Raw genomic sequence first — 57,671 nt, forward strand, 5'->3', positions numbered from 1 at the left:
CGACGCTGCGCTGGAATACCACCGCCTGCCATCGCGCGGAAAGATCGCCGTCACGCCCACCAAACCGCTGACCAACCAGCGCGACCTGTCGCTGGCCTATTCGCCCGGCGTGGCCTACCCCTGCCTGGCCATCGAGAAAGACCCCGGCCTGGCGTTCGACTACACCTCGCGCGGCAACCTGGTCGGTGTGATCACCAACGGCACCGCCGTGCTGGGCCTGGGCGACATCGGCCCGCTGGCCAGCAAACCCGTGATGGAAGGCAAGGGCTGCCTGTTCAAGAAGTTCGCCGGCATCGACGTGTTCGACATCGAACTGGCCGAGCGCGACCCCGACAAGCTGGTCGACATCATCGCGGCGCTGGAGCCCACCTTGGGCGGCATCAACCTCGAAGACATCAAGGCGCCCGAGTGCTTCTACATCGAGCAAAAGCTGAAGGAGCGCGTCAACATCCCCGTCTTCCACGACGACCAGCATGGCACGGCCATCATCTCCAGCGCGGCCTTGCTGAACGGGCTTGAGCTGGTCGGCAAGAAGATCGACGAGGTGAAGATCGCCGTGTCGGGCGCCGGTGCCGCGGCCATCGCCTGCCTGGACCTGATGGTGGGCCTGGGCGTGAAGCGCAGCAACGTCTACATGTGCGATTCGAAAGGCCTGATCCACACCGAGCGCCAGGACAAGCTGGACGAATCGAAGCGCCGCTACGCGCAGCCCACCAACGGCCGCACCCTGGCCGACGCGGTGAAAGATGCCGACGTGTTCCTGGGCTGCTCTGCCGCCGGCACGCTCACGGCCGACATGGTCAAGACCATGGCGCGCCAGCCCATCATCCTGGCACTGGCCAACCCAGAGCCCGAGATCCGCCCCGAGCTGGCCAAGGCCGTGCGCCCCGATTGCATCATCGCCACGGGCCGTTCGGACTACCCGAACCAGGTCAACAACGTCCTGTGCTTCCCCTACATCTTCCGGGGCGCGCTGGACTGCGGCGCCACCAAGATCACCGACGAGATGAAGCTGGCCTGCGTGCGCCAGATTGCCGACCTGGCCAAGTCCGAAACCAGCGATGAAGTGGCGGCCGCCTACCCGGGCCGCGAAATGCGCTTCGGCCCGGACTACCTGATCCCCACGCCCTTTGATTCGCGCTTGATCCTGCGCATCGCGCCCGCCGTGGCCGAGGCTGCGGCCGCCTCCGGCGTGGCCACGCGCCCCATCGCCGACATCGCGGCCTACCGCGATTCGCTGTCGCAGTTCGTCAGCAACACGGGCCTCTTCATGCGCCCCGTGTTCATGGCCGCCAAGGCCGCGCCCAAGCGGATCGCCTTCTCGGAAGGCGAGGACGAGCGCGTGCTGCGCGCCGCCCAGGTCGCCATCGACGAAGGCATCGCCCACCCCATCCTGGTCGGCCGACCCGAGGTGATCGAAGAACGCGTGCTGCGCGCGGGCCTGCGCTTGAAAGACGGCGTCAACTGCGAGGTGGTCAACCCTGGCAAGGACGACCGCTTCCGCCAGTACTACGAGGCTTACCACAAGCTGCGCGCGCGCGACGGCATCACGCCCGAATTGGCCAAGGTGGCCGTGCGCCGCTCCAACTCGCTGATCGCCACGATGATGGTCAAGCTGGGCGATGCCGACGGCATGATCTGTGGCGTCATCGGCCGCTACGACCTGCACCTGAACCACATCCAGGAAGTGATCGGCCAGAAGCCCGGCGCCCATGGCCTGGCCGCGCTGAACGCGCTGATCCTGGAGAACCACTCCCTGTTCATCGCCGACACCTTCGTCAACGAAGAGCCCACCGCCGAGCAACTGGCCGACATCGCCGTGCTGGCGGTGGAAGAAGTGCAGCGCTTTGGCCTGCCGCCACGCGTGGCCTTCCTGTCGCACTCGATGTTCGGCTCCAGCACCCGGCCCTCGGCCCGCAAGATGCGCCTGGCGCGCGACCTGTTCGTGGCCCGCATGCCGCACATCCCCGCCGATGGCGAAATGCAAGGCGATGCCGCCCTGAGCGAAAGCGTGCGCAGCAAGCTGCTGCCCGAATCCACGCTGCAAGGCGCGGCCAACGTCCTGATCCTGCCCAACCTCGATGCGGCGAACATTTTGTTCAATGTGCTGAAGATGACGGGCGGGCAAGGCGTGACGGTGGGCCCGATCCTGCTGGGCGCGGCGGCGCCGGCCCACATCCTGACGCCCTCGGCCACGGTGCGCCGCATTGTCAACATGACGGCGGTGGCGGTGGCCCACGGCAATGTGGCCAGCCTGGCCCGCTGACCACACCACCCTCATCCCGGAACCGCGCGGCGCCTGCATGGCCCGCGCGGTTTTTTCATGCATGGACACCTTGACGCTGGTTCAGCACCCGAATACATTACTTAAAAATACACAAAACGTGTTTTAAAGTAATAAATGAGCGTCACCGCCAAGAACCTCACCCTGGACCTGCTGTTGGCCGCTGGAAGCGAGCACCTGCCCGTCAGGCACCTCCTGGCCGCAGCGGCCCTGTTTGGCCTCCCGGCCAACAATGTGCGCGTGGCCCTGGCGCGGCTGTCGGCCGACGGCATGATCGAGTCGGTGGGACGCGGCATCTACCAGCTCAGCGCCAGCGCCAACGAACTCGCGGCGGATGTGGCCACGTGGCGCACTGCCAGCCAGCGGGTGCGGCCCTGGCAGGGCGGACATGTCACCGTGCATTGCGGCGCCCTGGGCCGCAGCGATCGCGTGGCCCTGCGCCACCGCGACCGCGCCCTGGGCATGCTGGGCCTGCGCGAACTCGAACGCGGCCTCTTCGTGCGCCCGGACAACCTGCAGGGCGACATTGAACAACTGCGCCGGCGCCTGTACACCCTGGGCCTGGAGCGCGAAGCCAGCGTCTTCGTCGCGGGCCAGTTCGATGCGGAACGCGAGCGCCGCATCCAGCAGCTGTGGAGCGGTGAAGCGCTCAACCAGACCTACGCACGCCTGCAGGCCCAACTTGCCGAGTGGACCGCGCGCGCTGGCGAACTGGGCATCGAAGAGGCCGCCCGCGAGTCCTACCTGCTGGGCCGCAAGGCCATCCGCCACGTGGTGTTCGATCCCCTGCTGCCCGCGCCCCTGGTGGACGTGCCTGCGCGCGACCGCTTCGTCCAGGCCGTGGTCGCCTTCGACCAACTGGGCCACGGCATCTGGCGCCGATTCCACGCACAAGTTGACGCGCCGACCGCCACGCCGATTGGCACGCCGCGCCCCTCCGTGCCCCATTGACCTTCCAGGGATGCCTGCCATGTCCACCGCTTCTGCCACCACCGCGCGCCTGCGCCCTTCCGACGTCCTCAGCCGCGAGGAGATCGCCCAGTTCACCGCCCGCTCCGACCTGGCGGGCTGGTCGGCCCTGGCCTTCACCTGGGGCGTGATCGCGCTGTGCTTGGCGGCACTGGTGTGGTTTCCCAACCCCCTGACTTACCTCGTGGCAGTGGTCGTGGTGGGCGGGCGTCAACTCGCCCTGGCCATCCTGCTGCACGAGGGCGCGCACGGCACCCTGTTCAAGACCCGCTGGCTGAACAACCACGCCGCCGACTGGCTGGCCGGCCGCTGGATCTGGGTGGACGTGGCCCGCTACCGCGAGCACCACCTCAAGCACCACGCCAAAACGAATCAAGAGGGCGACCCCGACCTGAGCCTGGTCGAGCCCTTCCCCACCTCGAAGGCCTCCTTGCGCCGCAAGTTCCTGCGCGACGTCAGCGGGCTCAGCGGGCTGCGCCGCATCGTCGGCCAGGTGTTGATGGACATGGGGCTGGTGAAGTGGACCGTGGCGGCCGACGTCGTCAAGCTGCCGCGCCGCGCCTGGACGGCCCACCTCGCAGAGGGCCTGCGCCACATGAGCGGTTTCATCGCGCTGCATGCCCTGCTGGCCACGGCGCTGTACCTGAGCGGCCACTTGTGGGTGTATTCGGTGTGGTGGGTGGCCTACCTGACCACCTTCGGCGTGTTCATGCGCCTGCGCTCGATGGCCGAACACGCCTGCACCGAACGCGGCCCCGACATGCTGCGCAACACCCGCACCACGCGCGCCGGTTTCCTGGCCCGCATGACGGTGGCGCCCATCCGCGTCAACTTCCACATCGAGCACCATTTCATGGCCTCGGTGCCTCACTTCCGACTGCCGGCATTGCACGAAGTGCTGCGCGAAAGGGGCGTTGTTCCGCCTCCACCGTCCTATGGAGACGTCCTCAGAATGGTGTCCAGCCCACGCTGAAAAACCGTTCGTCGGGCCCACCGACCGTCCGTCGAACTGGGCCTTTTTACTGCCAATTATTGCCGCACGCCCGGAAACCCCCCTTCCTAGAATCGGCCACGTGAATGGTCCCATTCATGTGTTCAAAGGGTTTTCAACATGGGTTCTCGCCAAGTCAATCAAGCAGTCCGACGCCACGGTGGCTTCTCCATGGTCGAGATGGCCGTCACGCTGGCCGTGCTCGGCATCCTCATGGCTTCGGCCATGCCCAGCCTGGGCGACTGGATGGCCAACGCCCGCATCCGCAACACGGCGGAATCCATCCATGAAGGCGTGCAAAAAGCGCGCGCCGAAGCCGTGCGCCGCAACCAGAGCGTGACGTTCTGGTTGGTGACGACGGCGGACCCCAAGGTTCTGAGCGACGATTGCACCACCAGTTCGAGCAGCGGCTCGTGGGTGGTCAGCATCACCGATCCCACCAGCAAATGCTCGGTCGCGGCCTCTCCGACCACCGCACCACAGATCGTCGCGGCACGGGCCGTGGGCAGTGGCGGTGAAGGCGTGAGCGTGGTGGCCACGCAGCGTGACGGCACCGCCGGCCCCACCAGCATCACCTTCAACTCTTTTGGCCAGGTGGCCAATGCCACACCCATCGGCGTGATCTCGGTGAACGACGGTGCGGCCGACAGCACGCGCCGCAAGTACAAGGTCATGATTTCCAGCGGCGGGCGCTCCCTGGTCTGCGACGAAGCCGTGACCGACACGACCGACCCGCGGATCTGCCCAGCGAGCTGAGCCATGCGCCCCAACTTCCACCGCCCCCCCGTCCGGTCCGCGAAAGGCTTCATGCTGATCGAGGTATTGGTGAGCGTCTTGCTGTTCAGCGTCGGCGTGCTGGCGCTGGTGGGGCTGCAGGCCAACATGACCAAGGCGCAGAGTTCGGCCAAAGCCAGAACCGATGCAGCCTACTTGGCCCGTGAGCTGGTGGGCACGATGTGGTCGGACCACATCGACAACCTGTCCTTCTACCAAACCACCGCTTGCGCCTCTTATGCCCGGTGCAGCGCCTGGCAGGCGAAGGTGGCGCAGGAGCTTCCAAGCGCCAACGTCACCATCAATGTGGCCACGGGCGCCGCCAACTTCGGTGATGTGACGATCCGGATCGAGTGGACCGAAGCCGATGGTGCAACGCACAACTACACCACGATCACCACCATCAACGCGAGCTAGCCATGACACCACGCCGCACCTTCGCATCGGCCAGGCAGGCCGGCTTCACCCTGATCGAACTGATGGTGGGCTTGACGCTGGGCATGTTGACGGTGGCCATCATCACCCAAGTGGTCGTCATGGCCGAAGGCCAGAAGCGCACCACCACCCATGGTGCGGATGCACAGCTCAATGGCGCCCTGGCCCTGTACGCCATTCAGCAAGAGGCGCAAATGGCCGGCTATGGCGTGAGCGCCAATCCCGAGGCGCTGGGCTGCAACGTCCGCTACAACTTCGGCGGCATCGCCGCCAATTTCATCCTGGCCCCGGTGCTGATTTCCGACGGCGCCAATGGGTCGGACATCATCACTTTTCTGCGCAGTGGCAAGCCCTCGTTCTCGGTGCCGATCCGCGTGAACGAGACACACCTCAAGGACGCCACCAGCTTCGTGGTGCAATCGTCCATGGGCGTCGCCCAAGGCGACCTGCTGATGGTCGTCCCCGAGGCGCACGACGCGAGCAATTGGTGCAGCGTCATCGAGGCCAGCGCGGGCATGACCGCCACCACGGTTCCCCATGTGGCCAACGGCGGCTGGAACCCGGCGACGAGCATCCTCCCGGACACGGGCTATGCCGCAGGCAGCTACCTGGTCAATCTGGGCAATGTGGCTTTGCGCCAGTTCGCACTCGACGACAAGCAGTCCCTGCAGAAAAGCGAACTGGTCAAGGGAACCGGTGGCATGTCCACCCCCCAGGACTTGCAGCCGCAGATCGTGATGCTGAGGGCCTTGTACGGCAAGGACACGAACAACGACGGCATCGTCGACACCTACAACCGCACATTGCCCGCCAACAACGACGAATGGCAACAGGTGCTGTCATTGCGGGTGCTTGTCGTGGCCCGCAGCGCCCAGTTCGAGAAAGACCCCGTGGCGTCCCCCGACATCGACATCAGTGCCAAGACTGTGAGTTGGGACGTCGGCACGACCAATGTCACCGTCACTGGTGCCACCAGTTGCCACACGGGCCGCCAATGTCTGACCACCTCCCTGGCTTTCCTGGGCGCCGATTGGGCGAACTATCGCTACAAGGTCTACGAAACCGTGATCCCGCTGCGGAACCGGCTGTGGCACTCCTGAGGTAGACCACCGTGCGCCAAACTCAAACCTCCTGCGCCTCCCGCTCGCGTCAACGCGGGCTGTCACTGCTGTTCGCGCTGATGTCCCTGGTGGCCTTGTCGCTGGCCTCGCTGGCCTTGGTTCGCTCGGTGGACACCAGTTCGATGGTCTTGGGCAACCTTGGATTCAAACAGGATGCCACGGCTATTGCCGACCAAGCCACCCGAAACGCCATCACCTGGCTGAACACTTCCGGCGCCGACCTGAACAAAGACTCGGCCAACGAAGGCTACTACGCCCAGGTCAACGACGACGTCGATGTCATCGCCAATTCGGGCGAGAACAAGCTGCTGGTGAACTGGGATCTGGACGGCTGCAAGGTAGCCCAGAACATGCCGGGATCCAGCTGCAAGGTCAGACCACACGACGCGGACACCATCAATGGCGCGACCACCAATTACGTGATCTTTCGCCTGTGCTCCACCGCGATCGGTGCCAACGACACCGGCAATTCTTGCGCCAAACCGCTGAATTCCACGAACAGCAAGGTCTATCGAAAAGGCCGCAAAGACTACTCGGACTACGAAGACTTCAACACCGCCAGCGGGGTCTACTACCGCATCGTGGTGCGCGTCATCGACGCCAGGCAAACCACCAGTTTTGTCGAGACCATTGTCCACCTCTGAGAACGATTTTGCGCGTCAGCACGCGCGGAAGGAAGCGTCATGAAGCTCGCCACCACCGACAGCCAGCCCAAGTTGCTGCGCGGCGCCCTCGCGGCCCTGCTGCTGGCTTGCATCATCGTCAACCCGGCCGCGAAGGCCGCCAGCACGGACATCTCGAACACGCCACTCGCCAGCACCTCGGACATCACGGCCAAGCCCAACGTGATGTTCGTGCTGGACGGCTCGGGCAGCATGGCCTGGTCCTTCATGCCTGACGATCTGGGCCTCGATTCCGACGGCGACAAAACCGACACCGCCGCCCTGGCCCGCTACGGCGGCCGTTCCAGCCAGTGCAACGGCTTGGCCTACAACCCCAATTTCAAGTACGAGGAAAACCTGCCCGTCAAGGCGGACGGCACCCCTTACCCCCATGCGCCTTTTGACGCGGCACCCACCGACGGATTCCAGGCCTCCGCGGCCAACGCCAATGGTCTGACCGCGCCCATCGCCCTGGGCACCGGCACGAAAACCTTCACCATCACCACCAGTTCGCCCAACACCGCCAACACCACGTTGGGCAACAAGGTCATCATCTACAACTCAAGTAACGACACGCAATGGATGATCGGCACGGTCACGGCCTGGTCCAAGCCCCTCGTCACGGTCAATGTCACCGACGTGGTGGGAAGCGGCGACCCCGCGGCCACCACTTGGCGCATCGGCACCCGTGTGACCACGGACTTGACTAACAGCTACTACTACACCTACAGCGGCAGCAAGCAAGCGCTGGCTTGGAAATACACCACCGCCGGCCTGAACAAGACCAGCGATGGCGGCTTCGCCAACGAATGCCTCACCAGCACGGGAACGAGCTCCAGCGTCTTCACCAAGGTCACCATGACCAGCGCCTCGGCCAACGCCCAGCGCTACGCCGACTGGTACGCCTATTACCGCAAGCGCTACCTGATGATGCGCACGGTGGCTGGCCGGTCGTTCAAGCCCATCGATGACAAGTTCCGGGTCGGCTTCACCACCATCGCCGACACCACCGCGACACCCAGTACCACCTTCCTGGAAGTCAATGCGTTCGACACGGCCCAAAAAGCCAGCTTCTACACCAACCTCTACAAGGCCGACCCCGATGGGTCCACCCCTTTGCGCGGGGCCTTGGCCAAGGTCGGCCGCTACTTCGCCAACAAGGCGCCGGGCCAACAGACCGACCCGATGCAGTACGCCTGCCAGCGCAACTACACCATCCTGTCCACCGACGGCTACTGGAACACAGGCCTTGAAACCCCCAGCTATGGTCCGCTGAAGCTCGACGGCAGCACCAAGGTCGGCCAGCAAGACGCCCTGGAAGACCGCCCCATGTACGACGGCGCGACCGTCACCGTGACCACCAAGAAGACGTGGACCACCACCAGCACCCGGGTGGACACCACGGTGACGCCCAAGACGACGGTGTCCACCTCCAGCGTCACCACCAAGACCTTCACCCCGTGGCGCGGCTGGAACCGTAACAGCTACTCGCTGACCAACATCCAGGGCAGCATCGCCAACAACAGCCTGGCCCGCTGTGGCGCAACCCTGGGCACGTGCACGATCACCGTCACCACCAGCGCAGCGCACAACTTCACCAATGGCGGCAGCGTGACCATCGCGGGTGCTTCGCCCTCGTCCTACAACGGCACGTACACCATCCTGAGCGTGCCCAGTTCGACGTCCTACACCTACCGGTTGAACTCGCGCCCCAACTCGGCCACGGCCGCCGGCACCTCCACCTCCACGTGCAAGGGATTGGTCACGCAGCCGCAGCAGGGCGATGAGTACACCGTCGCCACCAGCACGGCCACCGACACCACCACCACCCCATCGACCAAAACGGACGTCAAGACCACCACGGTCATCACGCCGTGGACCAACACCGTCATCTACGTCAATGACGTGCTGAACAGCCAGTCGGGCAATGTCGCGGGCACGGCCACCACCACCAACCCGACCGTCTCCAACACCGTGACGGGAACCACCACGGTGACCCCGTCGACCACCACCGGCACCAGCGCCAACGTGATCGATTGGGCCAACAGAGGATCGGCCACCACCGGCAACGCCTGTGTCGCCGCCGTGCCCAGCCCCAACCCAAGCAATGCCGTGACGGCCCCCCTGAGCTCGTCGGCCGCGGTGTATTCCGGTGCACCTGGCGCCGCCGTCACCACGGGCCCCACCACCACTTCGGGGACGGCCGCCGTCACCACAGTGGGCCCCACGGTGGTGTCCACGCCAGAGGTCGTCGAGGAAACCACCACCGTGGCTGGTGGCTCGACCAGCAGCCTGGCGGACGTCGCCGAGTACTACTACGTCACCGACCTGCGCACCTCGGGCCTCAGCAACTGCACGGGCGCGCTGGGTCACGACGTGTGCAGCAATGAAGTGCCGCCCAACGGCCGGGACACCGCCTCCAGCCAGCACATGACGACCTTCACATTGGGCCTGGGCGTGAATGGCATCCTGGACTACCGGACCAACTACCTCAGCCCCAGCCAGATCGAAGGCGCCTACTACGACATCCTCAACAACCGAAACGGTGTCATGTGGCCCAACCCCAGCAGTTCCGAGGACGCCACCCACGTGGACGACTTGTGGCATGCCGCGGTGAACGGGCGTGGGCAGTACTGGGCCACCAGTGATCCAGGCTCGCTGTCGGACGCCATCAGCACCGCCTTGTCGTCCGTGAAAGAGACCATCGGGGCCTCGTCCTCGGCGGCAACCAGCTCGCTCAAACCTGTCGCTGGCGAGGACAACCTGGTGTTCGTCGCCACCTTCAAGACCGTGGAGTGGTCGGGCGACCTGATCGCCTACAACCTCGATGCCAAACTGGGTGTCATCGACCTCAAGACGCCGGTCTGGAGCGCCAAGGCCCAACTTGAATCCTTGACCGCGGCCACCCGCAAGATTTACTACTCGCAGCCCAACGTCACCACACCGACGCGCCGCAATTTCACGTACGCCAACCTGAACGCCGATGGCTTCAGCACGAACCTGAACAACCTTTGCACGCAAGCCATCGTGGCCGGTCAGTGCACCACCTTGCCCGACAGCCTCAAGACGCTGGCCAATTCTGGCAGCAACCTGGTGGACTACCTGCGTGGCAATGCCAGCCTGACCAACTACACCTACGTGCCTGACAGCAGCAAGCCCGCCATCACGGCCACCGCGGCCATCTACCGTCCTCGGCTCACAGCCCTGGGCGACATCATCAATGCATCGCCGGTGTACCTGAGCAAGCCTCCTTTCCACTACGAGGACGCTGGCTATGCCGATTTCGTGGCCAGCCACGCCAACCGCAGGCCCGTGGTTTTCGCCGCGGCCAATGACGGCATGCTTCACGCCTTCGCCGCGAAGAGCGACAGCGACACCACGGCCACCAACGCGGTCCATGGCGGGGATGAACTGTGGGCTTACGTGCCCAGGGCGGTGATCCCCAACCTGTACTTGTTGGCCGACACCAACTACCGCGACAAGCACCGCTACTTCGTGGATGGCACGCCCACCATCGGTGACATCTACGTCAATGGCACCTGGAAGACCATCTTGGTCGGCGGTTTGAACTCTGGCGGCAAGAGCTACTACGCGCTCGATGTCACCGACCCCACCGACCCCAAGCCCCTGTGGGAATTCAGCGATGCGAACCTCGGCCTGACCTACGGCAATCCGATCATCACCAAGCGCAAGGACGGAACCTGGGTGGTCGTCTTCAGCTCCGGCTACAACAACGGCAATGGCGGAGATGGCAATGGCCGCCTTTATGTCCTGGACGCCTACACGGGCGCTGCGCCCAGCGGCACACCCGCCGTCACCAGCATCCCCACGATGATTTCCGACACGGTCCCCGCCGGCACCAGCGCCGCGCCCAGCGGGCTTGGCAAACTCAACGCGTGGATCGAAAAAGGCAGCGACAACACGTCGACACGCTTTTATGGCGGCGACCTCCTGGGCAACCTGTGGCGCTTCGACATCGACCACCTGGTCGAACCCAAAGGCAAGGCTTTCCTGCTCGCCACATTCAAGGTCAACGACACCACACCTCAACCCATCATGACCCGGCCGGAAACCGCCGAGATCGACTACAACGGCAGGGCCTACCCTGTCATCCTGGTGGGCACGGGCCGCTACCTGGGCATCAGCGACATCGCGGACAAATCGGTGCAAAGCATCTACGCCGTGAAAGACGCATTGACCGAAACCGGCCTCGGCAATGTGCGCCAACGCACTGACATCGTCGTGCAGACTCTGGAAACCTTGCCACCGGACGACAAGGGCACCGTGGCTCAGCGCAAGTCCTCGGCCAACAACGTGGACTGGAGCAATGCCAGCGGCTGGCGGGTTGACCTGCCATCGTCCGGAGAGCGTGTGGCCATCGACATGCAGCTGCAATACAGCACCTTGGCGGTGATCTCCGCCATCCCGGGCACCAACGAGTGCAAGCCCGCCGGTGGCTCGTCCTGGCTGTACACCTTCGACATCAGCAGAGGCATTGCACCCAGCACGGCCGCCGGCATCACCGGCACCTACCTGGGCGACTTCCTGGGAGTCGGCCTGACCTGGATCGAGTTGGGCGATGGCACGTCCCGCCTGATCATCCCCGGCAGCGATGCCTCCATGCACCTCAAGACGCCACCCGCGCCTCCCCCCTCGGGTGGAGGCCACGCCCACCGCACCTCCTGGCGCGAGCTGATGAACTGATCGAAGGACCAAAGCGCATGAAAGCCAGCCTGGGCGCCCTCATCGCCAACGTGGCCCTGATCCATGGCGCCGGGCTGGTGCTGCTCGCCCAATCCCAGCCAGACGTGGCCGTGGCCACCGCCCACCGGGCTCGACCCGTGCAGATGCGGCTGGTCCAGGCCCCAGCGCCACACCTGGTCGCCGACACCATGCCAGAGCAGCCCGCTGACACCCGGTCAGTCATGGCGCAAGATGTCAGGGCGCCTCAGGCTGGGCAACCCGAGGCTGGACAGCCATCGCCACCGGCCGCGTTGAACACGCAGGCCGAAGCAAGCTTGGCGAACACGCCCACGGACAACCAGGCCCCCGTCGAGGAATACATCCCACGCCCTCGCCTGAGCACTTCGCCAAAGAACACCACCCCGGTCATCGTGCCCTTTCCGCCGCAGTTCGACGGCGCGGGGCGCTTCTCCGCCGTCCTGGCGCTGTACATCGACGAGGACGGCACCGTGCGGCGCGTGAGGGTGGACGAATCCACGCTGCCACGTCCAATGCAGGACGCCGCGAAACAAGCTTTCCTGCAAACGCACTTCAAACCGGGAGAAGTGAAAGGCCTGGCGGTGAAGTCCCTGATCCGTGTCGAAGTCGTTTTCGACAACACGCCTCAGTCGAACGAAACGGCTTTCAGGGCCCTTTGACGGTCACCCGGCTTCAGCCAGCGGTCAAGGCCGCCATCAAGCGCCTGCGCAACAAGGCCGCGAACGTCACCAGTGCCACCAGGAACAGCGCCACCCCCACATACGTGCCGACGCCCGGATCACGCCAGGCGGCCACCAGGCGGTCCATGAACAGCGAGAGCATGATCGTGCCGGGCAGCACCCCCAGCACCGTCCCCAGCACATAGTCCCGAAAGCGCACGCGCAAAGCGCCCGCGGTCACGTTGATGACCAAAAAAGGCGCCACCGGGAAGGCCCGCAGGAACACGATGGCCAGCAGGCTGCGGTCCTTCAGGCGCCGCGCCAGGTCTTGCACCTGGGGATCGCCAAAGCGGTCCAGCAGGTAGGCACCGCTCAAGCGCCCGATGCCGTAGCTGACGACCGCCCCGCTCACCATGCCCGCCAAGGAATAGCCCATGCCCAGCCAAGGGCCGAACACCAGGGTCCCCACGGAAATCATCAGCAGGATGGGCATGGCCAGCATCACGGCCAGCACATAGCCGCCCAGCACGGCCAAAGGCCCGAATGGCGTGGCCAGCAGATCGCGGCCCAACTGGCTGAGCACCCCCTGGTCCAGCCAATGGCTCATGGAGGGGCTGCGCCACACCAGGGCAATCGCGCCAAAAAATCCCAGGTACACCACCACCAGGAGCCGGCGCACCAGTTTGCTGCCCGACACCTTCGAGGATTCACCCGCACTCACGAAACACGCCTCATTGCACCGCCACATCCCATCCAACGGAAAACATGCGCATCTTGAGGCCAATCAAGGTGGCCCGACGCAGGTGCTTTCCTGCGGAAAACCGAGGTGGCCCCTTGCTTCGGGGGGCTCACTGCTCAGGGTGAATGCCCGGCAACGGCCGCTGGGTGAGCAGCCAGCGGCCGACACGCACCGCGAGCGCCTCTGGCGAGGTCGGCCAGGAGAACCGCTCGACCCACTCTGGCAAACCGCCCCGCGCGGCGATCTCATCGGCCTTCAAGTCCGTGAGGACCAACACCGACAGGCCCGAGAAGGCCTCGCAACGCTCCAGGGTGTGCAGCATGGCAAAGCCATCCATGCCAGGCAGTTCCAAATTGGTGATCAGCAGGTCCGGAGGGCGCTGCCCCATGTGCAGCAAGGCCAGGTACCCGGTCTCGGCGAAGCGCAAGCTGATGGCGGCCCCGAACACTTCCATGGCGGAGGCGCACTGTGCCTGCCAGGCCGGGTCGTCGGCCACCAGCAGGACGTCGTGCGGCCCGGCCTCCCGCCGCATTTTGTCCAGCGCACTGGGCAAAGGTGGCATGGCCGCTGGATTGCCCCGACATCGCGCCTGGTCGGCCAGCGGGTCGCCGCCCAAACCCGTGCTCAAGGCCAGTGCCTCGACCGCGTTGTAAGGGATGCGCCGGTGCCCTCCTGGAGTGCGGGCCGCGGGCAAGATGTTCGCCTCGACCCACAACTGCACGGTGCGGAGGGACACCCCCAGGCGGCTGGCCGCCTCTCGGGTGGTGAGCATGCGGGCGCCAGGGCCCAGGTGGATGACTTGAGACATGGTTTCATTTTTGCGGGATCCACCCTGCGGCGGTAGGCCCTTCGAGCGCCAAACCACGGTCCGACGTGACGCATTGGGCACAATCAGTCTCCATGAACAAGGCCTTCACCAAGGAAACCGACCAGGACAATGGCGACGAAGGGGACGAGCTCGCGCCCTCACCCATCCCGGCCGGCACCAGGAACTACCTGACCCCGCAGGGCTACCAGCGCCTGCGCGACGAACTCTTCGCCCTGATCGACGAGGAGCGCCCCAAGATCGTCGAGATCGTCCACTGGGCCGCCTCCAATGGCGACCGCTCCGAGAACGGCGACTACCTCTACGGCAAGAAGCGCCTGCGCGAAATCGACCGCCGCATCCGTTTCCTCACCAAGCGCCTAGACATCGCCGAAGTGGCCGACCCCAGCGTGCACCACGGCCATGACCAGGTCTTCTTCGGTGCCACCGTCACCTACGTCAACCAGGACGACGTCGAGCGCACCGTCACCATCAAAGGCATCGACGAGGTCGACAACCTGCAAGGCGAGGTCAGCTGGATTTCACCCATCGCGCGGGCCTTGCTCAAGTCGCGCGTGGGCGATGAATTGCAGTTGATGACGCCGGGCGGACTGGAGCAGGTCGAGGTGCTGTCCGTCAGCTACCCCGCCCCCACCAAGCCAGGGTAGTCAGGGAACGACCCGGCCCGCCTTGAGCACCACGGGGCAACGCTTGAGCGTGCGCAGCACGTCGTTCAAATGCTCCACGTCGCGCACGGCCAGGGTCAACTTCAGTTCGGCGGTTTCACCCAGGCGTTCGTCGCCCATCTCGATGTGGGTGATGTCGGTCTCGGCGCTGCTGATGGACGCGGCCACCTGCGCCAACACGCCCTTGCCATTGGCCACCAGCACCTCGATGGCGGTCTCGAACGGCCGCGTGGGCTCGTCGGCCCAACTCACATCGATCCAGCGCTCGCTGTCGCGCTCGAACAGTCGGCGCCCCACGCCACACATCTGCGTGTGGACCACCAGGCCTTCGCCACGGCCCAGGTAACCGGCGATCGGGTCGCCAGGAATGGGTCGGCAACAAGGCGCCAGCTGCATCGTGGCGCCTTCGCTGCCATCGATGACCACGCCGCCGTGCGAAGGCGATTCCGAATCGGCAAAACGGCCCAGCGTCAGGGTCAGTGCATCAGGTCGCTCGCCCGTCTCGGCCATGAGCTGCGCCAGGCGCTTGGCCACCATGCTGCTGATCTTGCGGCCCAGGCCGATGTCCACGCACAGGTCGTCCTTGCTGCGGTTGCCGCCCCAGCGGATCAAGGCCTGCCACGTGGCACCACTGGCGCCTTCACTGGTTTCGTCGCCGGCCGGCAGGGCCAGGCCCTCGGCGCGCAGGGCCTGCGTCAACAGCTTCTCGCCCAGCTCCAGCGATTCTTCGGTCTCCATGTTCTTCAGGTAATGGCGGATCTTGGAGCGGGCGCGGCCCGTGCTCACGAAGTTCAGCCAGCCCGGGTTGGGCCGCGCACTTGGCGCCGTGATGATCTCGACCACGTCGCCACTGCGCAACTCGGTGCGCAGGGCCGCGGCCTCGCCATTGATCTTGACCGCCACGCAATGGTCGCCCACATCGCTGTGGATGGCATAGGCGAAGTCCACCGAGGTGGCCCCACGCGGCAGCGCCAGGATGCGTGACTTGGGCGTGAACACGTAGACCGACTCGGGGAAGAGGTCGATCTTCAAATGCTCGAGGAACTCGGCCGAATCACGCGTCTCGTGCTGGATGTCGATGAGCGACTGCAGCCACACGGCGGCCTGCTGCGGCGAGGCCTCGGCGCCGCCCTCTTGCGTCTTGTACATCCAGTGCGCCGCGATGCCCTTCTCGGCCACGGCGTGCATGGCCTGCGATCGCAGTTGAAACTCGACCGCCGTGCCCACCGGGTTCACCAGCGTCGTGTGCAGCGACTGGTAGCCATTGGCCTTGGGAATGGCGATGTAGTCCTTGAAGCGGCCCGGCAGCGGCTTGTACAGCTGGTGCAGCACGCCCAGGGCGCGGTAACAATCCAGCAGCTCGCGCGTGACGATGCGGAAGCCGAAGATGTCGCTGACCTGGGCGAAGGTCAGGTTCTTCTCGATCATCTTGTGGTAAATCGAGAAGATGGTCTTCTCGCGGCCATAGACCTCGACCACCATGCCGGCCTCGCCAAAAGCCTGCTCGACTTCGCGCTGGATGCGGTCCACCAGGTCGCGCCGGTTGCCACGGGTTTTCTTCACCGCTTTCGACAGCACCCCGTAACGCCAGGGGTTGATGTACTGGAAGGACAACTCCTGCAGTTCGCGGTAGGTCTGGTTCAAACCCAGCCGGTGCGCGATGGGCACATAGATGTCCAGCGTTTCGCGGGCGATGCGGGTGCGCTTGTGCGCCACCATCGCGGCCATGGTGCGCATGTTGTGCAGACGGTCGGCCAGCTTGATCAGGATGACGCGCACATCGCGCGCCATGGCCAGCAGCATCTTGCGGAAGGACTCGGCCTGAGACTCTTCCTTGGTCGAGAACTGCAGCTTGTCCAGCTTGGTCAGGCCATCGACCAGCTCGGCCGTGGGGGCGCCGAAGCGCTCGATCAGCTCGATCTTGGTGACGCCGCAGTCTTCCATGGCGTCGTGCATCAGCGCGGCCATGATGGCCTGGGCATCCAGCTTCCAGTCGGCGCACAGGCCGGCCACGGCGATCGGGTGCGTGATGTAGGGCTCGCCGCTGGCGCGGAACTGACCCAGGTGGGCTTCGTCGGCGAAACGGTAGGCGTCGCGCACGCGGCGGGCATCCGCCTCGTCCAGATAGTCGAGTTTGTGGGTCAGCGCCGCGAAAGAGGCTGCGGCGGCGTCGGAAGTGGCCTGGGTCATGCGAACTACTTTAGCGCGGAACGGAAGGGCCAGACACCAAGGGTGTCAATCACCAAAATAGAAACGGCCCACCAGAGTGGGCCGTTGACATGCAATTTGCGTGCAGGCTGGCGGGCGCCAGCGGGCGAATCAAGATCAGGTCGGGACCTTGCGCAGCATTTCGATGCCAACTTGGCCGGCCGCGATTTCACGCAGGGCGGTCACGCCAGGCTTGTTGCGCGATTCGATCTTGGGCGTGTGGCCCTGGCTCAGCATGCGGGCGCGGTAGGTCGCGGCCAGCACCAACTGGAAGCGGTTGGGGATCTTGGTCAGGCAGTCTTCGACGGTGATGCGGGCCATGGTGGAACCTCTAAAAGGGGACTGAACGGGGGCTCAGACCAGGTTGAGCGCGCGGAACACGGCAGACTTGTTGCGACGCTGAGCCGCGTATTTTAACCGCTGCGCGTGAACAATGGCTTTTAAATCGAACAAAGCCGTTTCAAACAGGCTGTTGACCACCACGTAGTCGAAGAATTGCGCCTGCTCGACCTCGACCTTGGCGTTGCTCATGCGGATTTCGATCACGTCGGACGTGTCTTCGCCCCGGCGGTGCAGGCGCTGCAGCAACTCCTCGTAGCTGGGCGGCAGGATGAAAATCAGCACGGCGTTGGGAAAAATCTTCTTGATCTGCAGGGCGCCCTGCCAGTCGATCTCCAGCACCACGTCCTCGCCACCCTTGATGCGCTCCTCGATCGCGTGGCGCGAGGTGCCATACAGGTTGCCGTGAACTTCCGCCCACTCGAAGAAATCCCCATGCGAAATCATCCCGCGGAACTCGGTGTCCTCGATGAAAAGGTATTCGCGGCCATGCTGTTCCTGGCCGCGCGGGGGGCGGGTGGTGTGCGAAATCGACACCTGCAGGCGCGAGTCGAGCTCCAGCAGGGCCTTGACCAGGCTGGATTTGCCCGTCCCGCTGGGGGCCGACACCACGAAAAGATTGCCCGGGTAGTCCATCTCGTCACCTCCGGCGACAGCCGCTTCATTCGACACGATATCGGCACTCATTCGATGTTCTGAACCTGTTCACGCATTTGTTCGATCAGCACCTTCATCTCGACCGACACCTGGGTCAGCTCCAGCGCCGCGGCTTTGGAGCCCAGGGTATTGGCCTCTCGGTGCAGTTCCTGGATCAGGAAATCCAGGCGCTTGCCCACTTCGCCGCCTTTTTTAAGGAGGCGCGTGACCTCGTCCAGGTGGGCCTTCAGGCGCATCAACTCTTCGTCGACGTCGATGCGCAGGGCGTAGGCCGCCGCTTCGTTCAGGGCGCGCTCTTGCGCGGCCTCGGGCGTCACGCCACCCCCCACCGCCTCCAGCGCCTCCTGGTACTTCTGGACAAAGCGCTCCTGCTGGCGCTGCACAGCCTGGGGCACCAAGGGCGTCGCCTGCTCTGCCAAGGCCTTCAAACCATTGACCCGGTCCATCAGGATGGCCACGAGGCGCTTGCCCTCGCGTTGGCGGGCTTCCAGCAAGCCCTGGATGGCCTGGCGTGCGGCATCGAGCGCCACCTCTTCCAGTTTGGCGATGGGCGCGGCGGTACGGCACCAGTTCATGACTTCGTTGACCGACAGGGGCGCCGCCTTGGGCAGCCAGTTCTGGACCATGCCCTCCAGGCGCGCCAGGCTGTGCAACTGGTCCGGCTGGGGCAAGGGCCAGGCCGTTTCGACCGGCCGCTGCGCTTGCATCTTCAGTTCGATCTTGCCGCGCCGAAATGAAGCTGTCAGCAAATCGCGCAAGGCCGGCTCAAGGGCCCGGAACTCGTCAGAGATCTTGAAGCTCAGGTCGAGGAACCGGCTGTTGACCGAACGCAACTCGGCCCCCACGCCACCGCCTGGGACCTTGTTGGCCGAGCGCGCCGAACTGGAGGATTCCGCCTCGTCAGAGGCCTCGCCGCTGTGTTCCGGAACCGACGCAACCGCGCTGGCAAAGCCGGTCATGGAGTAGACTGACATAGATACTTGACACCAGACACAAAACCCGATTATGTCAAAGCAAAAACCTGCCCCGTTGCCGTCAGGCACCGTCGTGGGGGGTTACCAGGTCGTCAAGAAACTGGCTGCGGGTGGTTTTGGCGTGGTTTACCTCGCCGAAGACCCCGAACACCGGCTCGTGGCGCTCAAGGAATACCTTCCCTCCTCCCTGGCCGAACGGGCCTTGGGCGAACTGATCCCGCGCGTCAAACCCGACAAGCAGCCGCTGTACCGCCTGGGCCTGAAAAGCTTCTTTGAAGAAGGCCGTTCGTTGGCGCAGATATCCCACCCGAGTGTGGTGTCGGTGCTGAATTTCTTCCGTGAAAACGAAACCGTTTACATGGTGATGAACTACTTGCAAGGAGATACCTTGCAGGATTTCATCGTCACGGCGCGCGATTTGAAGCGCGACAAAGTCTTCCGCGAATCCACCATCCGCTCGCTTTTTGACGAGATGTTGCGTGGCCTGCGCATCGTTCACCAGCACAAGATGCTGCACCTGGACATCAAGCCCGCCAACGTCTTCGTCACCAACGAAAACAAGGCGGTTTTGCTCGATTTCGGGGCTGCACGCGAGGTGCTGTCCAAAGAGGGCAACTTCATCCGCCCGATGTACACGCCCGGCTTTGCCGCGCCCGAGATGTACCGCCGCGACGGCTCGCTGGGCCCCTGGACCGACATCTACGCCATTGGCGCGTGCATTTATGCCTGCATGCAAGGGTATCCCCCGAACGATGCGCCCCAACGCCTCGAAAAAGACCGTTTGAACCTGTCGCTGTCGAGGCTGCGGAACGTGTATTCGGATAACCTGCTCGAAGTGACCGAGTGGTGCATGTCGCTCGACCCACTGGCACGCCCGCAAAGCGTGTTCGCGCTCCAGAAGGAGCTGGCCCGTGAAACCGAACGACGCTATTCCAAACTGACGTTCTCCGAGCGGGTCAAGCTCCAGCTTGAAAACCTCAAATCAGGTGCGAAGGCATGAGGTCAGCATGAGATTCTCCGTTTACCAGATCAGCCGCAAAGGCGGCCGCGAGAAAAATGAAGACCGCATGGGCTATTGCTACACGCGGGATTCCGGCCTGTTCGCCCTGGCCGATGGCATGGGAGGCCACCCCGAAGGCGAAGTCGCCTCGCAACTGGCCTTGCAGACCATGGCGGCGCTTTACCAGCGCGATGCCCGTCCCACCCTGGCCGACCCGCTGCGCTTCCTGCAGGACGCCGTCATGGCCGGCCACCACCAGCTGTTGCGCTACGCCAGTGAAAAGGGCCTGATCGACACGCCGCGCACCACCATCGTCGCCTGCATCATGCAGGGCAACGCGGCCTACTGGGCTCACTGCGGTGATTCGCGCCTCTACTTCGTGCGCGGCGACAAGCTCATCGCCCGCACCCGCGACCACTCCTATTCCGAACTGCAGCAAACGCTGAACACGGTCGTGCCCCTGAACGACCGCTACAACCGCAATGTGCTCTTCACCTGCCTCGGCAGCCCCGGCAAGCCGGTGGTCGACACCGCGGGCCCGCTGCTGCTGCAAGAGGGCGACCGCATCCTGCTGTGTTCCGACGGCTTGTGGGGCACGGTCGATGACGACGTCATCACCCGCCACCTGACCACCCGCTCCATCTCCGACTCGGTGCCCGAGCTGGTCGAAGAAGCGCTGCGCAACGGTGGCCCCAAGTGCGACAACGTCACCGTGATCGCCATGGAGTGGGAGTCGGCCAGCAACGAGGAGCCAGGTGCCAGCACCTCCACCTCGACCGACAGCCTGGGCGACCAGGTTTTCGCGTCCACCATCCAGGCGAGCGTGGGCAGTGGCATGGGCCCAGGCGACAATGTCGATGCCGACGACCTGGACGAGGCCGAAATCGAACGTTCGATCCGCGAGATCAACGAGGCGATCAAGCGCTCGGCCCGGGGCGGCCACAAGCCTTAACAGGCCGTCATTCCACGCCAGTTTCCCCAGGAGCCCGCCATGGCTTATCAACGCACGCAAGACCGTGCGGCGGACGCCTTGCGTCCCGTCGCCATCACCCGCCGCTACACCAAGCATGCCGAAGGCTCGGTGCTGATCGCCTTTGGCGACACCCACGTGCTGTGCACGGCCTCGGTCGAAGAGCGGGTGCCGCCGCACAAGCGCGGCAGTGGCGAAGGCTGGGTCACCGCCGAATACGGCATGCTGCCCCGCGCCACCCACAACCGCTCCGATCGCGAAGCCGCGCGCGGCAAGCAGAACGGCCGCACGCAAGAAATCCAGCGCCTGATCGGCCGCTCGCTGCGCGCCGTGTTTGATCTGAAATTGCTGGGCGAACGCACCATCCACCTCGACTGCGACGTCATCCAGGCCGATGGCGGCACGCGCACCGCCGCCATCACCGGCGCCTACGTGGCCGCGCACGACGCCGTCACCTGGCTGCTGGCGCAGGGCAAGATCAGCGCCACGCCCATCCGTGAACCGGTGGCCGCCATCAGCGTCGGCCTCGTGCAAGGCACGCCTTTGCTCGACCTGGAATACGTGGAAGACGTGGACTGCGGCACCGACATGAACGTCGTCATGACGGGCGCCGGCCACTTCATCGAGGTGCAGGGCACGGCCGAAGGCGCGGCCTTCACGCGCGCCGAAATGGACCGCCTGCTGGGCTTGGCCGAGGCGGGCATCCGCCGCCTGGTGACCTTGCAAGCCGAGGCATTGGCCAAGCCATGAAACTGATCCTTGCTTCCAACAACGGCAAGAAGCTGCGCGAGCTGCAGGCCTTGATCGGCCCGCTGGGGCTGGAACTGGTCACGCAGGGCAGCCTGGGCATCCCCGAGGCCGAAGAGCCGCACGTGACCTTCGTCGAGAACGCGCTGGCCAAGGCCAGGCATGCGGCGCAACTGGGCCAGGGGCCGGCCATCGCCGACGATTCGGGCCTGTGCGTGCGGGCCCTGCAAGGTGCGCCCGGTGTGCGGTCCGCCCGCTATGCCGTCGACCATGGCCAGGTCGAAGAGGCGGCCGGACGCGACTTGATCGACCCGGCCAACAACGCTTGGTTGCTCAAGCAGATGCAAGGCCAGTCTGATCGCCGCGCGCATTTCACCTGCCTGCTGGTCGCCGTGCGCCATGCCGAAGACCCCGAACCATTGATCGCCGAAGGCCATTGGGAAGGCACGTTGCTGGACGCACCGCAAGGTGAACACGGCTTCGGTTACGACCCGCTGTTGTGGCTGCCAGAACACCAGCAGTCGGCCGCGCAACTCTCACCTGGGCTGAAGAACGCCGTCAGCCACCGCGCCCTCGCCTGCGCCCATTTGCGCGAATTGATGAACGCCCGCTGGACTTTGACGTGATCACCCTGCAACGCCCCGGCGCGCTGCAAGCCTTGCCGCCGCTGTCCCTGTATGTGCACCTGCCCTGGTGCCTGAAGAAGTGCCCCTACTGCGATTTCAACTCGCATGAAGTGGCTTCGCCCAAGATCTCGCTGGTCTCTTCGCCTTCATCGCAAAGCAGCGCCAGCAACACGGCGGCCAGCGCCAAAACAGGCCTCTCACCTGCCCTGGAATCACAGTACCTGGACGCCTTGTGCGCCGACCTGGAGTCCGCCTTGCCGCAGATCTGGGGCCGCCGCATCCACAGCATTTTCATCGGTGGCGGCACGCCCAGCCTGTTCTCGCCCGAAGGCATCGACCGCCTGCTGGCTGACATCCGCGCCCGCCTGAGCCACGACCCCGATTGCGAAGTCACACTGGAAGCCAACCCTGGCACCTTCGAGACAGACCGCTTCAGGGCCTTCCGCCAGGCCGGCGTGAATCGCCTGTCCATCGGCGTGCAGAGCTTCGACGATGCCAAGCTCAAGGCCCTGGGCCGAGTGCACAACCGCGCGCAGGCCATCGCGGCGGTCGAAGAAGCCCAGGCCTGCTTCGACACCTTCAACCTCGACCTGATGTACGCCTTGCCGGGCCAAAGCCAGGCCGACCTGGACGCCGACCTGCAGCAGGCGCTGGCCTTCACACCACCGCACCTGTCGCTCTACCATCTGACGATGGAGCCCAACACGCGCTTCGCCACGCACCCCCCGAAGGACCTGCCGGACGAAGACACGGCCTTCGACATGCTGGACCGCCTCATCGAGGCCACCGGCCAGGCGGGCTTGGAGCGCTACGAGATCTCGGCCTACGCGCGCAAAGGCCACCGTGCCCTGCACAACCTGAACTACTGGCAGTTCGGCGACTACCTGGGCATAGGCGCGGGCGCGCATTCCAAGATCAGCTTCCCTGACCGCATCGTGCGGCAGGTGCGCTGGCGCGAACCGCAGGCCTACATGACGCAGGCCCTGCAGGGCAAAGCGTGTTCCAACGAACACGACATCAGCCTGAAGGCGCGCCCCTTCGAGTACATGCTCAACGCACTTCGCCTGAAGGAAGGCTTCGAGCTGGCGCGCTTCACCGAGCGCACTGGCCTGCCGATCACGTCGATCCAGCAGGCCATGCAAGAGGCCGAGGCCAAGGGCCTGCTGGCGCGCGATCTGCAACGCGCCTGGCCCACCGACAAAGGCTTCGACTTCCTGAGCGACCTGCAGGCCCTCTTCCTCCAGGAAGAGTGACCTGCCTCAACTGACCCACAAAAGGATCAGGCCGCCTTTTTCTCGTCGCGCAGTTCGCGGCGCAGGATTTTGCCCACATTGGTCTTGGGCAGGTCGTTGCGGAACTCGATGTACTTGGGGCGCTTGTAGCCGGTGAGCTGCTCCTTGCAGAACTCGGCGATGGCCGCTTCGGTCAGGCTCGGGTCCTTGCGCACCACGAACACCTTCACCGCCTCGCCGGCCTTCTCGTCGGGCACCCCGATGGCGGCGCATTCCAGCACGCCGGGGTGCAGACTCACCACCTGCTCCACCTCGGTCGGGTACACATTGAAGCCCGACACCAGGATCATGTCCTTCTTGCGGTCCACGATCTTGGTCTGGCCCGTCTCGTCCATGATGCCGATGTCACCCGTGCGGAAGAAGCCGTCGGCCGTCATCACCTTCGCGGTTTCATCGGGACGCTGCCAGTAACCGGCCATCACCTGCGGGCCACGCACGCAGATTTCGCCCGCCTCGCCAAAGGCCAGGTGCTTGCCATCGTCGTCCAGGATCGCCACTTCGGTGGAGGGCACGGGGTAGCCGATCGAGCCCGTGAATTCGGCGATGTCCAGGCGGTTGACCGTGGCCACCGGCGAGGTCTCGGACAGGCCATAGCCTTCCACGATCGGGCAACCGGTGAGCTTCTTCCATTTCTCGGCCGTGGCCTGCTGCACGGCCATGCCGCCGCCGTTCGAGATCTTCAGGCCCGAGAAATCGAGCTTGGCGAAATCAGGGTGGTTGGCCAGTCCGTTGTACAGCGTATTCACTGCGGGGAACTGGTTGACCTTGTAGTTCGTCAGCGTCTTGATGAAGCCGGGGATGTCGCGCGGGTTGGGGATCAGGATGTTCATGCCGCCCAGGCGCGCGCCCATGAAGTAGCAGACCGTCAGCGAGAAGATGTGGTACAGCGGCAGGGCGCACACCGTCACGATGGGCTGGTTGCCCAGCTTGGTCAGTTGCGGCTTGAACCAGGCCTCGCATTGCAGGATGTTGGCCACGATGTTCCGGTGCAGCAAGGTCGCGCCCTTGGACACGCCGGTGGTGCCACCGGTGTACTGCAAGAAGGCGACATCGTTGGGCGTCAGGCTGGGGCGGTTGTATTGGGCGGCAGCGCCTTGCGACAAGGCCTTCTTGAAAGGCGTGACCTTGATCGGGCCGCCATTGGGCAGGCTGAAGGCCGGCACCATCTTCTTGACGTGGCGGACCACGAAGTTGACCAAGGGGCCCTTCAGGCCGGGCAGCATGTCGCCCATGGCGGCCAGCACCACGTGCTTGACGGGCGTGCGGGCGATCACATCCTGCAGGGTCACCGCGAAGTTCTCCAGGATCACGATGGCTTCGGCGCCCGAGTCCTTGAGCTGGTGCTCGAGTTCGCGCGGTGTGTACAGCGGGTTGACGTTGACCACCACATAGCCTGCGCGCAGCACCGCGGCGATCGCCACCACGTACTGCGGCACGTTGGGCATCATCAAGGCCACGCGCGCGCCCTTGGACAGGCCCTGCGCCTGCAGCCAAGCGGCCAGCGCGCGCGACATCTCGTCGACCTGCGCGAAGGTCCAGCGCACTTCCATGAACGCGGCAATGTCCCGGCGAGCGTGTTCTCGAAACGCCTGGTCCAGCAAGTCGACCAGCGAGTTGTACTCACCTGGATTGATCTCGGCGGGAACACCAGCTTCGTACTGCGCCAACCATGGTTTGGACATTGCCATTTGCGAGCCTCTCAAAAGATAACAAGACCGTTTCATCCGCCAGACATCAGAGATGAGACTGACTTGAAACACTGCACTCATTTTGCAACATAGCCAGATCAGGGTATTCCCGAAATCGGACACCCATTGAGGCAGCCCGTGTCTTTGCCACAAACTGGTCAACCCCGCATCCTCGTTGAACAAGGCGGCCAAGCCATGCCGCGGACGAGGCACAATCGCCTTCAAATTTGACAAGCATTGTTTCCTTTCCAGGAAGAAGCAGACATGGTTGACCGCTCGATAGACCACCCCCTGGCGCCCAAGCGGCGCTGGTTCCTGAAAACAGCCCTGGTCACCAGCGCCGCCCTGGGCGCCTTTGGTGGCTGGACGTACTGGAATCGCGGCATCTCGAACGGTGTTCTCACCGAACAAGGCCGCGACATCTTCAAGGCCGTCGCCAGGGCGGTTCTCGCGAACGTGCTGCCAGCCGACAAGGCGCAACGCGAAGCCAAGCTCGAACAACAAATGGGCCGCCTGGACGAGGTGATCCGGAGCATGCCGACCAGCAGCCAGATCGAGCTCGCCGGCCTGCTGGGCGCGCTGGCGAACGCCCCTACCCGCTGGCTGCTGACAGGGCTGAGCAAGCCATGGACCGAGGCCAGCGTGCAGGACATCAACCAGGCCCTGAACACCATGCGGCTGCACAGCCAAGTGCCTCAGTTGGTGTCGTACCACGTGCTCCGCGACGTCACCTGCCTGGCCTTCTTCTCCACCCCCGACAATTGGTCCATCGCCGCCTACCCCGGCCCCCTCGACTTATGAGCAAACTGCCCGACCCCTTCCGCGAAGGTCTTGCCCGTGGCTGGAAAGTCACGCATGGCGAGCAAAACCTGCCCGAGCAGATCACCTGCGATGTCGCGATCATCGGCTCCGGTGCGGGTGCCGGCATCACCGCCGAACTGCTGGCCAAGGCCGGCCTGGACGTCGTCGTGATCGAAGAAGGCCCACTCAAGACCAGCTCCGATTTCAACCAGAAAGAGTCCGAAGCCTACGCCTCCCTTTACCAGGAAGGCATCACGCGCAAGACCCTCGACAAGGGCATCAGCCTGCTCCAGGGCCGCTGCGTGGGGGGCACCACCGTCGTCAACTGGACCAGCTCCTTCCGCACGCCACCCACCACCCTCAAGTACTGGCAGGAACACTTTGGCCTGGCCGATTACCACGTCGAGACGCTGGCGCCCTGGTTCAAGCAGGCCGAGCAGCGCCTCAACATGGCCCCCTGGGAAGGCGCCCCCAACGCGAACAACGAGCTGCTGCGCACCGGTGCGACGAAGCTGGGCATCGAGGCCCACGTCATCCCGCGCAATGTGAAGGGTTGCTTCAACCTGGGCTCCTGCGGCCTGGGCTGCCCCGTCAACGCCAAGCAATCCATGCTGGTGACCACCATCCCGGCGGCCCTGGAGGCGGGCGCCCGCCTCTTCCACCACACGCGTGTCGAAAAGATCGACATCACCAACGACCAGGTCACCGGCCTGCGCTGCCTGGGTGTCACGCCCAACGGCACCGCCGTGCCGGGCAAGGCCATGCGCGTCGTCGCCAAACACTACGTCTTGTCGGGTGGCGCGATCAATTCGCCCGCCGTACTGATGCGCTCCAAGGCACCCGATCCCCACAGCCTGGTGGGCAAGCGCACCTTCCTGCACCCGGTCGTGTTTTCGTCAGCGGTCTACGAGCAGAAGATCGAAGGCTGGGCCGGGGCGCCACAGTCCATCTACTCCGACCACTTCCTGTACACCCAGCCCATCGATGGCCCCGTGGGCTACAAACTGGAAGCCACCCCCATCCATCCTGGATTGATGGCCTACATGCTGGGCGGCGTGGGCACGACCTTCGCCGAACGCCTGGCGCACTATCCGCACACCCAGATGATGCTGGCGCTGATCCGCGACGGCTTCCATGAGCAATCCGTCGGTGGAGAAGTGATCCTCAAGCCGGACGGCTTCCCGGCGCTGCATTACCCGGTCTCCGAGTACCTGCAGGATGGTTTCCGACGCGCCCTGTTGAGCATGGCCGAGATCCAGTTCGCGGCCGGCGCCCAGCAGGTCCTGCCGGCCCACGAGCAAGCCAACTACGTCAAGACCTTCGCCGAAGCCAAGGCCGCGATTGCCAAGTTCGACATGCGCAACTACATGACCGCCGTGGGCAGCGCCCACATCATGGGCGGCTGCCGCATCGGACAGACCGAACAGCAAGGCGTGGTGCAACCCGACGGCGTTCACTGGCAGGTCAAGAACCTGTCGGTGCACGATGGCTCGGTGTTCCCGACCAGCATCGGCGCCAACCCGCAATTGTCGATCTACGGCATCGTCAACCGCATGGCGACGATGCTGGCCAAGCGCTTGAGTGGCAAGGACGTCGCACTGGCCTGATCATCGATTGGCCCAGGCTGATCAGCATCAGGAGGCGACTTCCAGCGTGCTGGTGTCCACGACCGCCTCCGAGGCGGTCTTTCTTTGGGGCCTGACGGTTTCCTGGCCCAGCCGGTAGGCCACCCAACCGACGCACGCGGCCAAAGCCAGGTGGCGCACCGAATGGCCGCCAATGGCGTGGTGCGTCAGGTCGAACACCGCGCCGTCCGTCCAGTCCACGGTTTGCGCCACGACGAAACTGATCTGCGAACGCATCCAGTCCTGACGGGACAGCAGGTGGCCGCTGAGGGTCCAGGCTCCGGTGGCCACCAGCAGCACCGGCAGCATTTCCAGCCAGATCAAGGGACGCAAGTCGCCCACGCCATCGTGGTGCAGGCTGTACAACCACCAGATGCCACCCAACAGTGAGGCGATCAGCGCGGTGGCGATGGCCGGCGACTCACCAAAACGCCGGTCGATGCGCTCGGCCAGGAAGGCAAAGGCGAACAGGGAACAGGCCGCCGACTTGGGCACCTGGTCCCAGATGAAAGCCGAGTCGCTGGGGGCCAAGTGGTAGAACATGCCGCCCAAGGTCGCCAGCATTTGGCAGAGGAAGAACCAGGCCCAGATCCAGCGCAAACGCTCGTTGGATGGCAGACGGCTGACGCGCCAGATGCCCCAGAGTCCGATCGGGATCAGCGGCACGTGGCTCAGGACATTGATGCCATTGGGCACGCCCATCCACGTGCCTTCATCGACGAAGTGATGCATGTGGGGCACCAGGCCCACCGGCCCCCAGGCCACCAGGCCCACCACGGCCGCCAAGGCCATGGCGAGCATCAAAGCCACCGTGGCACGACGGGACAAAGCGGAAGAAACGGCGGGGTCGACGTGAACGTGATCCATCGGAACCACTCCAATCAATGACACTCCCTGTGCCCAGAAGTTTGATGCGCATCACCTCGTGCGGCAATCACACCGATGGGCTCCCCTGTTGGGGTGTATTGTGCCTTTTTCAGACATGAAAAAACCCCGCCAAGGCGGGGTTTTCAGGGGGCATCGTGTGCCGGGGGCGACCAATTACTTGGTGCGGGTGCCCACGACTTCGATTTCCACGCGGCGGTTCTTGGCACGGCCGGCGTCGGTCTTGTTGTCGGCCACGGGCTGGGCTTCGCCCTTGCCTTCGGTGTAGACGCGGCTGGCTTCGAAGCCCTTGGTGGTCAGGTATTCCTTGACGGCATCGGCGCGGCGAACCGACAGCTTCTGGTTGTAGGCATCGGTGCCCTTGGAGTCGGTGTGACCCACGGCGATGATGACTTCCAGGTTCAGACCCTTGACCTTGTCGGCCAGGTCGTCCAGCTTGGCCTTGCCTTCGGGCTTGAGCACAGCCTTGTCGAAGTCGAAGAAGGCATCAGCGGCGAAGCTGACCTTTTCAGTCTGGGGAGCCGGCACGGGCACGGGGGCAGGAGCCGGGGCAGCTGCAGGAGCAGGTGCGGGCGCAGCCACGGGCGCGGCAGGAGGAGGAGGCACGCCGTCGCAACCCTGGACGCCGGTCTCGGGCGTCCAGAAGTTGTCACGCCAGCACAGTTCGTTGGTGCCGTTCTTCACGGGCTTGCCATCGGACGAAACCCAGTTGTTGACATTTTGAGCAGAAGCGCCCATCGAGGCCGCCATGGCGACCACGGCGAACAGAGCCGCAACGTTATTGAGTTTGTTCATGCAGATCCTCAAAAATTAGACGCAGCGCAACGCCGCGGAATGCCTATACGGCAGAACTCGTGCCAGGGGTTTTGCCTGGTCTTTGCTTGACAAGAACCAAGGGAAGTCCCTAGTGAGAGAAAACGGAATCGATTGTGCCATAGCCAATATTTCACTCAAGCCATCCGACCAAAGACGTCGAAACACGTTGCGAGATGTTGCTCGGGGACGACAAGAGCGGCCAATTACAATCCCGAAGTTCCCCTCCGCCTGGATAAACGCCTCGCATGACCCAATTCGCCAAGGAAACCCTGCCCATCAGCCTCGAAGAGGAGATGCGGCGTTCGTACCTCGATTACGCGATGAGCGTGATCGTGGGCCGCGCCCTGCCCGACGCGCGCGATGGCTTGAAACCCGTGCACCGCCGCGTTCTGTTCGCGATGCACGAACTCAACAACGACTGGAACCGGCCTTATAAAAAGTCGGCCCGCATCGTGGGCGACGTGATCGGCAAGTACCACCCGCACGGCGACTCGGCGGTGTACGACACCATCGTGCGGATGGCGCAAGACTTCTCGCTGCGCCACATGCTGGTCGATGGCCAGGGCAACTTCGGCTCGGTCGACGGCGACAACGCCGCGGCCATGCGGTACACCGAAATCCGCCTGTCCAAGATCGCGCACGAGTTGCTGGCCGACCTGGACAAGGAGACGGTCGATTTCGAACCTAACTATGACGGGTCCGAAAAGCAACCCTCCGTCATGCCGACGCGGTTGCCCAACTTGCTGATCAACGGCTCAGGCGGCATCGCCGTGGGCATGGCCACCAACATCCCGCCGCACAACCTCAACGAGGTCGTGGACGCCTGCCTTCACCTGCTGAAGAACCCGTCCGCCACCATCGACGAGTTGATGGAGATCATCCCGGCGCCTGACTTCCCGACCGCCGGCATCATCTATGGCCTGAGCGGCGTGCGCGATGGCTACCGCACCGGCCGCGGCCGCGTGGTGATGCGCGCCAAGGTCCACTTCGAGGACATCGACAAGGGCAACCGCCAGTCGATCATCGTTGACGAGATCCCCTACCAGGTCAACAAGAAGAGCCTGCTGGAGCGCATCGCCGAGCTGGTCAACGAAAAGAAGATCGAAGGCATCAGCCACATCCAGGACGAGTCCGACAAATCGGGCATGCGGGTGGTGATCGACCTGAAGCGCGGTGAAGTGCCCGAGGTCGTGCTGAACAACCTGTACAAGCAGACGCAGCTGCAGGACACCTTCGGCATCAACATGGTCGCCCTGATCGACGGGCAACCCAAGCTGTGCAACCTGAAGGACCTGCTGGCGATCTTCCTGGAGCACCGCCGCGAAGTGGTCACGCGCCGCACGGTGTTCGAGCTGCGCAAGGCGCGCGAACGCGGCCATGTGCTGGAAGGCCTGGCCGTGGCGCTGGCCAACATCGACGAGTTCATCGAGACCATCAAGACCTCGCCGACGCCCCCCGTGGCCAAGGCCGCCCTGATGAGCAAGAGCTGGGATTCGTCGATGGTGCGCGAGATGCTGGCGCGCGCCGAAGGCGACCCGGCGGCCTACCGCCCCGAAGGCCTGCTGGCCCAGTACGGCATGCAGCCCGATGGCCTGTACCGCCTGTCCGACGACCAGGCCAGTGAAATTCTGCAGATGCGTCTGCAACGCCTGACCGGCCTGGAACAAGACAAGATCATCGGCGAGTACAAAGAGGTCATGGCCCAGATTGCCGACCTGCTGGACATCCTGGCCAAGCCAGAGCGCGTGACCTTCATCATCTCGGAAGAGCTGACCGTGGTGCGCCAGGAGTTTGGCCAGACCAAGGTCGGCGCGCGCCGCAGCGTGATCGAGCACAACGCGCAAGAGCTGGGCACCGAAGACCTGATCACCCCGACCGACATGGTGGTGACGCTGTCGCACACCGGCTACATCAAGAGCCAGCCATTGGCCGAGTACCGGGCGCAAAAGCGCGGCGGTCGCGGCAAGCAGGCCACGGCCACCAAGGAAGACGACTGGATCGACCAGCTCTTCATCGCCAACACGCACGACTACATGCTGTGCTTCAGCAACCGTGGCCGCGTGTACTGGCTGAAGGTCTGGGAAGTGCCGAGCGGCTCGCGCAACTCGCGCGGCCGCCCGATCGTCAACATGTTCCCGCTGCAGCCCGAAGAGAAGATCAACGTGGTGCTGCCGCTGACCGGCGAGTTCCGCAGCTTCCCTGAAGATCACTTCGTGTTCATGGCCACCAAGCTGGGCACGGTCAAGAAAACGGCGCTGACCGAGTTCAGCAACCCGCGCAAGGCCGGCATCATCTCGGTCGACCTGGACGAAGGCGACATCCTGGTGGGCGCCGCCCTGACCGACGGCAAACACGACGTGATGTTGTTCAGCGATGGCGGCAAGGCTGTGCGCTTCGACGAAGACGATGTGCGCCCGATGGGCCGCAACGCCCGCGGCGTGCGCGGCATGATGCTCGAAGAAGGCCAGAGTGTGATCGCCATGCTCGTGGCCGAAGACGAGACGCAAAGCGTATTGACCGCCTCCGAGAACGGTTATGGCAAACGCACTAGCATCGTCGAGTACACACGCCATGGCCGGGGCACGAAGGGCATGATCGCCATCCAGCAGACCGAGCGCAATGGCAAGGTGGTCGCGGCCACGCTGGTGCGCCCGGAAGACGAGATCATGCTGATCACGGACAAGGGTGTTCTGGTGCGCACCCGCGTGTCGGAAATCCGCGAACTGGGCCGCGCCACACAAGGCGTGACCCTGATCGCTCTGGACGAAGGCGCCAAGCTGATCGGCTTGCAGCGCATTGTCGAGAATGACGCCCAGGCCGATGCGGCCGAAGGCGGTGAAGACGAAACTCCAGATGCCGCCGCGCCTGAAGGCGATGGCTCTGCCCAATGATCCCGCAGCAACACTGCACCAAAATCAAAGGTACAACGATGAAGTTCACCCAACTGGCCTTGGCGACCGCCCTCACCACCTCCTTGCTGGCCTTGCCTTTGTCGGCCTCTGCCCAGTCCAAGAAGGAACTGGTTCAGAAGATGATGGCCAGTCAGCAGCCGCTGATCGACAACGCCGCGCAAAACCTGGCCGAACAGCCCGCCCGCCAACTGGTTGGCAGCGCCAAGCAGGTCCTGGCCCAGGCCGTGCCGCCTGAAAAGCGTGAAGCCACGGCCAAGCAGGTCGACGCTGAAATCAAGAAGTACCTGGACGCCGCCGTGCCGATGTTCAAGAGCAGCGCCAGCAAGCTGGGTGCCTCGACCGTGGCGCCAGCGCTGGAAGAAAAGTTCACCGAAGACGAACTGAAGCAACTGATCACGATCCTGGATTCGCCGGTGCTGAAGAAGTACCAGGCCGCTTTGCCCGACCTGATCGGCCCTGCTTTCCTGGAAAAGATCGTGCTGGACGTCCGCCCGCAACTTGACCCCAAGCTGCAGGCCGTGCAGAACAACCTGCGCACCATCCTGGACAACGCCACGGGTGGCAAGTTGAGCGGTGGCGGCCAAGCCCCCGCTCCCGCGACGGCGCCTGCCAAGCAGACCAAGCCTGCCGCGCCCAAGCCCGCCGCCAGCAAGTGATGCAATGACGCCTTGAAGCGTTGAACGAGATGACCCGACCTTTCAATTTTTCCGCCGGTCCGGCGGTGCTGCCCGAAGAAGTCCTGCAACAGGCGGCGAACGAGATGCTGAACTGGCATGGGTCGGGCATGAGCGTGATGGAGATGAGCCACCGCGGCAAGGAGTTCATCTCCATTGCCGAGCAGGCCGAAAGCGACCTGCGCGAGATCCTGGCCATCCCCGCCAACTACAAGGTTTTGTTCATGCAAGGTGGTGCGATCGCCGAGAACGCGATCGTGCCGCTGAACCTGTCGTCGCGTGGCGGACAAATGGACTATGTCGTCACGGGTTCGTGGTCGATCAAGTCGCAGAAGGAAGCGCGCAAGTACGGCCTGGTGAACGTGGCGGCGAGCAACGAGGCCGATGGCCACACCACCGTGCCAGCCCCGGCCTCGTGGAAGCTGAGCCGGAATGCCGCTTACGTGCATGTGTGCAGCAACGAGACCATCAACGGCGTCGAACTGCACGAGTTGCCCGACCTGAAAGCACTGGGCAGCGATGCGCCGCTGGTGATCGACTGTTCATCGCACATTGCTTCGCGCACCATCGATTGGTCGCGCGTGGGGCTGGCGTATGCGGGCGCTCAGAAAAACCTTGGCCCCGCCGGCCTGACCCTGGTCATCGTGCGCGAAGACCTGCTGGGCCACGCCCTGCCGATCACGCCCTCGGCCTTCGACTACAAGACCGTGGCCGACCACGAGTCGATGTACAACACGCCCCCCACCTATGCCATCTACCTGGCGGGCCTGGTGTTCCAGTGGATCAAGCGTCAGCGTGAAGGCGATCTGCAAGGCCTGGCCGCCGTCGAGGCCCGCAACGTCGCCAAGGCCGAGCGCCTGTATGGCTATTTGGACACTTCCGGCTACTACAGCACCCATGTGGCGCCCGAGGTGCGTTCGCGCATGAACGCACCCTTCTTCCTGCCATCTGAGGCCCTGTACGAACCTTTCCTGGTTGGCGCCAAGGCACAAGGCTTGCTGCAACTCAAGGGACACAAGAGCGTCGGGGGCCTGCGTGCCTCGATCTACAACGCCATGCCGCTGTCTGGCGTCGATGCCCTGGTCGCTTACCTGAAAGAGTTCGCACAGCGCCATGGCTGACCACCCAAGCCCCGACCAACGCCCCGTTGAAGAACAACTGGGGGAACTGCGCACCCGCATCGACGCGGTGGACCAGCAGTTGCTGCAACTGCTGAACCAGCGCGCGCAACTGGCCCAGGCCGTGGGCGAGGTCAAGAAGATCGACGGCTCGCCCGTGTTCCGCCCGGACCGCGAAGCGCAGGTGATCGACAAGCTGAAGCAACTGAACCCGGGCCCCATCCAGGCCGACAGCATCGCGCCCATCTGGCGCGAAGTCATGTCGGCCTGCCGCTCGCTGGAAGCGCGCCTGCGCGTGGCCTTCCTGGGCCCGGCCGGCACCTTCAGCGAACAGGCCGCGCTGGATTATTTCGGCTCGTCCATCGAAGCCCTGCCTTGTCCTTCGATCGACGAAGTGTTCCGCGCCACGGTGGCCCGCTCGGCCGACTTCGGCGTGGTGCCACTCGAAAACTCCACCGAAGGCGTGGTGGCCCGCTCGCTCGACCTGCTGCTGCAATCGCCCATCGCCATCATTGGCGAGACCAGCCTGATGGTCAGCCACAACCTGCTGCGCCAGGAACCTTCGCGCGAGGGCATCACCGCCGTGTGCGCCCACCCGCAGGCATTGGCACAGTGCCACGGCTGGCTGAGCCAGAACCTGCCCGACGCCGAGCGCCGCCCAGTGTCGAGCAACGCCGAAGGCGCGCGCCTGGCCAGCGAAGACGCCAGCATCGCGGCCCTGGCCAGCACGCGCGCGGCCTCGCGCTATGGCCTGCACGTGCTGCAGTCGGGCGTGCAAGACGACGCCCACAACCGCACGCGCTTCGTCATCGTCTCGCTGCCCGAACTGATCACCCCCAGCGCGCCCACGGGCCACGATTGCACCAGCCTGATCGTGTCGGTGGACAACCGCCCTGGCGCGGTGCACGACATGCTGGTGCCGCTCAAGCGCCACGGCGTGTCGATGACCCGTTTCGAATCCCGCCCGGCCCGCTCGGGTCAGTGGGAATACGTTTTCTACATCGACCTGGCCGGCCACCCCGCCCAGGACAACGTCGCCGCCGCGATGGACGAACTGCGCCAGCAATGCTCGTTCTTCAAGGTGCTGGGCACCTACCCGCTCGACGTGCACTGAGACCCTTGACGATGTTCAACCAACTGGGACTGATCGGATGCGGCCTGATGGGCGGTTCGTTCGCGCTCGCCCTCAAAAAGGCGGGCTTGGTCAAGCGCGTGGTGGGCTACAGCAAATCGCCCTCCACCGTTGAAAAGGCGCGCCGCCTGGGCGTGATCGACGTCGCCGCCGAATCGGCCCTGCTCGCCGTGGCGGGCTCCGACATCGTGCTGATCGCCGTGCCCGTGGCGGCCAGCGAAAGCACCTTCAAGGCGATTCGCCACCTGGTGGATCCCGGCGTGCTGTTCATGGACGTGGGCAGCACCAAGCGCGACGTGGTCGATGCGGCCCGCCGCGTCTTGAAAGAGCGCTTGCCGTCCTTCGTGCCAGCCCACCCCATCGCGGGCCGGGAAGTCGCGGGCATCGAGCACTCCGACGCGGCGTTGTACCAGGGTCGCAAGGTGATCCTGACGCCGCTCACGCAAACCGACCCCATCCTGCTGCAAAAGGCCACCGACGTGTGGTCGGCCATTGGTTGCCAGGTGCTGAAGATGTCACCCGAGAACCACGACGCGGCCTTTGCCGCTGTCAGCCACCTGCCGCACCTGCTGGCTTTTGCCTACTTGAACGCGATGGCCGAGCAGCCTTCGGGCCGCGAGTTCCTGTCGCTGGCCGGCCCGGGCTTCCGCGATTTCACCCGCATCGCCGCCAGCGACCCGACCATCTGGCGCGACATCCTCCTGTCGAACCGCGAGGAAGTGCTTCGCCAGTCGATGGCCTTCCGCGCCGCGCTGGACGCCATGGAGCACGAGATGCGCAACTGGAATGGCTCGGCCCTTGAAAGCCAGATTCAGTCCGCCTCGGACGCCCGCAGCCAATGGACGCTGCAAAGTTCCCCCGGCCGAAGCGGCCCCCAGACGCAGCGTTGACCAAGGCGCGCTGATTTCCCCTCCTCATGTACACGACCGAATTCCTCGACCTCCCACCCTTGCTGGGCATCAGTGGCGCCGTGCGCCTGCCCGGCTCCAAAAGCATCTCGAACCGGGTCCTGCTGCTGGCGGGGTTGAGCGAAGGCACCACGGTCGTCCACGACCTGCTGGCCTCTGATGACACCCGCGTCATGCTGGACGCCTTGCGCGTGCTGGGCTGCGATCTCGAGCAATCCGGTGACACCGTGCGCATCACCGGCCTGGCCGGGCGCCTGTCGGTGCTGAACGCCGACCTGTTCATGGGCAACGCCGGCACGGCCATCCGCCCACTCACCGCCGTCCTCGCCCTGCTGTCGGCCAGCCATGGCGGCATCTACACCTTGACAGGCGTGCCGCGCATGCACGAACGCCCCATTGGCGACTTGGTCGATGCGCTGCGCCCGCTGGGCTGCCAGATCACCTGCCTGGGCCAGGAAGGCTATCCGCCGTTGCGCATCGAAGGCGGCCGGCTCAACCTGAGCCAGGCCATCCGCGTGCGCGGTGACGTGTCCAGCCAATTCCTGACCGCCTTGCTGCTGGCTTTGCCCTTGGTGTCGCAACAGCACGATTTGACCATCGAGGTCGAGGGCGAGCTGATCTCCAAGCCCTACATCGAGATCACCCTGAACCTGCTGGCGCGCTTCGGCATCCAGGTGCAGCGCCAGGGCTGGGAACGCTTCGTCATCCCGCAAGGCAGCCGCTACCAGTCGCCCGGCGAGATCCACATCGAGGCCGATGCCTCGTCGGCGTCTTACTTCATCGCGGCCGGTGCTTTGGCCGCGGTGGAAGACCCGCTGCGCATCGAAGGCGTGGGCGCGGATTCCATCCAGGGCGACATCCGCTTTGTCGAGGCCGCGCAGGCCATGGGCGCGCAGGTCACCAGCGGCCCCAACTGGCTGGAAGTGGGCCGGGGCACCTGGCCGCTCAAGGCCATCGACCTGGACTGCAACCACATCCCCGACGCCGCCATGACCCTGGCCGTGATGGCGCTGTATGCGAACGGCACGACACGCCTGAGCAACATCGCCAGCTGGCGCGTCAAGGAAACCGACCGCATCTCGGCGATGGCGATCGAGCTGCGCAAGCTGGGCGCCACCGTGGTCGAGGGCGAAGACTTCATCGAGGTGACGCCGCCCGCGGTCTGGCAGCATGCCAGCATCCACACCTACGACGACCACCGCATGGCGATGTGCTTCTCGCTGGCGGCGCTCAACCCGCTGGCGCCCACCGCCACGCCCGGTGCGCCCATCTCGGTGCGCATCGAAGACCCGCGCTGCGTGGGCAAGACCTTCCCGGATTATTTCGAAACCCTGTTCCAGGTCGCCGACACCCACCCCGCGCTGATCCCGGTCATCACCGTCGATGGTCCCTCGGCTTCGGGCAAGGGCACGCTGGCCAACAACCTGGCCACCCGCCTGGGTTACCAGTTCCTGGATTCCGGATCGCTGTACCGGGTGACGGGGTTGATGGTCGTCGAAAAGGGCATCGACCCGGACGACCACGAGGCCGTGACCAAGATCGCGCGCCAGATCGGCACCCACATTCCCCTGCACTTCGAACAGCACAATGTGTGGCTGAACGGCAAAGAAGTGAGTGAAGACTTGCGCCAGGAGGCTTCTGGCCACATGGCCTCGCGCATTTCGGCCATCCCTGGGGTGCGCCAGGCGCTGGTCGACCTGCAGCTCAGTTTCCGCGCCCTGCCCGGCCTGGTGGCCGATGGCCGTGACATGGGCACGGTGATCTTCCCGGATGCCGCGCTCAAGGTGTTTTTGACCGCCAGCGTGAAAGAGCGCGCGGAGCGCCGATATAACCAATTGATTTCAAAGGGGTTTTCTGCTAACCTTGAAGAGATATGCGCGGACCTAGAGGCGCGCGACTTGCGGGATCGCACCCGCGCCGTGTCGCCCCTCGTGCCCGCACCAGACGCCCGGAAACTCGACAATTCCGCACTGACCAGCGACCAATCGGCCGACACAGTGTTGAAGTGGTGGGTCGACGGGTGGCCTCACGTCAAAAGCGTGAAGCCAACTTAAGGCCGTGACACCTGGCCTTCGCCGCCCGGCGGAGGTTTGGCTCGGTCAGGATCTGCCGCCGTCAGGTGGATCCAGGTGTCATGTTCTCAACCCAACCGTGCTTCGTCGTTCCTGTCGATGAAGCCGCAACCGCTGGCCCCAAGCCGGCACAGGAAAACTCTCATGTCTCAAGCACAAACCGCCGCCTACTCGGGCGCAGACTCTTTTGCCGCCATGTTCGAGGAGTCTCTGAAGAGCTCCAACATGCGCACGGGCGAAGTCATCACCGCTGAAGTGGTGCGCGTCGAACACAGCTTCGTCGTCGTCAACGCAGGCCTCAAGTCCGAAGCCTACGTGCCCATCGAAGAATTCAAGAACGACCAGGGCGAGCTCGAAGTCCAAGTGGGCGACTTCGTCTCCGTGGCCGTGGACGCCGTCGAAAACGGCTATGGCGACACCATCCTGTCGCGCGACAAGGCCAAGCGCCTGGCCTCGTGGCTGTCGCTGGAAACCGCACTGGACTCCGGCGAGTTCGTGATCGGCACCGTCTCCGGCAAGGTCAAGGGCGGCCTGACCGTCCTGGTCAACGGCATCCGCGCCTTCCTGCCCGGCTCGCTGCTGGACACCCGCCCCGTCAAGGACATGAGTCCTTACGAAGGCAAGACCATGGAATTCAAGGTCATCAAGCTGGACCGCAAGCGCAACAACGTCGTGTTGTCGCGCCGTGCCGTGGTCGAAGCCTCGATGGGCGAAGAACGCGCCAAGCTGATGGAAACGCTGCGCGAAGGCGCGATCATCAATGGCGTGGTCAAGAACATCACCGAATACGGTGCCTTCGTGGACCTGGGCGGCATCGATGGCCTGCTGCACATCACCGACATGGCCTGGCGCCGTGTCCGTCACCCTTCCGAAGTGGTGACGGTTGGTCAGGAACTGACCGCCAAGGTTTTGAAGTTCGACGCCGAGAAGAACCGCGTCTCGCTGGGCCTGAAGCAAATGGGCGACGATCCCTGGGTTGGCGTTTCGCGTCGCTACCCCGCCTCGACCCGCCTGTTCGGCAAGGTCACCAACATCGCTGACTACGGTGCGTTCGTCGAGATCGAACCCGGCATCGAAGGCCTGGTGCACGTCTCCGAAATGGACTGGACCAACAAGAACGTGGCCCCCAACAAGATCGTCAACATGGGCGACGAAGTGGAAGTCATGGTCCTGGAAATCGACGAAGACAAGCGTCGCATCTCCCTGGGCATGAAGCAGTGCAAGCCGAACCCATGGGACGACTTCGCGGTCAACTTCAAGCGCGGCGACAAGGTCAAGGGCCCCGTCAAGTCGATCACCGACTTCGGCGTGTTCGTTGGCTTGGCTGCCGGCATCGACGGCCTGGTGCACCTGTCCGACCTGTCTTGGGACGAGCCCGGCGAAGCCGCCGTGCGCAACTACAAGAAGGGCCAGGAAGTCGAAGCCATCGTGTTGGCCATCGACGTCGAGCGCGAGCGCATCTCCCTGGGCATCAAGCAGATGGACTCCGATCCGTTCACGAACTACACCTCGGTCAATGACCGTGGCATGACCGTGACCGGCAAGGTCAAGACCGTCGACGCCAAGGGCGCCGAGATCGAACTGACCGAAGGCGTCACCGGCTACCTGCGCGCTTCCGAAATCGCCCGCGAGCGCGTGGAAGATGCCCGCAACGTGCTGAAGGAAGGCGACGAAGTCACCGCCGTCATCATCAACGTCGACCGCAAGACCCGTTCCCTGCAACTGTCGGTCAAGGCCAAGGACAGCGCCGAGCAACAAGAAGCTCTGCAACGTCTGAACGTCGCCGATGCCAAGGAAGGTTCCGGCACCACCAGCCTGGGCGCTTTGCTCAAGGCCAAGTTGGACCAGAACAACGGCTGATCCCGTTTTTCTGAGACCATCCATCCCCGCCGAGACTTTTCTCGAAAAGCCCCGGCGGGGGTTGTGATGAGCACACCCCCTCCCGTGTCTTCATCACAGCCCCCGATCTCTTGACGTGACACCCTCATGACCCGTTCCGATCTAGTGGCCCGCCTGGCCGAGCGCTTTGGCCAATTGACGCAGCGCGACGCCGAGTTCGCCGTCAAGACCATCCTGGACGCCATGTCCGAAGCCCTGGCCCACGGTCACCGCATCGAGATCCGTGGCTTTGGCAGTTTTTCCATCAATCGCCGCCCGCCCCGCATGGGCCGCAATCCCCGGTCCGGCGAGCAGGTGCTGATCCCCGAAAAGTTGGTGCCGCACTTCAAACCAGGCAAGGCCCTGCGCGAAGCCGTGGACGCCAAGGGCAGCCCTTCCTCCAATGAGAAAGCCTGAGGCAAGCCATGCGCGTTTTGACCTGGTTGTTCCGTGGGCTGGTGTTCTTCGTCCTGTTCGCCTTTGCCATGAACAACCTGCACCCGGTGGAGCTGCAGTGGTTCTGGGGCTACAAGTCGCAGGCGCCCATGGTGTTCATCGTGCTGGCCGTGTTCAGCCTGGGCTGTGCCACGGGCGTGCTGGCCATGGTGCCCAGCTGGTGGCGCCATCGCCGCGATGCGCGCCAGCGCCTGCAATTGCTGCCCGAGAAGGCTGTGGCGCCAACACCGACCACCACCCACGCCAACAGCCGCTCCGGCGGCCACTCCACCCTGCCGGCCGAACTGCCGCACCCACCCGACATGCCCGCGCCGCGCAAGCCCGGCAAGTGAGCCCCCGCGGCATCTGCACACGACCTCATGGAATTTGACCTGCAATGGCTGCTGCTGGCACTGCCCGGCTTTTTCTTGCTCGGCTGGGTGGCGTCCCGCCTGGACCTGCGCCAGCTCAAGCGGGAGGACAGCGCGTCGCCCCAGGCCTACTTCAAGGGCCTGAACCTGCTGCTGAACGAGCAGCAAGACAAAGCCATCGACGCCTTCATCGAAGCCGTCCAACACGACCCGAATACCTCCGATCTGCACTTTGCCCTGGGCAATTTGTTCCGGCGCCGTGGCGAGTACGAACGCGCCATCCGTGTTCATGAACACCTGCTGGCCCGTGGCGACCTGCGGCGCGAAGACCGCGAACGCGCCCAGCACGCGCTGGCCCAGGATTTCCTGAAAGCAGGCCTGTTCGACCGCGCGGAAGCCGCGTTCAAATCTCTGGAAGGCACGGCCTTCAGCACCGATTCCCGCCTGGCCCTGTTGACGCTGCACGAGCGCTCCCGCAACTGGCATCCCGCCATCGAGGTGGCCCGCCACCTTGAGGCCGCGGGCACCGGCTCGTTCGCCCAGCGCATGGCCCACCATTGGTGCGAAGTGGCCCAGGAGGCCGATGCCCGAGGCCGGTCCGACGAAGCCGAGCAGGCTTTGGTCAGGGCCCGGGAAGCCGCGCCGCAAGCCGCTCGCCCGCTGGTCATGCAGGGACACCGCCTGGTGCGCCAAGGACAGCATGCCGCCGCCCTCGCCGTGTGGGATGAGCTGATGGCGCTTCAGCCTCAGGCGTTCTCACTCGTGGCCCAGGATTACGTCACCAGCGCGCAAGCCATCGACGGGGTGCCCCAGGCCCTGGCCCGTCTTGAAGCCCTGTACAAGCAGGCACCGTCGGTTGATTTGCTGTCGGCGCTCAACCGCCTGCAAAGCGACCCGGCCTCGCGTCGCCAGCGCCTGATCACCCACCTGAGCAACCAGCCATCCTTGTCGGCCGCGCAAGGCGTGATCCGCGAGAGCCTGAGCACGGGCGTGCCCTTGACCGTGCCCGAGATCGAACGCCTGCAAGATGCCTTGGCCACGGCCGCCAAACCCTTGCAACGCTACCGCTGCGCGGCCTGCGGCTTTGAAAGCCAGCACTACTTCTGGCAGTGCCCAGGCTGCCACGGCTGGGACACCTACCCGCCACGCCGCCTGGAAGATCAGTGACCGTGGTGCCCGTGTGAGGCGTCGCTGGCCACCGCATCGGGCGGGGAAGCCAGCACCGGCACACGGACAGCCTGCTGGATCAGCTTGCCTTTGCCATCGCGCAACAGCAGCGTCAGGGGCATGGCCTTGCCCGCGGTGAGCGGCTGCTTCAAACCCATCAGCATCAGGTGATGCCCACCAGGCTTCAACACCACGGCCGTGCCCGCCGGCAGCGGCAAGGCGTCGATGGCACGCATGCGCATCACATCGCCTTGCATGCTCATCTCGTGCAGTTCGGCCGAGGAGGCCACCGGGGTCTTGAAGCCCACCAGGGTGAGCGGCTCGCGGCTGGTCAATGTCATGAAACCGCCCGTGCCGCTTTGCCCCTTGACCGCCTGGCGCACCCAGGCATCTTCGACCTGGACCAGCGGCCCTGCCGCCAGCGAGACCGAGCACGCCGTGAGCAAGGCGATCGCCAAAAGACCGGCGATGCGGCGACGCGTGTCCGAGGGTGGTCGGGCCATCATGGTCTTGCTCATCAGCCTGCCTTCATCTGAGTGGGGGTAGAGGCCGACACAGGTCGGCCATAGTCGGTGATCCCGAACACCTCTTCACTGTAGCGCCACAGCTTGCGGGCCAAGGCCGGATCCCGGTTGGCCGCGCTGCCGCGTCGGACCTTGCGGCCCGACCAGTACTCGCCCGTGGTGGTCAGGCCCTCGTGCGACGCCAGGTGAATCTGGGTCTTGGCACCCACCGCCTCCGACACCAGAAAGGGGTCGACGGAGGCCGTGACCCAGCCCGGCGTGTCGCGCCAGAAATCGCTTTTGATGCCACCGGGATGGAAGCCATTGACCTTGATTGAAGTGCCTTGCAGACGCCTGGCCAGTTCGCGCACGAACAGCATGTTGGCGAGCTTGGAACGGCCATAGGCCTGGAAAGGCACCAGTTGCAGGAACTGGCTGCCGGACGGCTGGCGCAGTGTGTCCAGGTCCATCTGCCCACCCATCCAGTGCGCCACGGAACTGCTGACCACGATGCGGCCGTCGGACGAGGCGCGCACCTTGTCGAGCAGGTGGTGCGTCAACAAGAAGTGGCCCAGGTGGGTGGTGGCAAACATCATCTCGATGCCCGTGCGGTTGGTGGTCAGCCGCCGCGTGTACAGGCCGGCGTTCAGCACCAGCGCATCGATCACCGGCAATCGGTGCGAAACCTCGGCGGCAAACGCTTCGATGCCGCTGAAGTCGGACAGGTCCACCGACAACCAGTCGATCTGCGCCCCTGGATGGCTGGTGCGGACCGACTCGACCAGGGCACGGCTCTTGGCCGCATCGCGCGCGGCGATCAGGACCTGCCAGCCCCGCGCCACCAGGGCTTTCGCCGTTTCCTTGCCAATGCCGCTGTTGCCACCGGTGATCAACGCTGTCTTCATGAGAGTGTCCTTGAAGGGGCCATTTGTCGGCCAGGCGGCCATGATCCTCCAAAAACAGGGCCGGGGCTCACGGGGCCTGCACCACCCGGCGGTATTGAATCGCTTCCGCCACATGCGCCAGCGCGATGGTGTCCGACTCGGCCAGATCGGCGATGGTGCGGGCCAGGCGCAACACCCGGTGGAATCCACGCCCCGACCAGCCCAGGCGCGCGCTGGCCTGCTGCAGGAAGGCCATGGCCGCCGGCTCGGGCAGGGCCAGGTTGTCCAGGCCCGCCCCGTCCAGCACGGCATTGACACAGCCCTGCCGGTCGAGTTGGCGTTGACGCGCCCGCGCCACCCGTTCGGCCACCAGCGCCGAAGTCTCGCCGTCGGGAACCTGGGCGAGGACCTCGGGCGACACCGCCGGCACCTCCACCTGGACATCGACCCGGTCCAGCAGCGGGCCACTGAGCTTGCCCTGGTAGCGCGTCACCTGGTCAGGCGTGCACCGGCAGGCCTTGAGCGGATTGCCCAGGTGGCCGCAAGGGCAAGGGTTCATCGCGGCGATCAGTTGAAAGCGTGCCGGGAAATCGTGGCGCCTGGCCGCCCGGGAGATGGTGATGTGCCCGGTCTCGAGCGGCTCACGCAGCGCTTCCAGGGCCGCGCGGGGAAACTCGGGCAACTCGTCCAGGAACAGCACGCCGTGGTGGGACAAGGAAATCTCGCCTGGCTTGGGCGGGGAGCCCCCACCCACCAGGGCCACGGACGACGCCGTGTGGTGCGGTGATCGAAAAACCCTTCGGCGCCAGCCGCTGGCCTCGAAGCGTCCCGCCAGGCTCAACACCGCCGCCGACTCCAGGGCTTCATCCTGGGTCAAGGGGGGCAGCAGGCCGGCAAAACGTTGCGCCAGCATGGATTTGCCGGTGCCTGGCGGGCCCACCATCAGCAGACTGTGGTTGCCGGCCGCGGCGACCTCCAAGGCACGTTTGGCGGCCGATTGACCTTTCACCTCGCGCAGGTCGGGCAGGGACATGGGCGGCGGCGGCACGTCCTCGGCTTTGGCGGCCGCCAAGGGCACCCGCGCGGCCTCGTCGCCCAACAACGACTGCACCACCTCCGTCAGGTGCCGGGCCTCGAACAGCGGCACCCCCGACACCAGCGCCGCCTCTCGGGCACTGGCCTGCGGCAACACCAGGCCACGCTTGAGCAATCCCCCCTGCACACGGCGCCGCAAGGCCAGGGCCATGGGCAAGGCTCCCCTCACAGGCCGCAATTCACCCCCCAGGGACAGCTCACCCGCGAATTCCAGGCCCGCCAGGTGCCGACCATCGATGTGGCCCATGGCGGCCAGGATGCCGATGGCGATGGGGAGGTCGAAACGGCCGGACTCCTTGGGCAGGTCGGCAGGCGCCAGGTTGACCGTGATCCGCTTGTTGTAGGGGAACTCCAGACCGCTGTTGCTGAGCGCGGCACGCACGCGTTCACGGGCTTCCTTGACCTCGGTGTCGGCCAGGCCGACCAAGGTGAAGCAAGGCAAGCCGTTGGCGAGGTGGACTTCGACGGTGACTTCCGGCGCATGGAGCCCATCCAGGGCGCGGCTGTGAACGATGGCTAGGGACATGGCACTCACCAGGAAACGGCAAACGCACCGGCCCGGGGCCCGACGGGCTGACGGGAATCGCCCGGTGCGCGCCGATTGTGCCGAGGCGCCTGCCGGCTGCACTTCCCCCAATGGGGGCGCTGTCCACCCCACGCCACGGTCCACGCACAATGTTTGTGCATGGCAATTCGCCATGTGCCGTTGGCGCAACGAAGGCACTATTCAGGTGCAAAAACAACTTGAAGACTTCACACTGGTGCGTCTTCGTCACACCTGGACTGACGACTCCCCGTTTTGGAGCGCTGGCACAGATCGTGCAGACAAGGTGGCGGTACCCCTTTTCACCAGATAACCTCACCGGAGAAGCACCCATGAAAATGGTGACAGCCATCGTCAAGCCCTTCAAGCTTGATGAAGTGCGGGAGGCCTTGTCCGCCATCGGCGTTCAAGGCATCACCGTGACCGAAGTCAAAGGCTTCGGACGCCAGAAGGGCCACACCGAGCTGTATCGCGGCGCGGAGTACGTGGTCGATTTCCTACCCAAGGTCAAGATCGAAGCCGCGGTGGACGAATCCATCCTCGACCGCGTGATCGAAGCCATCGAGGCTTCGGCCCGCACCGGCAAGATCGGTGATGGCAAGATCTTCGTGACCTCGCTTGAACAGGTCATCCGCATCCGCACCGGCGAGACCGGCACCGACGCGCTTTGAACCCAGGGACACCCGTCCTTCGTTTCTGATCGATCCCCGTGGAGGGTGCCATCCAGGCGCGTCTCCATGGCCAATTTTTGATTTTCCAAGAGGCATTTCATGAGAAAACTCCTTGCGTCGCTCGCACTGGGGCTGGCGGCTTTGGGTGTATTTGGCGTATCCCACGCCCAAGACACCGCCGCGTCCGCCCCCGTGACCGCCACCGCCCCGGCGGAAGCCCCCTCGGCGGCAGCCCCTGCCGCTTCCGAAGCTGCTCCGGCACCCGCTGAAGCCGCCTCGGCCGCCGCCGCGCCAGCACCGGTCCCCAACAAGGGCGACACGACCTGGATGATGGTCTCCACCCTGCTGGTCATCCTGATGACCATCCCGGGTCTGGCCCTGTTCTACGGTGGCCTGGTGCGCAGCAAGAACATGCTGTCGGTCCTGATGCAGGTCATGGTGACCTTCTCGCTGATCGTCGTGCTGTGGTTCGTCTACGGCTACAGCCTGGCGTTCACCGAAGGCAACCAGTTCATCGGCGGGCTCGACCGGCTGATGATGAAGGGCATCTGGGACAACGTCGCGGGCACCTTCGCCAATGGCGCCACGTTCAGCAAGGGTGTCGTGATCCCCGAAATCGTGTTCGCGGCCTTCCAGGCCACGTTCGCCGGCATCACCTGCGCCCTGATCGTGGGGGCGTTCGCGGAACGCGCCAAGTTCTCGGCCGTGCTGCTGTTCATGGTGCTGTGGTTCACCTTCAGCTACGCCCCCATGGCCCACATGGTCTGGTTCTGGATGGGCCCTGACGCTTACACCGGCAAGGACGTGGTCGACGCCATGAACGGCAAGGCCGGCCTGATCTGGCAGTGGGGCGCGCTGGACTTCGCTGGCGGTACCGTGGTGCACATCAACGCCGCCGTCGCGGGCCTGGTGGGTGCCTACATGGTCGGCAAGCGCATCGGCTACGGCAAGGAAGCGTTCACGCCTCACTCGCTGACCCTGACCATGGTCGGTTCCGCCCTGCTGTGGGTGGGCTGGTTCGGCTTCAACGCCGGCTCCGCCCTGGAAGCCAACGGCTTCGCCGCCCTGGCCTTCATCAACACCTTCGCAGCCACGGCCGCCGCGGTGCTGGGCTGGATCATCGGTGAGTCGCTGCTCAAGGGCAAGGCGTCGATGCTGGGCGCCGCTTCGGGTGCCGTCGCTGGCCTGGTCGCCATCACCCCTGCCGCCGGCAACGTCGGCATCGGTGGCGCACTGATCATCGGCGTGCTGGCTGGCCTGATCTGCCTGTGGGGTGTCACTGGCCTGAAGAAGCTGCTCGGCGCGGACGACTCGCTCGACGTGTTCGGCGTGCACGGCATCGGCGGCATCCTGGGTGCCCTGCTGACCGGCGTGTTCAACTCGCCCAACCTGGGTGGCCCGAGCGCTGTCGCCGACTGGGTGACGGTGGGCATGGTGGCCCCGGCCGACTACTCCATCGTCAACCAGGTCATCATCCAGGCCAAGGCCGTGGGCCTGACCATCGTCTGGTCGGGCGTGGTCTCGGTCATCGCCTACAAGATCGTCGACCTGGTGATCGGCCTGCGCGTCTCCGAAGAAGAAGAGCGCGAAGGCCTGGACATCTCGGCCCACGGCGAAACCGCTTATCACAAGTGATCGCACAGGTGAGCTGTCCAGTGGTTTGATTCAATCACCGTGATAGTTGCAGGGGCTGCCTTCGGGCAGCCCTTTTTGCATGGGGGTGCTCATAACGCCTCCGCATGTTTCTAGAATGGGGGCTTCCCCCAAGCCACGACAACAAGCCTGCCCCATGGTTCCTCACCTGATCACCGCGCTCACCGGCCCCATCAACGAGCTGGAGCAGCGCATGCTCGAATCCATGCCGGCCATCGAGCGCTGGTTCCGGCTGGAATGGATGGAGCACACGCCCCCCTTCTACACCTCGGTGGATTTGCGCAATGCGGGCTTCAAGCTGGCCCCGGTCGACACCAACCTCTACCCCGGCGGTTTCAACAACCTGACGCCGGAAATGATGCCCCTGGCCGTGCAGGCCGCCATGGCCGCGATCGAAAAGATCTGCCCCGAGGCCAAGAACCTGCTGCTGATCCCAGAAAAGCACACGCGCAACCAGCACTACCTGTCGAACGTGGAACGCCTGGTGCAGATCTTCAGCCACGCCGGCCTGAACGTGCGCCTGGGCACCCTGGACGAGGGCATCACCGAACCGACCGAACTGCCCCTGCCCGACGGCGGCGTGCTGACGCTCGAACCGCTGATCCGCACCAAGCGCCGCCTGGGTTTGAAGCATTTCGACCCTTGCACCATCCTGCTCAACAACGATTTGTCAGCCGGTATTCCGGACATCCTGACCGACCTGCACGAGCAGTACCTGTTGCCGCCGCTGCACGCCGGCTGGGCGATGCGCCGCAAGAGCCAGCATTTCGAGGCCTACGAAGAAGTCGCCAAGAAATTCTCCAAGCTGCTGGGCATGGACCCCTGGTTGATCAACCCCATGTATTCGGTCTGCGACGAGGTCGACTTCCAGGAAGGCAGCGGTGGCGAGTGCCTGCAGACCCAGGTCGATGCGCTGCTCAACAAGATTCGTCGCAAATACAAGGAATACGGCATCAACGAAAAGCCCTTCGTGATCGTGAAGGCGGACAACGGCACGTATGGCATGGGCATCATGACGGTGCGCGACGCCAAAGAGCTGACCGACCTGAACCGCCGCACCCGCAACAAGATGTCGGTGGTCAAGGATGGCCAGGAAGTCAGCCGGGTCATCATCCAGGAGGGCGTGCCCACCTACGAGCAGATGAACAACGCGGTGGCCGAACCGGTGGTCTACATGATCGACCGCTACGTGGTCGGGGGCTTTTACCGCGTGCATTCCGAACGGGGCATCGACGAGAACCTGAACGCCCCGGGGTCGAGTTTCGTGCCCCTGGCCTTCGCCGAGCCCAGCCAGATGCCCAAACTGGGCGCCAAACCGGGCGTCAGCGCCCCCAACCGCTTCTACATGTACGGGGTGATCGGACGGCTGGCCATGCTGGCCGCCAGTTATGAGCTGGAAGCAACAGACCCCAACGCGGAAGTCTACGAATAAGGTCTCAATAAGCGGGCAGAATGAGCGCCTCGTCGATTCGCGTCCATCACTCGTGCAAACCAGCTCCAACGCCCCCATCAGCCGCTCACAGCTGGCAGCGCTGACCCTGGGAGCCATCGGCATCGTGTACGGTGACATCGGCACCAGCCCGCTGTACGCGCTCAAGGAAGTCTTCACGCACGGCCACCTGCCGGTGACGCAGGAGAACATCTACGGCATCCTGTCGATCATGTTCTGGACGCTGACGATCATCGTCTCGCTCAAGTACGTGACCCTGATCCTGCGCGCCGACAACAACGGCGAAGGCGGCCTGATCGCCATGCTGGCCCTGGCGGCCACGGCGGTGAAAAGCAAACCGGCCCTGCGGATGCGCCTGCTGGCCATCGGCATCTTCGGCACGGCCATTTTCTTTGGCGACGGGGTGATCACGCCGGCGATTTCGGTGCTCTCGGCCATGGAGGGCTTGAAAGTGGCCGCGCCCGGGCTGGAGCCCTACGTGGTGCCGCTCACCCTGGTCGTGCTGACCATGCTGTTCATGGTGCAAAAACATGGCACGGGCGGCATCGGCAAGTTCTTCGGCCCGATCACGGCGCTGTGGTTCATGGTGCTGGCCTTCCTGGGCGTGATCCACATCATCGACAACCCCGCCGTGCTCGAGGCCATGAGCCCGCACCACGCCCTGAGCTTCATCTTCAACCACCCGCACATGGCCTTCGTGGCCCTGGGCGCCGTGATCCTGTGCGCCACCGGGGCCGAGGCGCTCTACGCCGACATGGGCCACTTCGGCAAAAAACCGATCCGCCTGGCCTGGTTCGCGCTGGTGATGCCGGCACTGGTGCTCAACTACTTTGGCCAGGGCGCGATGCTGCTGGCCCACCCCGAGAACGTCAACAACCCCTTCTTCGAGATGGCACCGCACTGGGCGCTGTTCCCGCTGGTGATCCTGGCCACGTTCGCCACGGTGATCGCCTCGCAAGCCTTGATCACGGCAGCCTTCTCAGTCACCAAGCAAGTGATCCAGCTGGGCTATTTGCCGCGCCTGCGCATCCTGCACACCTCGGTCAACGAAACGGGGCAGATCTACGTGCCCTTCGTGAACTGGACGCTGTATGGCTGCATCGTGCTGGCGGTGGTGTTCTTCGGCTCGAGCAGCAAGCTGGCGGCGGCTTATGGCATCACGGTCACCATCGACATGCTGATCACCACGGTGATGACCTTCTTCGTGATCCGCTATGCCTGGAAGCTGTCGCTGGCGCTGTGCATCTTCGCCACCGGCTTCTTCTTCGTGATCGACATCCTGTTCTTCAGCGCCAACTTCATCAAGATCAAGGACGGCGGCTGGTTCCCCGTGATGATCGGCATCGTGATGTTCGCGCTGATGATGACCTGGAAACAGGGCCGCGCGCTGCTCAGCGAGCGCCTGCGCAGCGATTCGATCGACCTGGAGCCCTTCCTGGACGCGGTGTTCTCCAGTCCGCCTATCCGCGTGCAGGGCACGGCCGTGTTCCTGAACGCCGACGCGGGCACCACGCCCAATGCATTGCTGCACAACCTCAAGCACAACAAGGTGCTGCACGAGAAGAACCTGTTCGTGACCGTGAAATCGCACGAGGTGCCCTGGATCGGCTTCGAGCGGCGCATCGAGATCAAGAACCTGGGCCACGACTGCTGGCAGGTGATGCTGCACTTCGGCTTCAAGAACGAACAAGACGTGCCCGAGGCCCTCAAGCTGCTCAAGCAGCGCGGGGTCAGCCTCGAAGAGATGGAAACCAGCTATTTCCTGTCCCGTGACATCGTGATCCCGACCATCGGGAGCGGCATGGCCCCCTGGCGTGAGAAGTTGTTCGCCGGCATGCACCGCAACGCCTCCGGCGCGGCGGACTTCCTCAGCCTGCCCGCCAACCGCGTGATCGAGATGGGCTCCAAGGTCGAGATCTGAACACGCTGCTGTCATCGCTGAACCGCATCCGCCAGGACACCTCGCTGGCGGCCGTGTCGGCGGGCTTCGTGGCCACGCTGGTGGGCTTCACCAGCACCATCGCCCTGATCTTCCACGCCGCGCAGTCGCTGGGCGCCACGCCCGCGCAGATCAGCTCGTGGGTGTGGGCGCTGGGCCTGGGCATGGGTTTGAGCACGCTGGGGCTGTCCTTGTGGTTCCGCGCGCCCATCCTGATCACCTGGTCCACCCCGGGCGCGGCCGTGATCGCCGCCGCTGCGGGCGATGTGAGCCTGCCAGAGGCCGTCGGCGCTTTTTTGGTGTGCGGCGTGCTGATGTGGCTGTCGGGCGTGACCCGCGTCTTCGAACGCATGATGGGCAAGATCCCGGTGGCGCTGGCCTCGGCGCTGCTGGCCGGCATCCTCGCCAAGTTCGCGCTGCTGGCCTTCGCGCACACCACCTTGCAACCCACCCTGGTGTTGACCATGTTCGTGGCCTACGTGGTGGGCCGCCGCTGGTGGACACGTTACGCCGTGCTGGGCGTGCTGGTGGCGGGCACCGCCGTGGCGGCGCTGCAGGGCCAATTGAACACACAGGTGCTGCGCTGGGAGCTGGCCGCGCCCGTGCTGGTGGTGCCGCAGTGGTCTTGGCACGCGGTCATGAGCATGGGCCTGCCCTTGTTCATCGTGACCATGGCTTCGCAGGCGGTGCCAGGCGTGTCGGCCATCCGCACGGCCGGTTACGAGCCCCAGGTCTCGCCGCTGATGACCTGGTCGGGCGTGACCACCGTGCTGCTGGCGCCCTTTGGCGGCTATGCCTTCAACCTGGCCGCGATCACCGCCGCCATCGTCCTCAGCCCCCACGCGCACAGCGATGCACGCAAGCGCTACACGGCGGCCATCATGTCGGGCCTGTTCTACATCGCCATGGGCTTGCTGGGCGGGGCCGTGGCCGGCGTGCTGGCGGCGTTCCCCGCGGCCCTGGTCATGGGCGTGGCCGGGCTGGCCCTGCTGGGCACCATTGGTGGCGGGCTCGCCACCGCCCTGCGCGACGACCGCCACCGCGAACCCGCGCTGATCACCTTCCTGGTCACCCTGTCGGGCATGAGCCTGCTGGGCGTCAGTTCCGCCTTCTGGGGCCTGGTCGCCGGCATCCTGGCCTTATTGGTGCAACACTGGCGGGCCCCCGCCCCTGACATCGCAGATTCGCCATGAACATCCTCTTCCTCGCCGACCCGCTGGACAGCTTCAAGATCTACAAGGACAGCACTTTCACCATGATGCGCGAGGCCGCCGCCCGCGGCCACCAGGTCTGGGCTTGCGAGCAGGATCAACTGGTCTGGCAGCACGGCGGCAAAGTGCAAGCCTTGTCGCGCCAGATCGAGCTGACCGGCCACCCCGACCGCTGGTTCAATGTGGTGAGCCAGGGCGTGGTGATCCTGGCCGACATGGACGCGGTGATCATGCGCAAGGATCCGCCCTTCGACGCCGAATACCTCTACACCACGCACCTGCTGACCCAGGCCGAGCGCGAGGGCGCGCGCGTGTTCAACAAGCCGCAGGCGCTGCGCGAACACCCCGAGAAGCTGGCGATCCTGGAGTTTCCGCAGTTCACCGCTCCGACCCTGGTGACACGCAGCATCGACGCGATCCGGGCTTTCCACGTGGCGCACCAGGACATCATCCTCAAGCCGCTGGACGGCATGGGTGGCGCCGGCATTTTCCGCGTGCCGGCCGATGGCTTGAACCTCGGCAGCATCGCCGAAACGCTGACCCGGGACGGCACCCAGACGATCATGGTGCAGGGCTTTCTGCCCGCCATTGCACTGGGTGACAAGCGTGTGCTGCTGATCGATGGTGAACCCGTGCCGTTCGCGCTGGCGCGCATCCCGCAAGGCGGCGAGGTGCGTGGCAACCTGGCGGCCGGCGGCAAGGGCGTGGCCCAGCCTCTGAGCGAAAGCGACTGGCACATCGCCCGCACCCTGGGCCCGATCCTGGCGGCGCGCGGCCTGCTGCTGGTGGGCCTGGACATCATCGGCGACAAGCTCACCGAGATCAACGTGACCAGCCCGACCTGCTTTCAGGAGATCACGCAGCAGGCGGGCTTCGACGTGGCCAAGCGCTTCGTCGATGCGCTGGAAAGCAAGCTCAGCGTCTGAGCGTGTCGTTGAGCAGGCCCAGGCGGTTGGCTTCGAACACGGCCTCGCTGCGCGAGTGCACGGCCAGCTTGCCGTAAAGCTTCTTGATGTGGGTCTGCACGGTGTGGACTGTCACGCCCTGCAAGCGCGCGATCTCGGCATAGGCCAGGCCCCGCGCGATGTGCTGCAGCACCTCTTGCTCGCGCGGCGACAGGCTCACGGCGGCCGCGGCGGGCTCGGGCACCGAAGGCCGCATGCGCAGCAGCAGGTGGCGCGCGATCATCGGCGAGATCGGCGAGGCGCCGCCCTTGACGGCCAGCAAGGTCTCGGCGATGTCAGCCGCTTCGTCGTCCTTGTGCACATAGCCCACGGCGCCGGCCTCAATGCTGGCCACCACGTTGACCTCGTCGCCGAACATCGACACCACCAGCATGTCGCACTGGGGCCAACGCGAGTGCACCTCGCGCATCAGGGTCAGGCCGCTGCCATCGGGCAGGCCCAGGTCCACCAACAGCAGATCGGCCTGGCGCCGTTTGAACCAGCTGCGGGCGGAGGCCAGCGTGGCGAAGGACGCGGCCAGTTCCAATTGCGGGTGCGCGTTGATGCACGAGCCCAGGAACTCGCAGGTCAGGGGATTGTCCTCGACCACCACCACGCTCCACCGGCGTTCATCATTGCTGTCGCTCATCGGGCCTCCCCATCGGCAAAGTCAGGCGCACCTCATAACCACCTTGCGGTGGACTCACGAACTCGATGCCCGCCCCCAGGGTGCCGGCGCGGCTGCGCATGGTTTGCGAGCCATGCCCCTCGGGCTTGACACCCGGGCCGGACAGGCCACGGCCATCATCATGCAGCACCACCAACAACTGCTCGCCCTCCAGGCGGGCCTGGAGGGTCACTTCCTGTGCGCCAGCGTGCTGCAGCACATTGGACATGGCCTCGAACAGGATGTACTGCAACTGGCGCAAGGCCGCTTGCGTGCCCGCCGGCCACTCTGGCAGATCGCCCACGTCCCAACGCAAGCTCAGGCCAGCGGCCTTGAAGCGCGGCGTCATGCGGAAACGCAGGCTGGCCAGCAGGCCCACCACGTCACCCGGCGGCATGGACATCGCGTCGATCGACAGCTTCAACTGGTCCAGCGCTTCGCGCAGGATGCGCGTCACCATGCGCAGGTCCACGGGCTGGGGTGTCGTGGGGTTGAGCTGGCGCAGGGCCGTGGTCAGGTGGGCACCCACGCCATCGTGCATGTCGCGCAGGATGCGGGCACGTTCTGCCGACACGGCTTGCGCCTGCTCCAGCGAAGACACGCGCTGGAAGCTGTCGCGCAACTCGGCTTCACGTCGGTGGATGCTGTCCATCAAGTCATCGTTCAGGTGGGCCAGCGCCTGGCGCGACCGGGCGTGGTCGCCGGCCACGATGAAGGCCATGCAACCCACCAGCACCGGGCCGGCATACGGCAGCATGTACACCGACTCGAACGACAACTGGTTCAGTTGCAAAGCCACATCGTGGGCGGCCGCTGGAATGGACACCAGCGAGCCGAAGGCGAACAGGTTGCGGTCCGGGCGTCGGGTCCGGTAGGCGTGCCACAAGGCCAGGGCAAAACCCACCAGGGCCACCAGGTAGATGAAGAGGTAGGTCAGGCCCACCAGCATCTGCGAGGGCATCAGCGCCACCACGAGCGGGTCGAGCACGGCGAAGCCGGCGATCAGGCGCTCGGCCCAAAGCCAATGGCGCTCGGAGAACCGCAAGAAGAAAAGGCACAACGACAACTGCGCCCACACGATGGCCGTGAAGTTGATGGCATCCCAGACCTTCATCGGCAGGAACGGGTCGGGCACGATGTTGCCTGACGAACCCACACCCCACAGGATTGCCGCCTGGCCAATGTAGCCAAAGGCGCTCTGGGTGCGGTCGCGCATCCACAGCACCACCAGGAACAGGCCCAGCATCATCAGGCCGACATTGGCCGCGTGCACGCCCATCACCTGCACCCACCAACGCTGCGTGTGCATCTGGCTCAGGGTGCGCGCCGAACCGACCCACACCGGCGCCAAGCCAGAACGGCTGATGCTGTCCCCGGCGACCCGCACCTCGACCACGTTGTCGCCGGCCCGCCAAAGACTGGGAGGCACGGTGAACAGCAGGGGGGTGTACCAGTTGGCCGAGAGGGGCCTTTCCATCGAGCCGGACACGCCCAAGGACACCCCGTTCACCCACACCTCGGCATTCATGCTGACCTTGGGCAAGTACACCGCCCAGGTCTCCAGGGGCACCTTCGACATGGGCGCATTCAGCCGGTACCACAGGCTGCCAGTCAGTTGGCGGTGGGTTTGCGACCAGCGGTGCGGCAGGCTCACCCGCACCCAATTGTCCCAATCGTCCGGCGGCGTCGCGCGCTGCGAGGCCAAGGCCTCGGCGTCGGTCAATTCCATGACGTGGGATTGCAGCTCCCAGCGGTCCGTCGGAAAATGCCACAACCACCACCCGGCCACCAGCACCAAAGCGCCCGCCAGCCCCCAGATGGCGGAAAACAGGCGTGCGCGGTGGCGGGGATCCAGGAGAAATGGCGGCATGGCGGCACATTGTGCAGGCGCAGGCCTGACAATGCCGACTTCACGAAACACAAGCACCCAAACGAATGGCCCTCCTGACCTTGAATGACGCCTGTCTGGCTTTTGGCCACGTGGCCCTGCTGGACCACACCGCTTTCGCGCTCGAAAGCAATGAGCGCGTCGGCCTGATCGGGCGCAACGGCACGGGCAAGTCGTCCCTGTTGAAAATCATCGCCGGCCTCGAAAAGCCAGACGACGGCACCCTGCAATTCCAGAGCGGCACGCGCCTGGCCTACGTGGCGCAAGAGCCGCAGTTTGCCGATGGCATCAATGTGTTCGACGCCGTCAGCCTCGGCCTGGGCGACATCCGCGAGCTGCGCGACCGCTTCGAAGCCCACCAGGAAGGCGACGACCTCGACGCCCTGATGACGCAGATCGAAGCCCGCGATGGCTGGAACTGGGAGCAGCGCGTCGAGCAGACCCTGCAACACCTGGACTTGCCGCACGAGCTGATGATCAGCGACCTGTCGGGCGGCATGAAAAAGCGCGTGGCGCTGGCCCAGGCCCTGGTGGCCTCGCCCGACATCCTGTTGCTGGACGAGCCCACCAACCACCTGGACCTGAACGCCATCACCTGGCTCGAAGAGCTGCTGGTGGCCTTCAAGGGCAGCGTCCTGCTGATCAGCCACGACCGCGCCTTCCTGGACAACGTCTGCACCCGCATCGTCGAGCTGGACCGGGGCGTGCTGCGCTCCTACCCTGGCAACTTTGCCGCCTATGAAACCCAGAAGGCCCAGCAACTGGCCGACGAAGCCGTGTCCAACGCCCGCGCCGACAAGCTCCTGGCGCAAGAGGAAGTCTGGATCCGCAAGGGCGTCGAAGCCCGCCGCACCCGCAGCGTGGCGCGCATCAAGCGCCTGGAAGTGCTGCGCGAAACACGCACGTCTCGCCGCGACGTCATCGGCCGCGTCAAGCTGGAAGTCTCGCAAGGCGACCGCGGCGGCAAGATCGTGGCCGAGTTGGAGGACGTCAACAAGCGCTACGGCGACCGCGACATCGTCAAGAACTTCACCGGCACCTTCCTGCGCGGCGACAAGGTCGGCCTGGTCGGCTCCAACGGCGCGGGCAAGACCACGCTGCTCAAGATCATCCTGGGTGAACTCGCGGCCGACAGCGGCAAGGTCAAGATCGGCGCCAACATCAACGTCGCCTACTTCGATCAGATGCGCGACAACCTCGACCTGAACGCCACCCTGGCCGACTTCATCAGCCCCGGCAGCGAGTGGATCGAGATCAACGGTTCGCGCAAGCACGTGATGGGCTACCTGCAGGACTTTTTGTTTTCACCCGCGCGCGCCAATTCGCCGGTGCGCACCTTGAGCGGTGGTGAGCGCAACCGCCTGCTGCTGGCGCGCATGTTCGCGCGTCCTTCCAACGTGCTGGTGCTGGACGAACCCACCAACGACCTGGACATCGACACGCTCGACCTGCTGGAAGACCTGTTGGCCGACTACCCCGGCACCGTCTTCCTGGTCAGCCACGATCGGCGCTTCCTGGACAACGTGGTCACCAGCACCGTGGTGTCCGAGGGCGGCGGCCATTGGCGCGAATACGAAGGTGGCGTCGAAGATTGGCTGCAGCAATCGCGCCGCGCCGAAGCGCTGGCCAACGCCCATGCCAAGTCGTCGGGCAACACGCCACCGGCCGCCGCCGCACCCGCTCCGGCACCAGCGCCCGCCGCCCCGGCCGTGCCCACCGCCAAGCCCCGCAAGCTCAGCTACAAAGAGCAACGCGAGCTGGACGAGCTGCCCAAGCGCATCGCCGACCTGGAGACCGAGCAGGCTTCGCTGAATGCACAGCTGGCCGATCCGGACATCTACAAGAAGAACCCGCAAGGCCTGCCCGCCATGCAGGAACGCATCAGCGCCATCGACGAAGCGCTGCTGACCCTGCTGGACCGCTGGGAGACCTTGGGCCAGAAGTAAGTACCAGATGGTCCATGATGTGCAGCACACCGTTCTGGCCAGCTGGGCCCGTGTGATCCGGCGCACGCTGGACGCCAGCGGCTGCGACAGCGCCCGGTTGCTGCACGAGTCGGGCCTGAGCACTGCGATGCTCG

49 protein-coding genes (1 of these 49 running past the window's edge) are annotated in these 57,671 nt (G+C 64.8%); 35 read left to right on the plus strand and 14 right to left on the minus strand.

Going from position 1 to position 57,671, the window contains the following annotated elements:
* The 9 genes from ACREB4_RS02705 to ACREB4_RS02745 form a co-directional block, all read left to right on the plus strand.
* Positions 1-2,266, plus strand: a 2,266-nt coding sequence (locus ACREB4_RS02705) for an NADP-dependent malic enzyme (protein ID WP_431586655.1), incomplete at its 5' end; no start/stop codon positions are given.
* 135 nt (positions 2,267-2,401) lie between these two features.
* Positions 2,402-3,235: a PaaX family transcriptional regulator C-terminal domain-containing protein gene (locus ACREB4_RS02710; protein ID WP_431586656.1), complete on the plus strand. Its 834-nt coding sequence runs from the start codon at positions 2,402-2,404 to the stop codon at positions 3,233-3,235.
* A 19-nt stretch (positions 3,236-3,254) separates the two neighbouring features.
* Entirely contained in the window at positions 3,255-4,226 is a 972-nt protein-coding gene (locus ACREB4_RS02715) for a fatty acid desaturase family protein (protein ID WP_431586657.1), read from the plus strand.
* A gap of 138 nt (positions 4,227-4,364) precedes the next feature.
* Positions 4,365-5,000 carry a pilus assembly FimT family protein gene (locus tag ACREB4_RS02720; protein WP_431586658.1) on the plus strand — a complete coding sequence of 212 codons (636 nt, stop codon included), beginning with the start codon at positions 4,365-4,367 and terminating at the stop codon, positions 4,998-5,000.
* Positions 5,001-5,003: 3 nt separating this feature from the next.
* Positions 5,004-5,435: a type IV pilus modification PilV family protein gene (locus ACREB4_RS02725; RefSeq protein ID WP_431586659.1), complete on the plus strand. Its 432-nt coding sequence runs from the start codon at positions 5,004-5,006 to the stop codon at positions 5,433-5,435.
* A 2-nt stretch (positions 5,436-5,437) separates the two neighbouring features.
* The gene (locus tag ACREB4_RS02730; protein WP_431586660.1) at positions 5,438-6,553 is read left to right on the plus strand and encodes a PilW family protein; all 1,116 of its coding nucleotides are present in this window, start codon (positions 5,438-5,440) and stop codon (positions 6,551-6,553) included.
* Positions 6,554-6,564: 11 nt separating this feature from the next.
* Positions 6,565-7,218, plus strand: a complete 654-nt coding sequence (locus ACREB4_RS02735; protein ID WP_431586661.1) for a pilus assembly PilX family protein — start codon at positions 6,565-6,567, stop codon at positions 7,216-7,218.
* A 39-nt stretch (positions 7,219-7,257) separates the two neighbouring features.
* A complete protein-coding gene (locus tag ACREB4_RS02740) occupies positions 7,258-11,940 on the plus strand; it encodes a PilC/PilY family type IV pilus protein (RefSeq protein ID WP_431586662.1) in 4,683 nt (1,560 codons plus the stop codon).
* A 17-nt stretch (positions 11,941-11,957) separates the two neighbouring features.
* Entirely contained in the window at positions 11,958-12,617 is a 660-nt protein-coding gene (locus ACREB4_RS02745; RefSeq protein WP_431586663.1) for a TonB family protein, read from the plus strand.
* Between the two features lie 13 nt (positions 12,618-12,630).
* On the opposite strand, the gene ACREB4_RS02750 is transcribed toward ACREB4_RS02745, so the two are convergent.
* The gene (locus tag ACREB4_RS02750; RefSeq protein WP_431586664.1) at positions 12,631-13,338 is read right to left on the minus strand and encodes a TVP38/TMEM64 family protein; all 708 of its coding nucleotides are present in this window, start codon (positions 13,336-13,338) and stop codon (positions 12,631-12,633) included.
* A gap of 127 nt (positions 13,339-13,465) precedes the next feature.
* The gene (locus tag ACREB4_RS02755; protein ID WP_431586665.1) at positions 13,466-14,164 is read right to left on the minus strand and encodes an excisionase family DNA-binding protein; all 699 of its coding nucleotides are present in this window, start codon (positions 14,162-14,164) and stop codon (positions 13,466-13,468) included.
* A gap of 92 nt (positions 14,165-14,256) precedes the next feature.
* On the opposite strand from ACREB4_RS02755, the gene greB reads away from it, so the two are divergent.
* The gene (gene greB / locus ACREB4_RS02760; RefSeq protein WP_431586666.1) at positions 14,257-14,829 is read left to right on the plus strand and encodes a transcription elongation factor GreB; all 573 of its coding nucleotides are present in this window, start codon (positions 14,257-14,259) and stop codon (positions 14,827-14,829) included.
* On the opposite strand, the gene ACREB4_RS02765 is transcribed toward greB, so the two are convergent.
* From ACREB4_RS02765 to ACREB4_RS02780, 4 genes are all read right to left on the minus strand, one after another.
* A complete protein-coding gene (locus ACREB4_RS02765; protein WP_431586667.1) occupies positions 14,830-17,037 on the minus strand; it encodes a RelA/SpoT family protein in 2,208 nt (735 codons plus the stop codon).
* 135 nt (positions 17,038-17,172) lie between these two features.
* Entirely contained in the window at positions 17,173-17,376 is a 204-nt protein-coding gene (rpoZ, locus tag ACREB4_RS02770) for a DNA-directed RNA polymerase subunit omega (protein WP_230181745.1), read from the minus strand.
* A 33-nt stretch (positions 17,377-17,409) separates the two neighbouring features.
* Complete coding sequence (gmk, locus tag ACREB4_RS02775) at positions 17,410-18,030, minus strand: guanylate kinase (RefSeq protein WP_431586832.1); 621 nt, start codon at positions 18,028-18,030, stop codon at positions 17,410-17,412.
* A gap of 47 nt (positions 18,031-18,077) precedes the next feature.
* Complete coding sequence (locus ACREB4_RS02780) at positions 18,078-19,025, minus strand: YicC/YloC family endoribonuclease (protein WP_431586668.1); 948 nt, start codon at positions 19,023-19,025, stop codon at positions 18,078-18,080.
* A gap of 31 nt (positions 19,026-19,056) precedes the next feature.
* Between ACREB4_RS02780 and ACREB4_RS02785 the strand changes: the two genes are divergently transcribed.
* From ACREB4_RS02785 to hemW, 5 genes are read left to right on the plus strand one after another with little or no spacing between them, the layout of a single operon-like run.
* Positions 19,057-20,025 (plus strand): serine/threonine protein kinase, encoded by a 969-nt coding sequence (locus ACREB4_RS02785; protein ID WP_300546849.1) that lies wholly within the window; start codon positions 19,057-19,059, stop codon positions 20,023-20,025.
* Positions 20,026-20,032: 7 nt separating this feature from the next.
* Positions 20,033-20,977 carry a PP2C family protein-serine/threonine phosphatase gene (locus ACREB4_RS02790; RefSeq protein WP_431586669.1) on the plus strand — a complete coding sequence of 315 codons (945 nt, stop codon included), beginning with the start codon at positions 20,033-20,035 and terminating at the stop codon, positions 20,975-20,977.
* A gap of 39 nt (positions 20,978-21,016) precedes the next feature.
* Positions 21,017-21,745 carry a ribonuclease PH gene (gene rph / locus ACREB4_RS02795; RefSeq protein WP_431586670.1) on the plus strand — a complete coding sequence of 243 codons (729 nt, stop codon included), beginning with the start codon at positions 21,017-21,019 and terminating at the stop codon, positions 21,743-21,745.
* Complete coding sequence (gene rdgB, locus ACREB4_RS02800) at positions 21,742-22,368, plus strand: RdgB/HAM1 family non-canonical purine NTP pyrophosphatase (RefSeq protein ID WP_431586671.1); 627 nt, start codon at positions 21,742-21,744, stop codon at positions 22,366-22,368. Before rph ends, rdgB begins: the two co-directional genes overlap by 4 nt.
* The gene (gene hemW, locus ACREB4_RS02805) at positions 22,365-23,621 is read left to right on the plus strand and encodes a radical SAM family heme chaperone HemW (RefSeq protein ID WP_431586672.1); all 1,257 of its coding nucleotides are present in this window, start codon (positions 22,365-22,367) and stop codon (positions 23,619-23,621) included. The genes rdgB and hemW overlap by 4 nt, the downstream gene beginning before the upstream one ends.
* Before the next feature lie 26 nt (positions 23,622-23,647).
* On the opposite strand, the gene ACREB4_RS02810 is transcribed toward hemW, so the two are convergent.
* Positions 23,648-25,342, minus strand: coding sequence for a long-chain-fatty-acid--CoA ligase (locus ACREB4_RS02810; protein WP_431586673.1), 1,695 nt, complete (start codon positions 25,340-25,342; stop codon positions 23,648-23,650).
* Between the two features lie 270 nt (positions 25,343-25,612).
* Between ACREB4_RS02810 and ACREB4_RS02815 the strand changes: the two genes are divergently transcribed.
* Both ACREB4_RS02815 and ACREB4_RS02820 read left to right on the plus strand, forming a co-directional pair.
* Positions 25,613-26,149 carry a hypothetical protein gene (locus tag ACREB4_RS02815; protein ID WP_431586674.1) on the plus strand — a complete coding sequence of 179 codons (537 nt, stop codon included), beginning with the start codon at positions 25,613-25,615 and terminating at the stop codon, positions 26,147-26,149.
* The gene (locus ACREB4_RS02820; protein ID WP_431586675.1) at positions 26,146-27,756 is read left to right on the plus strand and encodes a GMC family oxidoreductase N-terminal domain-containing protein; all 1,611 of its coding nucleotides are present in this window, start codon (positions 26,146-26,148) and stop codon (positions 27,754-27,756) included. The genes ACREB4_RS02815 and ACREB4_RS02820 overlap by 4 nt, the downstream gene beginning before the upstream one ends.
* Positions 27,757-27,783: 27 nt before the next feature.
* On the opposite strand, the gene ACREB4_RS02825 is transcribed toward ACREB4_RS02820, so the two are convergent.
* Positions 27,784-28,641 carry a hypothetical protein gene (locus tag ACREB4_RS02825; protein WP_431586676.1) on the minus strand — a complete coding sequence of 286 codons (858 nt, stop codon included), beginning with the start codon at positions 28,639-28,641 and terminating at the stop codon, positions 27,784-27,786.
* 174 nt (positions 28,642-28,815) lie between these two features.
* Positions 28,816-29,454 (minus strand): outer membrane protein OmpA, encoded by a 639-nt coding sequence (gene ompA / locus ACREB4_RS02830; RefSeq protein WP_431586677.1) that lies wholly within the window; start codon positions 29,452-29,454, stop codon positions 28,816-28,818.
* Between the two features lie 266 nt (positions 29,455-29,720).
* On the opposite strand from ompA, the gene gyrA reads away from it, so the two are divergent.
* The 10 genes from gyrA (at position 29,721) to lapB (ending at position 42,142) form a co-directional block, all read left to right on the plus strand.
* Positions 29,721-32,366: a DNA gyrase subunit A gene (gene gyrA, locus ACREB4_RS02835; protein ID WP_431586678.1), complete on the plus strand. Its 2,646-nt coding sequence runs from the start codon at positions 29,721-29,723 to the stop codon at positions 32,364-32,366.
* A 38-nt stretch (positions 32,367-32,404) separates the two neighbouring features.
* Positions 32,405-33,043 (plus strand): hypothetical protein, encoded by a 639-nt coding sequence (locus tag ACREB4_RS02840; protein ID WP_431586679.1) that lies wholly within the window; start codon positions 32,405-32,407, stop codon positions 33,041-33,043.
* Between the two features lie 29 nt (positions 33,044-33,072).
* A complete protein-coding gene (serC, locus tag ACREB4_RS02845; RefSeq protein WP_431586680.1) occupies positions 33,073-34,182 on the plus strand; it encodes a 3-phosphoserine/phosphohydroxythreonine transaminase in 1,110 nt (369 codons plus the stop codon).
* The gene (gene pheA, locus ACREB4_RS02850; protein WP_431586681.1) at positions 34,175-35,293 is read left to right on the plus strand and encodes a prephenate dehydratase; all 1,119 of its coding nucleotides are present in this window, start codon (positions 34,175-34,177) and stop codon (positions 35,291-35,293) included. The genes serC and pheA overlap by 8 nt, the downstream gene beginning before the upstream one ends.
* Positions 35,294-35,304: 11 nt before the next feature.
* Positions 35,305-36,201 (plus strand): prephenate dehydrogenase, encoded by an 897-nt coding sequence (locus ACREB4_RS02855; RefSeq protein ID WP_431586833.1) that lies wholly within the window; start codon positions 35,305-35,307, stop codon positions 36,199-36,201.
* Between the two features lie 26 nt (positions 36,202-36,227).
* The gene (locus tag ACREB4_RS02860) at positions 36,228-38,273 is read left to right on the plus strand and encodes a bifunctional 3-phosphoshikimate 1-carboxyvinyltransferase/cytidylate kinase (protein ID WP_431586682.1); all 2,046 of its coding nucleotides are present in this window, start codon (positions 36,228-36,230) and stop codon (positions 38,271-38,273) included.
* A gap of 162 nt (positions 38,274-38,435) precedes the next feature.
* Complete coding sequence (gene rpsA / locus ACREB4_RS02865; protein WP_431586683.1) at positions 38,436-40,151, plus strand: 30S ribosomal protein S1; 1,716 nt, start codon at positions 38,436-38,438, stop codon at positions 40,149-40,151.
* A 126-nt stretch (positions 40,152-40,277) separates the two neighbouring features.
* Positions 40,278-40,586, plus strand: coding sequence for an integration host factor subunit beta (locus ACREB4_RS02870; RefSeq protein ID WP_431586684.1), 309 nt, complete (start codon positions 40,278-40,280; stop codon positions 40,584-40,586).
* A gap of 8 nt (positions 40,587-40,594) precedes the next feature.
* The gene (locus ACREB4_RS02875; RefSeq protein WP_431586685.1) at positions 40,595-40,957 is read left to right on the plus strand and encodes a LapA family protein; all 363 of its coding nucleotides are present in this window, start codon (positions 40,595-40,597) and stop codon (positions 40,955-40,957) included.
* Between the two features lie 27 nt (positions 40,958-40,984).
* Entirely contained in the window at positions 40,985-42,142 is a 1,158-nt protein-coding gene (lapB, locus tag ACREB4_RS02880) for a lipopolysaccharide assembly protein LapB (protein ID WP_431586686.1), read from the plus strand.
* Here lapB and ACREB4_RS02885 read toward each other — a convergent pair.
* From ACREB4_RS02885 to ACREB4_RS02895, 3 genes are all read right to left on the minus strand, one after another.
* The gene (locus tag ACREB4_RS02885; RefSeq protein WP_431586687.1) at positions 42,136-42,660 is read right to left on the minus strand and encodes a copper chaperone PCu(A)C; all 525 of its coding nucleotides are present in this window, start codon (positions 42,658-42,660) and stop codon (positions 42,136-42,138) included. The genes lapB and ACREB4_RS02885 overlap by 7 nt on opposite strands.
* Positions 42,660-43,550 (minus strand): SDR family NAD(P)-dependent oxidoreductase, encoded by an 891-nt coding sequence (locus tag ACREB4_RS02890; protein WP_431586688.1) that lies wholly within the window; start codon positions 43,548-43,550, stop codon positions 42,660-42,662. Before ACREB4_RS02890 ends, ACREB4_RS02885 begins: the two co-directional genes overlap by 1 nt.
* A gap of 67 nt (positions 43,551-43,617) precedes the next feature.
* Positions 43,618-45,150, minus strand: a complete 1,533-nt coding sequence (locus ACREB4_RS02895; RefSeq protein ID WP_431586689.1) for a YifB family Mg chelatase-like AAA ATPase — start codon at positions 45,148-45,150, stop codon at positions 43,618-43,620.
* Between the two features lie 350 nt (positions 45,151-45,500).
* Here ACREB4_RS02895 and ACREB4_RS02900 point away from each other — a divergent pair, with 350 nt between their 5' ends.
* From ACREB4_RS02900 to gshB, 6 genes are all read left to right on the plus strand, one after another.
* Positions 45,501-45,839: a P-II family nitrogen regulator gene (locus tag ACREB4_RS02900; protein WP_230182375.1), complete on the plus strand. Its 339-nt coding sequence runs from the start codon at positions 45,501-45,503 to the stop codon at positions 45,837-45,839.
* 99 nt (positions 45,840-45,938) lie between these two features.
* Positions 45,939-47,474 carry an ammonium transporter gene (locus ACREB4_RS02905; RefSeq protein WP_431586690.1) on the plus strand — a complete coding sequence of 512 codons (1,536 nt, stop codon included), beginning with the start codon at positions 45,939-45,941 and terminating at the stop codon, positions 47,472-47,474.
* Between the two features lie 154 nt (positions 47,475-47,628).
* Entirely contained in the window at positions 47,629-48,924 is a 1,296-nt protein-coding gene (gene gshA / locus ACREB4_RS02910; RefSeq protein WP_431586691.1) for a glutamate--cysteine ligase, read from the plus strand.
* Positions 48,925-48,976: 52 nt separating this feature from the next.
* Positions 48,977-50,863, plus strand: a complete 1,887-nt coding sequence (locus ACREB4_RS02915; RefSeq protein ID WP_431586692.1) for a potassium transporter Kup — start codon at positions 48,977-48,979, stop codon at positions 50,861-50,863.
* Positions 50,864-50,880: 17 nt separating this feature from the next.
* The gene (locus tag ACREB4_RS02920) at positions 50,881-52,074 is read left to right on the plus strand and encodes a benzoate/H(+) symporter BenE family transporter (protein ID WP_431586834.1); all 1,194 of its coding nucleotides are present in this window, start codon (positions 50,881-50,883) and stop codon (positions 52,072-52,074) included.
* Positions 52,071-53,018, plus strand: coding sequence for a glutathione synthase (gene gshB / locus ACREB4_RS02925; protein ID WP_431586693.1), 948 nt, complete (start codon positions 52,071-52,073; stop codon positions 53,016-53,018). Before ACREB4_RS02920 ends, gshB begins: the two co-directional genes overlap by 4 nt.
* Here gshB and ACREB4_RS02930 read toward each other — a convergent pair.
* On the minus strand, positions 53,008-53,685 hold the full coding sequence (locus tag ACREB4_RS02930) for a response regulator (RefSeq protein WP_431586694.1): 678 nt from the start codon (positions 53,683-53,685) through the stop codon (positions 53,008-53,010). The genes gshB and ACREB4_RS02930 overlap by 11 nt on opposite strands.
* Complete coding sequence (locus tag ACREB4_RS02935; protein WP_431586695.1) at positions 53,669-55,573, minus strand: ATP-binding protein; 1,905 nt, start codon at positions 55,571-55,573, stop codon at positions 53,669-53,671. Before ACREB4_RS02935 ends, ACREB4_RS02930 begins: the two co-directional genes overlap by 17 nt.
* Before the next feature lie 65 nt (positions 55,574-55,638).
* Between ACREB4_RS02935 and ACREB4_RS02940 the strand changes: the two genes are divergently transcribed.
* Positions 55,639-57,537 (plus strand): ATP-binding cassette domain-containing protein, encoded by a 1,899-nt coding sequence (locus tag ACREB4_RS02940; protein ID WP_431586696.1) that lies wholly within the window; start codon positions 55,639-55,641, stop codon positions 57,535-57,537.
* A gap of 19 nt (positions 57,538-57,556) precedes the next feature.
* Positions 57,557-57,671: the 5' portion of an AraC family transcriptional regulator gene (locus tag ACREB4_RS02945; RefSeq protein ID WP_431586697.1), read on the plus strand. It continues 899 nt past the right edge of the window; only the first 115 of its 1,014 coding nucleotides appear in the window; its start codon is at positions 57,557-57,559; the stop codon falls past the right edge of the window.

The organism is Aquabacterium sp. (assembly GCF_050725395.1).
GTDB lineage: Bacteria > Pseudomonadota > Gammaproteobacteria > Burkholderiales > Burkholderiaceae_C > Aquabacterium.

Coding starts and splice junctions, on each gene's coding strand:
- ACREB4_RS02875 (WP_431586685.1), top strand. CDS start 40,595: ATGCGCGTTTTGACCTGGTTGTTCCGTGGGCTGGTGTTCTTCGTCCTG.
- ACREB4_RS02815 (WP_431586674.1), top strand. CDS start 25,613: ATGGTTGACCGCTCGATAGACCACCCCCTGGCGCCCAAGCGGCGCTGG.
- ACREB4_RS02890 (WP_431586688.1), bottom strand. CDS start 43,550: ATGAAGACAGCGTTGATCACCGGTGGCAACAGCGGCATTGGCAAGGAA.
- ACREB4_RS02780 (WP_431586668.1), bottom strand. CDS start 19,025: ATGTCAGTCTACTCCATGACCGGCTTTGCCAGCGCGGTTGCGTCGGTT.
- rpoZ (WP_230181745.1), bottom strand. CDS start 17,376: ATGGCCCGCATCACCGTCGAAGACTGCCTGACCAAGATCCCCAACCGC.
- ACREB4_RS02905 (WP_431586690.1), top strand. CDS start 45,939: ATGAGAAAACTCCTTGCGTCGCTCGCACTGGGGCTGGCGGCTTTGGGT.
- ACREB4_RS02885 (WP_431586687.1), bottom strand. CDS start 42,660: ATGAGCAAGACCATGATGGCCCGACCACCCTCGGACACGCGTCGCCGC.
- ompA (WP_431586677.1), bottom strand. CDS start 29,454: ATGAACAAACTCAATAACGTTGCGGCTCTGTTCGCCGTGGTCGCCATG.
- greB (WP_431586666.1), top strand. CDS start 14,257: ATGAACAAGGCCTTCACCAAGGAAACCGACCAGGACAATGGCGACGAA.
- gshB (WP_431586693.1), top strand. CDS start 52,071: ATGAACATCCTCTTCCTCGCCGACCCGCTGGACAGCTTCAAGATCTAC.
- rpsA (WP_431586683.1), top strand. CDS start 38,436: ATGTCTCAAGCACAAACCGCCGCCTACTCGGGCGCAGACTCTTTTGCC.
- lapB (WP_431586686.1), top strand. CDS start 40,985: ATGGAATTTGACCTGCAATGGCTGCTGCTGGCACTGCCCGGCTTTTTC.
- ACREB4_RS02810 (WP_431586673.1), bottom strand. CDS start 25,342: ATGTCCAAACCATGGTTGGCGCAGTACGAAGCTGGTGTTCCCGCCGAG.
- serC (WP_431586680.1), top strand. CDS start 33,073: ATGACCCGACCTTTCAATTTTTCCGCCGGTCCGGCGGTGCTGCCCGAA.
- ACREB4_RS02820 (WP_431586675.1), top strand. CDS start 26,146: ATGAGCAAACTGCCCGACCCCTTCCGCGAAGGTCTTGCCCGTGGCTGG.
- gmk (WP_431586832.1), bottom strand. CDS start 18,030: ATGGACTACCCGGGCAATCTTTTCGTGGTGTCGGCCCCCAGCGGGACG.
- ACREB4_RS02725 (WP_431586659.1), top strand. CDS start 5,004: ATGCGCCCCAACTTCCACCGCCCCCCCGTCCGGTCCGCGAAAGGCTTC.
- ACREB4_RS02855 (WP_431586833.1), top strand. CDS start 35,305: ATGTTCAACCAACTGGGACTGATCGGATGCGGCCTGATGGGCGGTTCG.
- rdgB (WP_431586671.1), top strand. CDS start 21,742: ATGAAACTGATCCTTGCTTCCAACAACGGCAAGAAGCTGCGCGAGCTG.
- ACREB4_RS02870 (WP_431586684.1), top strand. CDS start 40,278: ATGACCCGTTCCGATCTAGTGGCCCGCCTGGCCGAGCGCTTTGGCCAA.
- ACREB4_RS02710 (WP_431586656.1), top strand. CDS start 2,402: ATGAGCGTCACCGCCAAGAACCTCACCCTGGACCTGCTGTTGGCCGCT.
- ACREB4_RS02755 (WP_431586665.1), bottom strand. CDS start 14,164: ATGTCTCAAGTCATCCACCTGGGCCCTGGCGCCCGCATGCTCACCACC.
- rph (WP_431586670.1), top strand. CDS start 21,017: ATGGCTTATCAACGCACGCAAGACCGTGCGGCGGACGCCTTGCGTCCC.
- ACREB4_RS02935 (WP_431586695.1), bottom strand. CDS start 55,573: ATGCCGCCATTTCTCCTGGATCCCCGCCACCGCGCACGCCTGTTTTCC.
- gyrA (WP_431586678.1), top strand. CDS start 29,721: ATGACCCAATTCGCCAAGGAAACCCTGCCCATCAGCCTCGAAGAGGAG.
- ACREB4_RS02860 (WP_431586682.1), top strand. CDS start 36,228: ATGTACACGACCGAATTCCTCGACCTCCCACCCTTGCTGGGCATCAGT.
- ACREB4_RS02940 (WP_431586696.1), top strand. CDS start 55,639: ATGGCCCTCCTGACCTTGAATGACGCCTGTCTGGCTTTTGGCCACGTG.
- ACREB4_RS02745 (WP_431586663.1), top strand. CDS start 11,958: ATGAAAGCCAGCCTGGGCGCCCTCATCGCCAACGTGGCCCTGATCCAT.
- ACREB4_RS02785 (WP_300546849.1), top strand. CDS start 19,057: ATGTCAAAGCAAAAACCTGCCCCGTTGCCGTCAGGCACCGTCGTGGGG.
- ACREB4_RS02765 (WP_431586667.1), bottom strand. CDS start 17,037: ATGACCCAGGCCACTTCCGACGCCGCCGCAGCCTCTTTCGCGGCGCTG.
- ACREB4_RS02825 (WP_431586676.1), bottom strand. CDS start 28,641: ATGGATCACGTTCACGTCGACCCCGCCGTTTCTTCCGCTTTGTCCCGT.
- ACREB4_RS02840 (WP_431586679.1), top strand. CDS start 32,405: ATGAAGTTCACCCAACTGGCCTTGGCGACCGCCCTCACCACCTCCTTG.
- ACREB4_RS02715 (WP_431586657.1), top strand. CDS start 3,255: ATGTCCACCGCTTCTGCCACCACCGCGCGCCTGCGCCCTTCCGACGTC.
- ACREB4_RS02720 (WP_431586658.1), top strand. CDS start 4,365: ATGGGTTCTCGCCAAGTCAATCAAGCAGTCCGACGCCACGGTGGCTTC.
- ACREB4_RS02900 (WP_230182375.1), top strand. CDS start 45,501: ATGAAAATGGTGACAGCCATCGTCAAGCCCTTCAAGCTTGATGAAGTG.
- ACREB4_RS02930 (WP_431586694.1), bottom strand. CDS start 53,685: ATGAGCGACAGCAATGATGAACGCCGGTGGAGCGTGGTGGTGGTCGAG.
- ACREB4_RS02740 (WP_431586662.1), top strand. CDS start 7,258: ATGAAGCTCGCCACCACCGACAGCCAGCCCAAGTTGCTGCGCGGCGCC.
- ACREB4_RS02730 (WP_431586660.1), top strand. CDS start 5,438: ATGACACCACGCCGCACCTTCGCATCGGCCAGGCAGGCCGGCTTCACC.
- ACREB4_RS02790 (WP_431586669.1), top strand. CDS start 20,033: ATGAGATTCTCCGTTTACCAGATCAGCCGCAAAGGCGGCCGCGAGAAA.
- pheA (WP_431586681.1), top strand. CDS start 34,175: ATGGCTGACCACCCAAGCCCCGACCAACGCCCCGTTGAAGAACAACTG.
- ACREB4_RS02895 (WP_431586689.1), bottom strand. CDS start 45,150: ATGTCCCTAGCCATCGTTCACAGCCGCGCCCTGGATGGGCTCCATGCG.
- gshA (WP_431586691.1), top strand. CDS start 47,629: ATGGTTCCTCACCTGATCACCGCGCTCACCGGCCCCATCAACGAGCTG.